Origin of the sequence: Novosphingobium sp. PP1Y, assembly GCF_000253255.1 — a bacterium.
Lineage (GTDB): Bacteria > Pseudomonadota > Alphaproteobacteria > Sphingomonadales > Sphingomonadaceae > Novosphingobium.
This window is the reverse complement of record NC_015580.1, coordinates 832,153-888,201: the sequence shown is the minus strand read 5'-3', so window position 1 is coordinate 888,201 and position 56,049 is coordinate 832,153. Positions and strand designations below refer to the sequence as shown.

54 protein-coding genes and 1 tRNA gene (2 of these 55 cut by a window edge) are annotated in these 56,049 nt (G+C 63.6%); 33 read left to right on the top strand and 22 right to left on the bottom strand.

What is annotated here, in order from left to right; translation table 11 throughout:
• Both PP1Y_RS10275 and PP1Y_RS10270 read left to right on the top strand, forming a co-directional pair.
• Nucleotides 1-386: the 3' portion of a TIGR00730 family Rossman fold protein gene (locus PP1Y_RS10275; RefSeq protein ID WP_013832170.1), read on the top strand. Its footprint begins 196 nt before the window's first position; 386 of the gene's 582 nt are visible here — the last part of the coding sequence; its start codon lies off the left edge, out of view; it ends in the stop codon at nt 384-386.
• A 37-nt stretch (nt 387-423) separates the two neighbouring features.
• A complete protein-coding gene (locus tag PP1Y_RS10270) occupies nt 424-1,377 on the top strand; it encodes a phytoene/squalene synthase family protein (protein WP_013832169.1) in 954 nt (317 codons plus the stop codon).
• Nucleotides 1,378-1,617: 240 nt separating this feature from the next.
• On the opposite strand, the gene PP1Y_RS10265 is transcribed toward PP1Y_RS10270, so the two are convergent.
• On the bottom strand, nt 1,618-2,880 hold the full coding sequence (locus tag PP1Y_RS10265; protein WP_013832168.1) for a multidrug effflux MFS transporter: 1,263 nt from the start codon (nt 2,878-2,880) through the stop codon (nt 1,618-1,620).
• A gap of 92 nt (nt 2,881-2,972) precedes the next feature.
• Between PP1Y_RS10265 and dinB the strand changes: the two genes are divergently transcribed.
• Complete coding sequence (gene dinB / locus PP1Y_RS10260) at nt 2,973-4,097, top strand: DNA polymerase IV (RefSeq protein ID WP_013832167.1); 1,125 nt, start codon at nt 2,973-2,975, stop codon at nt 4,095-4,097.
• A 43-nt stretch (nt 4,098-4,140) separates the two neighbouring features.
• On the opposite strand, the gene PP1Y_RS10255 is transcribed toward dinB, so the two are convergent.
• The 7 genes from PP1Y_RS10255 to PP1Y_RS10225 all read right to left on the bottom strand — a co-directional run bounded on the left by PP1Y_RS10255 (nt 4,141) and on the right by PP1Y_RS10225 (nt 9,932).
• Nucleotides 4,141-4,578, bottom strand: a complete 438-nt coding sequence (locus tag PP1Y_RS10255) for an NUDIX domain-containing protein (protein ID WP_013832166.1) — start codon at nt 4,576-4,578, stop codon at nt 4,141-4,143.
• Nucleotides 4,579-4,637: 59 nt separating this feature from the next.
• Entirely contained in the window at nt 4,638-5,258 is a 621-nt protein-coding gene (locus PP1Y_RS10250; protein ID WP_013832165.1) for a 6-phosphogluconolactonase, read from the bottom strand.
• Between the two features lie 116 nt (nt 5,259-5,374).
• On the bottom strand, nt 5,375-5,833 hold the full coding sequence (locus PP1Y_RS10245; RefSeq protein WP_007011987.1) for a Dps family protein: 459 nt from the start codon (nt 5,831-5,833) through the stop codon (nt 5,375-5,377).
• An 83-nt stretch (nt 5,834-5,916) separates the two neighbouring features.
• The gene (locus PP1Y_RS10240) at nt 5,917-6,474 is read right to left on the bottom strand and encodes a hypothetical protein (RefSeq protein WP_013832164.1); all 558 of its coding nucleotides are present in this window, start codon (nt 6,472-6,474) and stop codon (nt 5,917-5,919) included.
• A gap of 57 nt (nt 6,475-6,531) precedes the next feature.
• Nucleotides 6,532-7,284: an HAD-IIB family hydrolase gene (locus tag PP1Y_RS10235; RefSeq protein WP_013832163.1), complete on the bottom strand. Its 753-nt coding sequence runs from the start codon at nt 7,282-7,284 to the stop codon at nt 6,532-6,534.
• Nucleotides 7,285-7,402: 118 nt separating this feature from the next.
• Nucleotides 7,403-8,443 (bottom strand): mannose-1-phosphate guanylyltransferase, encoded by a 1,041-nt coding sequence (locus PP1Y_RS10230; protein ID WP_013832162.1) that lies wholly within the window; start codon nt 8,441-8,443, stop codon nt 7,403-7,405.
• 139 nt (nt 8,444-8,582) lie between these two features.
• Nucleotides 8,583-9,932 carry a mechanosensitive ion channel family protein gene (locus tag PP1Y_RS10225; RefSeq protein ID WP_232512606.1) on the bottom strand — a complete coding sequence of 450 codons (1,350 nt, stop codon included), beginning with the start codon at nt 9,930-9,932 and terminating at the stop codon, nt 8,583-8,585.
• A gap of 122 nt (nt 9,933-10,054) precedes the next feature.
• On the opposite strand from PP1Y_RS10225, the gene otsB reads away from it, so the two are divergent.
• The 4 genes from otsB (at nt 10,055) to PP1Y_RS10205 (ending at nt 14,676) form a co-directional block, all read left to right on the top strand.
• Complete coding sequence (gene otsB, locus PP1Y_RS10220; protein WP_013832160.1) at nt 10,055-10,924, top strand: trehalose-phosphatase; 870 nt, start codon at nt 10,055-10,057, stop codon at nt 10,922-10,924.
• Complete coding sequence (locus PP1Y_RS10215; RefSeq protein WP_013832159.1) at nt 10,921-12,735, top strand: glycoside hydrolase family 15 protein; 1,815 nt, start codon at nt 10,921-10,923, stop codon at nt 12,733-12,735. The genes otsB and PP1Y_RS10215 overlap by 4 nt, the downstream gene beginning before the upstream one ends.
• 47 nt (nt 12,736-12,782) lie before the next feature.
• Nucleotides 12,783-14,204: an alpha,alpha-trehalose-phosphate synthase (UDP-forming) gene (gene otsA, locus PP1Y_RS10210; RefSeq protein ID WP_013832158.1), complete on the top strand. Its 1,422-nt coding sequence runs from the start codon at nt 12,783-12,785 to the stop codon at nt 14,202-14,204.
• A 211-nt stretch (nt 14,205-14,415) separates the two neighbouring features.
• On the top strand, nt 14,416-14,676 hold the full coding sequence (locus tag PP1Y_RS10205) for a hypothetical protein (RefSeq protein WP_065762425.1): 261 nt from the start codon (nt 14,416-14,418) through the stop codon (nt 14,674-14,676).
• Between the two features lie 60 nt (nt 14,677-14,736).
• On the opposite strand, the gene PP1Y_RS10200 is transcribed toward PP1Y_RS10205, so the two are convergent.
• Nucleotides 14,737-15,750, bottom strand: a complete 1,014-nt coding sequence (locus tag PP1Y_RS10200) for an SDR family NAD(P)-dependent oxidoreductase (protein WP_007011997.1) — start codon at nt 15,748-15,750, stop codon at nt 14,737-14,739.
• Between the two features lie 201 nt (nt 15,751-15,951).
• On the opposite strand from PP1Y_RS10200, the gene galE (PP1Y_RS10195) reads away from it, so the two are divergent.
• Nucleotides 15,952-16,956, top strand: a complete 1,005-nt coding sequence (galE, locus tag PP1Y_RS10195) for a UDP-glucose 4-epimerase GalE (RefSeq protein ID WP_013832156.1) — start codon at nt 15,952-15,954, stop codon at nt 16,954-16,956.
• Between the two features lie 728 nt (nt 16,957-17,684).
• Nucleotides 17,685-17,760, top strand: a tRNA-Thr gene (locus PP1Y_RS10190).
• A gap of 109 nt (nt 17,761-17,869) precedes the next feature.
• On the opposite strand, the gene PP1Y_RS26540 is transcribed toward PP1Y_RS10190, so the two are convergent.
• Nucleotides 17,870-18,445: a J domain-containing protein gene (locus tag PP1Y_RS26540; RefSeq protein WP_013832155.1), complete on the bottom strand. Its 576-nt coding sequence runs from the start codon at nt 18,443-18,445 to the stop codon at nt 17,870-17,872.
• A gap of 423 nt (nt 18,446-18,868) precedes the next feature.
• Here PP1Y_RS26540 and PP1Y_RS10180 point away from each other — a divergent pair, with 423 nt between their 5' ends.
• Nucleotides 18,869-19,132, top strand: coding sequence for a GlsB/YeaQ/YmgE family stress response membrane protein (locus tag PP1Y_RS10180; RefSeq protein WP_013832153.1), 264 nt, complete (start codon nt 18,869-18,871; stop codon nt 19,130-19,132).
• Nucleotides 19,133-19,357: 225 nt separating this feature from the next.
• Nucleotides 19,358-19,567 carry a hypothetical protein gene (locus PP1Y_RS10175; protein WP_041558751.1) on the top strand — a complete coding sequence of 70 codons (210 nt, stop codon included), beginning with the start codon at nt 19,358-19,360 and terminating at the stop codon, nt 19,565-19,567.
• A gap of 12 nt (nt 19,568-19,579) precedes the next feature.
• Here the strand turns inward: PP1Y_RS10175 and PP1Y_RS10170 are convergent, their stop codons facing one another.
• From PP1Y_RS10170 to PP1Y_RS10160, 3 genes are all read right to left on the bottom strand, one after another.
• Nucleotides 19,580-20,755, bottom strand: coding sequence for an acyltransferase (locus PP1Y_RS10170; protein WP_013832152.1), 1,176 nt, complete (start codon nt 20,753-20,755; stop codon nt 19,580-19,582).
• A gap of 192 nt (nt 20,756-20,947) precedes the next feature.
• Nucleotides 20,948-21,274 carry a hypothetical protein gene (locus PP1Y_RS10165; protein ID WP_013832151.1) on the bottom strand — a complete coding sequence of 109 codons (327 nt, stop codon included), beginning with the start codon at nt 21,272-21,274 and terminating at the stop codon, nt 20,948-20,950.
• Nucleotides 21,265-21,669: a hypothetical protein gene (locus PP1Y_RS10160; RefSeq protein ID WP_232512605.1), complete on the bottom strand. Its 405-nt coding sequence runs from the start codon at nt 21,667-21,669 to the stop codon at nt 21,265-21,267. Before PP1Y_RS10160 ends, PP1Y_RS10165 begins: the two co-directional genes overlap by 10 nt.
• 320 nt (nt 21,670-21,989) lie before the next feature.
• Here PP1Y_RS10160 and PP1Y_RS10155 point away from each other — a divergent pair, with 320 nt between their 5' ends.
• The 3 genes from PP1Y_RS10155 to PP1Y_RS10145 are packed head-to-tail and all read left to right on the top strand — an operon-like array spanning nt 21,990 to nt 24,999.
• Nucleotides 21,990-22,748 (top strand): bifunctional 2-polyprenyl-6-hydroxyphenol methylase/3-demethylubiquinol 3-O-methyltransferase UbiG, encoded by a 759-nt coding sequence (locus tag PP1Y_RS10155; RefSeq protein ID WP_013832149.1) that lies wholly within the window; start codon nt 21,990-21,992, stop codon nt 22,746-22,748.
• Complete coding sequence (locus tag PP1Y_RS10150; RefSeq protein WP_013832148.1) at nt 22,745-23,737, top strand: NAD(P)-dependent oxidoreductase; 993 nt, start codon at nt 22,745-22,747, stop codon at nt 23,735-23,737. The genes PP1Y_RS10155 and PP1Y_RS10150 overlap by 4 nt, the downstream gene beginning before the upstream one ends.
• 53 nt (nt 23,738-23,790) lie before the next feature.
• The gene (locus PP1Y_RS10145; protein ID WP_148274938.1) at nt 23,791-24,999 is read left to right on the top strand and encodes a hypothetical protein; all 1,209 of its coding nucleotides are present in this window, start codon (nt 23,791-23,793) and stop codon (nt 24,997-24,999) included.
• A gap of 18 nt (nt 25,000-25,017) precedes the next feature.
• Here PP1Y_RS10145 and PP1Y_RS10140 read toward each other — a convergent pair whose 3' ends face one another.
• Entirely contained in the window at nt 25,018-26,736 is a 1,719-nt protein-coding gene (locus tag PP1Y_RS10140) for a glycosyltransferase family 39 protein (RefSeq protein WP_148274937.1), read from the bottom strand.
• A 432-nt stretch (nt 26,737-27,168) separates the two neighbouring features.
• On the opposite strand from PP1Y_RS10140, the gene PP1Y_RS10135 reads away from it, so the two are divergent.
• The 7 genes from PP1Y_RS10135 to galE (PP1Y_RS10105) all read left to right on the top strand — a co-directional run bounded on the left by PP1Y_RS10135 (nt 27,169) and on the right by galE (PP1Y_RS10105) (nt 34,370).
• On the top strand, nt 27,169-28,128 hold the full coding sequence (locus PP1Y_RS10135; RefSeq protein WP_013832146.1) for a glycosyltransferase family 2 protein: 960 nt from the start codon (nt 27,169-27,171) through the stop codon (nt 28,126-28,128).
• Nucleotides 28,125-29,093: a glycosyltransferase gene (locus PP1Y_RS10130; protein ID WP_041558748.1), complete on the top strand. Its 969-nt coding sequence runs from the start codon at nt 28,125-28,127 to the stop codon at nt 29,091-29,093. Before PP1Y_RS10135 ends, PP1Y_RS10130 begins: the two co-directional genes overlap by 4 nt.
• Nucleotides 29,093-30,229 carry an FAD-dependent oxidoreductase gene (locus PP1Y_RS10125; protein WP_013832144.1) on the top strand — a complete coding sequence of 379 codons (1,137 nt, stop codon included), beginning with the start codon at nt 29,093-29,095 and terminating at the stop codon, nt 30,227-30,229. Before PP1Y_RS10130 ends, PP1Y_RS10125 begins: the two co-directional genes overlap by 1 nt.
• Nucleotides 30,226-30,987, top strand: a complete 762-nt coding sequence (locus tag PP1Y_RS10120; protein ID WP_232512604.1) for a hypothetical protein — start codon at nt 30,226-30,228, stop codon at nt 30,985-30,987. Before PP1Y_RS10125 ends, PP1Y_RS10120 begins: the two co-directional genes overlap by 4 nt.
• A complete protein-coding gene (locus PP1Y_RS10115) occupies nt 30,984-32,177 on the top strand; it encodes a glycosyltransferase family 4 protein (RefSeq protein WP_013832142.1) in 1,194 nt (397 codons plus the stop codon). Before PP1Y_RS10120 ends, PP1Y_RS10115 begins: the two co-directional genes overlap by 4 nt.
• A gap of 187 nt (nt 32,178-32,364) precedes the next feature.
• A complete protein-coding gene (locus PP1Y_RS10110) occupies nt 32,365-33,342 on the top strand; it encodes a UDP-glucuronic acid decarboxylase family protein (protein WP_007012014.1) in 978 nt (325 codons plus the stop codon).
• Nucleotides 33,339-34,370, top strand: coding sequence for a UDP-glucose 4-epimerase GalE (gene galE, locus PP1Y_RS10105; RefSeq protein WP_013832141.1), 1,032 nt, complete (start codon nt 33,339-33,341; stop codon nt 34,368-34,370). The genes PP1Y_RS10110 and galE (PP1Y_RS10105) overlap by 4 nt, the downstream gene beginning before the upstream one ends.
• Here the strand turns inward: galE (PP1Y_RS10105) and PP1Y_RS10100 are convergent.
• From PP1Y_RS10100 to PP1Y_RS10090, 3 genes are read right to left on the bottom strand one after another with little or no spacing between them, the layout of a single operon-like run.
• Nucleotides 34,367-36,160 (bottom strand): ABC transporter ATP-binding protein, encoded by a 1,794-nt coding sequence (locus tag PP1Y_RS10100; protein WP_013832140.1) that lies wholly within the window; start codon nt 36,158-36,160, stop codon nt 34,367-34,369. The two genes, galE (PP1Y_RS10105) and PP1Y_RS10100, sit on opposite strands and share 4 nt — an antisense overlap.
• Complete coding sequence (locus PP1Y_RS24650; RefSeq protein ID WP_051010010.1) at nt 36,144-38,162, bottom strand: glycosyltransferase; 2,019 nt, start codon at nt 38,160-38,162, stop codon at nt 36,144-36,146. The genes PP1Y_RS10100 and PP1Y_RS24650 overlap by 17 nt, the downstream gene beginning before the upstream one ends.
• A complete protein-coding gene (locus PP1Y_RS10090; RefSeq protein ID WP_013832138.1) occupies nt 38,159-39,313 on the bottom strand; it encodes a glycosyltransferase family 2 protein in 1,155 nt (384 codons plus the stop codon). Before PP1Y_RS10090 ends, PP1Y_RS24650 begins: the two co-directional genes overlap by 4 nt.
• Before the next feature lie 151 nt (nt 39,314-39,464).
• Here PP1Y_RS10090 and PP1Y_RS10085 point away from each other — a divergent pair, with 151 nt between their 5' ends.
• On the top strand, nt 39,465-40,454 hold the full coding sequence (locus tag PP1Y_RS10085) for a glycosyltransferase family 2 protein (protein WP_013832137.1): 990 nt from the start codon (nt 39,465-39,467) through the stop codon (nt 40,452-40,454).
• On the opposite strand, the gene PP1Y_RS10080 is transcribed toward PP1Y_RS10085, so the two are convergent.
• A complete protein-coding gene (locus PP1Y_RS10080; RefSeq protein ID WP_041558746.1) occupies nt 40,415-41,743 on the bottom strand; it encodes a glycosyltransferase in 1,329 nt (442 codons plus the stop codon). The genes PP1Y_RS10085 and PP1Y_RS10080 overlap by 40 nt on opposite strands.
• 331 nt (nt 41,744-42,074) lie before the next feature.
• Between PP1Y_RS10080 and PP1Y_RS10075 the strand changes: the two genes are divergently transcribed.
• From PP1Y_RS10075 to PP1Y_RS10045, 7 genes are all read left to right on the top strand, one after another.
• A complete protein-coding gene (locus tag PP1Y_RS10075) occupies nt 42,075-43,385 on the top strand; it encodes a UDP-glucose/GDP-mannose dehydrogenase family protein (RefSeq protein ID WP_013832136.1) in 1,311 nt (436 codons plus the stop codon).
• Nucleotides 43,386-43,624: 239 nt separating this feature from the next.
• A complete protein-coding gene (locus PP1Y_RS10070) occupies nt 43,625-43,819 on the top strand; it encodes a hypothetical protein (RefSeq protein WP_041558745.1) in 195 nt (64 codons plus the stop codon).
• A gap of 262 nt (nt 43,820-44,081) precedes the next feature.
• Entirely contained in the window at nt 44,082-45,137 is a 1,056-nt protein-coding gene (locus tag PP1Y_RS10065; RefSeq protein WP_041558744.1) for a hypothetical protein, read from the top strand.
• Between the two features lie 369 nt (nt 45,138-45,506).
• Nucleotides 45,507-46,661, top strand: coding sequence for a glycosyltransferase family 4 protein (locus PP1Y_RS10060; protein WP_013832134.1), 1,155 nt, complete (start codon nt 45,507-45,509; stop codon nt 46,659-46,661).
• An 80-nt stretch (nt 46,662-46,741) separates the two neighbouring features.
• Nucleotides 46,742-47,866 carry a glycosyltransferase gene (locus PP1Y_RS10055; protein ID WP_232512602.1) on the top strand — a complete coding sequence of 375 codons (1,125 nt, stop codon included), beginning with the start codon at nt 46,742-46,744 and terminating at the stop codon, nt 47,864-47,866.
• A gap of 41 nt (nt 47,867-47,907) precedes the next feature.
• Complete coding sequence (locus PP1Y_RS10050) at nt 47,908-48,471, top strand: polysaccharide biosynthesis/export family protein (protein WP_013832132.1); 564 nt, start codon at nt 47,908-47,910, stop codon at nt 48,469-48,471.
• Nucleotides 48,472-48,476: 5 nt separating this feature from the next.
• Nucleotides 48,477-49,157 carry a serine O-acetyltransferase gene (locus PP1Y_RS10045; protein WP_013832131.1) on the top strand — a complete coding sequence of 227 codons (681 nt, stop codon included), beginning with the start codon at nt 48,477-48,479 and terminating at the stop codon, nt 49,155-49,157.
• Between the two features lie 60 nt (nt 49,158-49,217).
• Here the strand turns inward: PP1Y_RS10045 and PP1Y_RS10040 are convergent, their stop codons facing one another.
• Genes PP1Y_RS10040 through PP1Y_RS10030 form a run of 3 tightly spaced genes read right to left on the bottom strand, consistent with a single transcriptional unit; the run spans nt 49,218 to nt 52,461 of the window.
• Nucleotides 49,218-50,561, bottom strand: a complete 1,344-nt coding sequence (locus PP1Y_RS10040) for an outer membrane beta-barrel protein (RefSeq protein ID WP_232512601.1) — start codon at nt 50,559-50,561, stop codon at nt 49,218-49,220.
• Entirely contained in the window at nt 50,558-51,532 is a 975-nt protein-coding gene (locus PP1Y_RS10035) for a glycosyltransferase family 2 protein (protein ID WP_013832129.1), read from the bottom strand. Before PP1Y_RS10035 ends, PP1Y_RS10040 begins: the two co-directional genes overlap by 4 nt.
• A 17-nt stretch (nt 51,533-51,549) precedes the next feature.
• Entirely contained in the window at nt 51,550-52,461 is a 912-nt protein-coding gene (locus tag PP1Y_RS10030; RefSeq protein ID WP_148274935.1) for a glycosyltransferase family 2 protein, read from the bottom strand.
• A gap of 136 nt (nt 52,462-52,597) precedes the next feature.
• Here PP1Y_RS10030 and PP1Y_RS25985 point away from each other — a divergent pair, with 136 nt between their 5' ends.
• From PP1Y_RS25985 to PP1Y_RS10015, 4 genes are read left to right on the top strand one after another with little or no spacing between them, the layout of a single operon-like run.
• Nucleotides 52,598-52,756, top strand: a complete 159-nt coding sequence (locus PP1Y_RS25985) for a hypothetical protein (protein WP_158511842.1) — start codon at nt 52,598-52,600, stop codon at nt 52,754-52,756.
• Nucleotides 52,749-53,498, top strand: a complete 750-nt coding sequence (locus tag PP1Y_RS10025; protein WP_041558743.1) for a glycosyltransferase family 25 protein — start codon at nt 52,749-52,751, stop codon at nt 53,496-53,498. The genes PP1Y_RS25985 and PP1Y_RS10025 overlap by 8 nt, the downstream gene beginning before the upstream one ends.
• Complete coding sequence (locus tag PP1Y_RS10020) at nt 53,488-55,014, top strand: lipopolysaccharide biosynthesis protein (protein WP_013832126.1); 1,527 nt, start codon at nt 53,488-53,490, stop codon at nt 55,012-55,014. Before PP1Y_RS10025 ends, PP1Y_RS10020 begins: the two co-directional genes overlap by 11 nt.
• Nucleotides 55,011-56,018 carry a polysaccharide pyruvyl transferase family protein gene (locus PP1Y_RS10015; RefSeq protein ID WP_051010008.1) on the top strand — a complete coding sequence of 336 codons (1,008 nt, stop codon included), beginning with the start codon at nt 55,011-55,013 and terminating at the stop codon, nt 56,016-56,018. Before PP1Y_RS10020 ends, PP1Y_RS10015 begins: the two co-directional genes overlap by 4 nt.
• Before the next feature lie 12 nt (nt 56,019-56,030).
• On the opposite strand, the gene PP1Y_RS10010 is transcribed toward PP1Y_RS10015, so the two are convergent.
• On the bottom strand, nt 56,031-56,049 hold the final stretch of the coding sequence (locus PP1Y_RS10010; protein WP_013832124.1) for an O-antigen ligase family protein. It continues 1,379 nt past the right edge of the window; 19 of the gene's 1,398 nt are visible here — the last part of the coding sequence; its start codon lies off the right edge, out of view; it ends in the stop codon at nt 56,031-56,033.

Below are 56,049 nucleotides of genomic sequence, written 5' to 3'. Positions count from 1 at the left end.
AGGCGCTCGTCAGCGGCGAAGTCGCGAACTACGACTGCACCGAGCTGCAGGTGGTCGCCACGATGCATGAACGCAAGGCCGCCTTCGCCCGTCTTTCCGACGGCTTCCTGATCCTGCCCGGCGGCGTGGGCACGATGGACGAATTGTGGGAAGCGGTAAGCTGGGCCCAGCTTGGCTATCACAGCAAGCCGGTGGGCGTGCTCAACGCCTTCGACTTCTATGACGGGTTGCTCGCCTTCAATCGCCACATGGCCGAAGTCGGCTTCGTACGGCCCGCCCACCAGGGCATCATCATGGCCGAAGGCGAACTGGACCTGCTGCTCGAACGCATGCACGCGCACGAACCGATCACGCCGATCACCAAGATGAACCCGGACACCCTGTGACCCTCGATCCGACTGAAAACGGCGCCGCCATCCCGGCATGACCGCGACACGCAGCGAACTCGTCGCGGCGGCGCGCCAGTCGATCCGCAAGGGCTCGAAGAGCTTTGCGGCGGCCAGTCGCCTGTTCGATCGCACCACGCGCGAACGCGTCTGGCTGCTCTACGCCTGGTGCCGCGCCTGCGACGACATCGCCGACAACCAGGACCACGGTCACGCAAGCATCCCCGGCGCCTCCCGGCTCGATCCCGAGGCGCGGCTGGCGACGATCCGGACCCTGACCGAACTGGCCATCGCCGGCGAACAGACCGGCAGCATGGCGTTCGACGCGCTGGCCCAGCTCCTGCGCGAAGTGCCCCTCACCCGCGCGATGATCGAGGACGTCATTGCCGGGTTCGCGCTCGACGCGGCCGAATGGCGTCCCCGCAGCGAGGCGGACATGCTGCGCTACTGCTATCACGTCGCGGGCGCCGTCGGCGTGCTGATGGCCGCCGTAATGGGCGTTTCTCCCGATGACGACGACACGCTGGACCGGGCCTGCGACCTGGGGATAGCCTTTCAGCTGGCCAATATCGTGCGCGACGTCTGGGAAGACGATGCCGCCGGGCGCTGCTACCTGCCGGTCGAATGGCTGGCCGAGGCGGACATTCCGCCCGGCGAAGTCACCAAGCCGCATTACCGGCATGCCCTCGTGCCGATGGTGGCACGGGCCTGCGAGCTGGCCCGCGGCTACGAGGCATCGGCGCGCGTCGGCGCGACCCGCCTAGCCTTACGCCAGCGCTGGGCGGTGTTGTCCGCGGCAAACATCTACGGCGGCATCGCGCGCAAGGTGGAAGCGCTGGGCGCACATGCCTGGGACCACCGGGTCACCACCACGCGACCGGAAAAGCTGGGGATGCTGCTCAAGGCTTTCGGTGAAGCGTGCCTTACGCCAGCTCCGGCCGCGAACCCTGCGCTTTCGCGCAGGGAACTGGCCGCACTGGCACGGCGCTAGCCACGCCCGCAGCTGTGCATTCGGCTATTCATGTGCCCAAACGTCCCATCGACCCGTGCCGCCAATTGAAGGCGCAGGGCGTTCTGTAAAGGACGAACCCGAAGGGCCGCAGCGCGATTTGCAAAGGGGCAATTCGCAATTGCAGGAAGACCTTGCCTGCCCTGAAGCCGACCAGCAACCGCGTTGCTATCGAGTGGTCCTCTGGTGCGATGACCTGCAGAAGTTGTTTCGGGCCGCGGTTCAGGGCCGCTTGCCCGGCGGGTAGTAGCCCGGCGGATAGTTGAGCCTGCGGAACAGTTTTCCGCGTTCCGAATAGATCACCGCTGCCAGGGAGACTGCGCCGGCCACCAGCATCGAGGCGAAGATCGGCCGTGCCGTCCCGTCATAGGCCTGGCCGATCAGCGCGCCGAGCGAAGCGCCGACCAGAAGGCGAATGAAAGACATGATCGAAGAAGCCGCCCCCGCGGTACGAGCGAAAGGCTGCAGGCTGATCGACTGGAAGTTGGCGCTGATGAACGCCATCATGCAGATACTGAATGTCATCAGCGGCACGAAGACCCACAAGGTGTCCGACCCGCTCATCGCTATGCCCAGATGAACGGCTGCGGCGACGATGTAGGCGATCAGAGCAGACTGCGAGACGCGCCGTGCGCCGTAGCGTTCGACGATGCGCGAATTCGCGAAGTTGGCGACGGCCATGACCAGCGCCATGCCGCCAAAGATCATCGGGAACATGAGGCCTGCCCCGAAATGCTCTCCGACCAACTGCTGCGCGCTGTTGATGTAACCGAACAGCGCCGACTGAACGAGCGCCATCCCGACGATATAGCCGATCGATTCGCGCACGGTCAGCGCCGAGGCCATGTTGCGCAGGATGACGACCGGGCGAATTTCCTGCCTGTGCTCAGGATCGAGCGTCTCGGGCAGGCGCAGCAGCATCCAGATCATCACGGCCGTACCCAGCACTGCCATGATACCGAAGATCCAGCGCCATCCGGCGAACAGCATGACCGTCTGGCCCAGCATCGGCGCGATCATCGGAATAACCATGAATGTCATTGCCACCAGCGACTGCATGCGCGCCATCTGGTCGCCTTCGAAGCGGTCGCGAATGATCGTCATCGGCATGACCATCAGGGCAGCGCTCAAGCCCCCCATCAGGCCCCGCGCGACCAACAGCAGCGTGAAGTCCGAGGCCACTGCGCAGGCGAGCGATGCCAGAACATAGGCGCACAGGGAAAAGGTAAGCACCGGCTTGCGGCCGAAACGGTCGGCCAGCGAGCCGGGGATCAGAGAACCCAGCCCGCTGCATATGAGAAACACGCCGACTATGAGCTGGCGATCGTTGGGATCGGTCAGCTTCAGATCGGCTGAAATCGACCCGAGCGCCGGCAGCATGACGTCAATCGCAAGCCCCTGCAGCGCCTGGAATGACGCGAGCAGGATGACAAACTCCACGCCGGAGCTCGGAACAGAATCCGTTTTTGCCTGGGGGGTCGACATAGGATTGCGCATTGCAGCAAGAATTTTCACCTTGCCAGCAAATTCTAACAGATGATGGCATCCTGCGTGCAATCGGCCCTATATCGATGCCCATGTCACCGCGTGATGGAGAATCGGCAGACGGCGAGGAAGAGGCCGACGGCCTTCGCAAGATCATCCATGTCGATATGGATGCCTTCTATGCCAGCGTCGAACAGCGAGACGATCCCGAGCTGCGCGGAAAGCCGGTCGCAGTCGGCGGCTCATCCGGGCGCGGCGTCGTGGCGGCCGCCAGTTACGAAGCACGCAAGTTCGGCGTTCGCTCTGCCATGCCTTCCACTCGGGCGGCGAGGCAATGCCCCGGCCTGATCTTCCGCAAGCCGCGCTTCGAAGTCTATCGCGCCGTCAGCCAGCAGATCCGGGCGATATTTCACGAGTACACGCCGCATGTCGAACCGCTCTCGCTCGACGAAGCCTATCTGGATGTTACCGCAGACCTCAAGGGGTTGGGCTCGGCCACCCGCATTGCCGAGGAAATCCGCCGCCGCATCAAATCCGAAACCGGGCTGACCGCCAGCGCCGGAGTTTCCTACAACAAGTTCCTTGCCAAGCTGGCCAGCGACCAGAACAAGCCGGACGGGCTGTGCGTGATACGCCCCGGAGAAGGCGCGGCCTTCGTGGCCATGTTGCCCGTGCGCCGCTTCCACGGCGTGGGTCCGCGCGGGGCCGAAAAGATGGCGCGACTGGGCATCGAAACCGGTGCGGACCTGCGCGGGAAGGACATCCACTTCCTGCGCCAGCATTTCGGCAGCTTTGCCGAATACCTCTACCGCGCCGCCCGCGGTGTCGACCTGCGGCAGGTCCGCGCCAATCGCCCACGCAAGTCGGTGGGAGGCGAGAGGACCTTCTTCGAGGACATTGCCCGGGCAGATGCGCTGCGCGAAACGATGGACTCGATCATCGACATCGTCTGGGACCGCATCGAACGCGCCGAGACGCGCGGGCGCACGATCACCCTGAAGCTGCGCTACGCCGACTTCCGCACGATCACCCGCGCCCGGTCGCTTTCCCATTTCGTGACGGGCAAGGAAGAATTCGGACAGATCGGCCATGCCCTGCTGGATGACCTCATGCCCCTGCCCCAGCCGATCCGGCTGATGGGCCTGACCCTGTCGGCCCTCGAACGCGAAGAAGCCGTCGCAAGGGACGCGAAGGACGGACAACTCTCGTTGCTCTGAGATCGTCAGGGCCAGTCCGGCCCCCGCCAGTTCATCCCCGGAGCTACTTAGAGGCGGGCGTCCCTTCGGCGCAGGCCCGCCTGTACGTTTCCATCCAGAGCTGCAGACCCTGCCGCAGATCGTCCGTCATGCGCTCGGGCAGCGAATCGAGGGGAAAGAATTCTGCCTCGATGACCTCACGAGCGTCGGGCACCGGCACGCTGTCCGTTCGTCCGATCACGACATGGACAATGTTCGTGGCGCCAAACAGGTCCTCGACTACCGTCTGGATCTCACGCGCACCGTCGAGTTTGCAGCCTGTCTCCTCGCGAAGCTCTCTTTCGGCGGCGACAAGGGGATGCTCGCCCCTGTCCAAGCCGCCGCCGGGAAACATCCAGTCGTCCGGACCATAAGAGTGACGTTGCATCAACAAATGGCCGCGCGCATCGAACGCAAGCACGCGAACGCCCTCGACGGTCGGCCGCCGGAGGGTCCAGATCATGCGCCGCACCCTATATGCGAGACGGTACAGCCCGCGGTGCAACGGCGCTGGCAATCCCGTCAGCAAAAGCAGGTCACCTTGTGGCGGGCAGCACCCAGCAGGCGGGCGACCGGAAGATCGTGCTCGCCCCGAATCGCGCCGTCGAGGACCGCGCGCTTGTCGGCGCCGCGGATGACGAACATGATCTCGTCGCTGTCGAGCAGCGAGGGGATCGTCAGGCTCACGCGATCGAACGGCGCTTCTGGCGGAAGCGGGTCGGGCGTCAGGCGCCGCACCGCATAACGATCGTTGGCCTGCGGATCGGTGTTCGGAAAGAGCGAGGCAATGTGCCCGTCACCGCCCATCCCCAACCACGCGACGGCGAAATGCGGGGGCTGTGCGTCCTCCGTCAACGGAACGATCTGCGCCCCGACCGGTTCGAGGCGGGAGCGGATCTTGCCGACGTTCGAGGCGGGATGTTCCTCTTCGACGATACGGTCGTCACCCGGCCACACGGCAATGCGGTGCCAGGGCAGGTTCATCTTCGCCAGCAGGTCGAAGATCGGAAACGGCGTCGATCCGCCCGGCACGGTCACGGCGATCTGGTCGGAGGTGAGCGACAGGGCCGCCCGCAGGCGCTGCGCGAACCATTCGGCAATCGCCTTGTCGTCGGCGTTCTCGATAATCTGGATCTTGGGCATCGACGCGCTCTAGCAGCGCGCGATCAATTTGTCGTGGGGGTTGAAGGGCCTTTTGCCCGTCCCGGAAATGGACTGGATGGGGGCGGCGAACCGGATCGCCGCCCGCCATTTCTCCGTCAGGCGAGAATTTCGCGCAGGAACCAGGCGCGCTGTTCGGCCTGATCGGTCCAGTCGTCGACGATGCCGTCGGTGGCATTGTCGCCCGCTTCGCCGGCCGCGGCCTTCACTTCGCGCAGACGCTCGACATAGGCGAGATTGTCGTCACGCAGTTCCCTGACCATCGCCATCGCATCGAGGTCGGTCGAATCCTGAGGCTTGATGCGGGTCTTGGCCGAGATCGCATCGGGACTGGTGAGGGTCTTTCCGCCCTGCTTGCGCACGCGCTCCGCCACAAGGTCGGTCAGCGCGAAGATTTCCGTCGCATGTTCGTCGAACAGCAGATGCAGGTCACGAAACTGAGGGCCCTTCACATGCCAGTGAAAGTTCTTGGTCTTCACATAGAGCGCGAAAGTGTCTGCCAGAAGCCCGTTGAGGCTGTCGATAAGCGCGGCCTGTACGTTGTCCTTGGAAGTCATGGTTATCCCTCGTGCTGTAATGTTGATCCGAATATATAATCCAAGACGCGCATTAAAAGACTTGGTTCAATCGGATATTCCGATCACAGTAGCCCGAATTCCCTCAGGAAGATCACCAGGGCGACCAGCACCAGAACGGCACCGACGATACGGCGCCCGCGCTTCGCCAGTGGTCGATCGAGAACGCCGGGTGCCGCCCATGCAAAAATGGAGAGGACAAGGCCCCCAAGCAAGCCGCCGGAGCCTGCCGCCAAGGGGGCGCCCAACCCTACTGCGAGGCCGAATATCAGGAACCGAACCGCGTCGGTCACTTGCGCAGCGGCCAGCACGAGGCCGAGCGCACCGAGCGAATTGGTCGGCTCCTTCGGCTTGCGGCGCGGCGCCAGGATCATCGATTCCAGACCCGCGCAACCGATCGCGATCCCGGCAAAGATCGCACGCGCCGGCGGCGGCAGGACGGGAAGCATCTTCAGGGCTGCCCATGCCGCCAATGCCGAAGTCAAGCCGGTGCAAACCAGAGCGACCAGCAACACGCCCGGACGCTGCCTCTGCCGCGCCGTGAGTCCGGCGATCGTGACCTGATCGCGCGCACCGAACCCCGCGAGAAGTACGCCGATGAATGTCAGGTAGAAAGCCGGCATCGGGGCCCCGCGTTCACGGCCGGAGCCGCCATCGACCGGTCACTGCCTCCAGCGCAGTCAGGCCAGCTTCTGGCAGGATACGATGGCCGCAATGACATTGGCGGTATCGGCCGGATCGCGCACGCAGATCGTGTCGAGCCCCATCGCCTTGGCGGGATAGTCGTTGCCGCCCGGGAAAATGGCATCGCCGATGAAGAGGATGTCGCGCTCCTCGACGCCGCTATGCTCTGACAGGCGCCGCAGCCCCCAGGCCTTGTCGACACCGGGCTGGGTCACGTCAACGGATGTTGCCCCGCCGAGATTGATCGAAACGCCGGGCAGGCGCTGGATCAGGTCGGCCTGAATCACCTTGCGCTTGGCGAAATCGGGATCCCAGACTTCCTTGGCCTCAAGCGGCGCCTGCTGGCCAAGCGCGGAAAAGGTGATCTGGCTTCCGCGATCCTCGATCCGCTCCCCCCAGGTCTGTTCGGGCACGAAGCCGGTCGCTTCGAGCGAGGCGTCGAAGGCATCGAGAATGGCCTGCTTCTGCTCGTCGCTGAAGAGTTCGGCATAGACGGCGTTCCAGCCGCCTTCGCGATGGACATAGAGCTTGGCACCGCTCGTCGGCAGCATCCACAGGCGCGAGAGGTCGGCATGACCGGGCAGCCGGCTGGCCACCTGCTTGTCGAATTGCGGCCAGTCACCGCCCGAAATCACCGCAACCTGAGCGACTTCGAGAAGATCGGCCATGGCCTGCGCCATCTCGTCGGTAAGCGGCTGCTTGCTGAGAGCCAGAGTCCCGTCGAGATCGAATGCCACGATTTGCTTCATTATCAACCTTTCATGGTCCGGCCTTCGCACGGGCGGGAACAAGCGCCATGCCGGATCAGGACTTCATCTGCATGGCGCAGCACGAACGCGTCCGCAAGCGCACCATGGGAGTACTCGACTATTGGTTGACCGCGCCCGAAAGCTTGCCGACTTTCTGCACGCCTGCGGCCGTCGTGATCACGATGTCGTCGCCATCGACGACGACGATCACGTCCTCGAGCCCGATAACCGAGACTCGTGGGCCATCGCTGTCGACCAGGACATTGCGGCAATCGACCAGTTCGGCGTCGGCGCCGCGCACGGTGTTGCCGTTGCCGTCACGGTTCAACGCATCGTGCAAGGCCTGCCAGTTGCCAATGTCCGACCACTCCATGTCGGCCGGGACCATGGCCGCCCGCTCGGTGTTTTCCATCACCGCATAGTCGACAGAATCGCTTTCCGTCGCAGCGAACGTTTCGGCGTCGGGATGAAAGCGTGCCCCCTCTTCCCGGCCCTGGGCGACAGATTCGCGCACTGCCTGTGCGATCTGCGGCCGATGCTCCGCCAGTTCGGCGAGGAAGTCACCCACCCGGAAGGCAAAGATGCCTCCATTCCAGGCGTAACCACCATCGGCCAGGAAGGCCTTGGCCCTTTCCAGATCCGGCTTTTCGACGAACTGCGCTGTCCTGAAGCCCCTCTCGTCGATCGGTTCGCCGCGCTTAAGGTAGCCGAAGCCGGTTTCCGGCGCGGTCGCCTCGATCCCGAAGGAGACCAGCCAGCCCTCTTCCGCCAGCGCCGCGGCCTTGAGCGCTGCTTCGGCAAAGACCTGCGGCCTGCCGATATGATGGTCGCTGGGGCACACCAGCATGATCGCGTCGTCCGGCAACCGATTGGCGGCCAGCGCGATGGCGGCAGCCGTATTACGCGCCGCCGGCTCGACGATGACCTTGGCATCGGCGCGACCGCCCAGCTGCGCCTCGACATGATCGAGGTGTTTGGCTCCAGTCACGACAATCGGCCCGGCAAACCCGGCAACAGCAGGACATCGCGCGAGGGTGGCTTCGAACAGGGTCTGTTCGCCTACCAGGGGCAGGAACGGCTTGGGCTTGGCGGCACGGCTGCGCGGCCACAGCCTCGTACCGCTGCCTCCGCACAAAATGACTGGAACGATTGTAGGCATGGGCCTCTGAAATGACGGAAAAGCGTGTGTCGCGAGTATTGCCGGTCGCAGTCAGGCGCAACCGGTTCATTGGAGTTACACTTGCGCCTTGCGCAAGGAAAGATCCGGTAAACTACTCAGCGGCACACTCAAGCGTCATTTAATCTGTCGACAATGGAGCCAACCGTCCCCGCAACGGCTCACCCAACCCCGCAAGGTCGCGCCCGCTGGGATGCTGAAACAGACGCAGGCCGAATTGCGGCAGGATTGCAAGAAGATGGTCGAAGATATCGCCCTGGATGCTCTCGTATTCGCCCCAGTCGACGGTATCGGTGAAGCAGTAGATCTCCAGCGGCAGGCCCTTTTCGGTCGGCGCAAGCTGGCGAACCATCAGCGTGCCGCGACGGGCGATGCGCGGGTGCGCTTCGAGGTAGGCAAGCATGTAGGCGCGAAAGGTGCCGACATTGGTCGGACGTCGGCGGTTGACCGGGCGGTCGTCCTCCCCCTCGCGCACGGCATTCTGCGCGTTCCACTCGGCCAGCTCCTTGTCCTTTGCGGCCATGTAGGGCTCAAGCAGCATGAAACAGCGCAAGTCCTCCCACTGCTCTCGGCTCAGGAAGTCGATGGTGGTCTGGTCGATCAGCAGCGAACGCATGATGCGCCTGCCGCCCCATTCGCGCATGAATCGCCAGTTGCGGTAGGAATCGGAGATCAGCTTGTGCGTCGGGATCGTCGTGACGGTCTTGTCGAAGTTCTGCACTTTGACGGTGTGCAGCGCGATATCGATCACGTCGCCGTCGGCATTGAGCTGCGGCATCTCGATCCAGTCGCCCACGCGCAGCATGTCGTTGGAGCGCAGCTGTACCGAAGCCACGAGCGAGAGGATCGTGTCGCGGAAAATCAACATGATCACCGCGGCAAGCGCGCCCAGACCGGACAGCAGGAGTAGCGGCGACTGGCCGATCAGTGCCGCGACAATCAGGATCGCGGCGGCGGCATAGATCAGGATCTTCGCGACCTGCAGATAGCCCTTGATCGGCCGGCTCGCCGCCTCGGGCTTCAGTTCATAGGCATCGTTGGCCAGTTCGAGCAGATCGCACAGCGCGCGCGCGAGGGTAAAGATGATGAAGGCCTGCGAGAGGACCTGCACCAGCACGACGGCCTGCGGCGGCAGGCCCGCGATCACGGCAATCCCCTGGTGCAGGATGACCGCCGGCACCACGTTGGCGAGGTGGGTGACGAGCTTGCGCACGTCGTTCGCCTCGTTGCGCAGCGGGGTGCGCGCGATCATCATCGTTACCGGCCGCACGACCAGCTTCTTGGCCAGCCAGTTGGCGAACCAGGCGACCAGCAGGATACCGGCCAGCGACACAAGCGCATAGGCGGCCGGCTGACCGGCAAAGAACGTAGTGATGGAATCGAGCGTCTGGATCGGTGCCTCCCCGCGTGCCTCTGGCATGGAGTGATAGAAGAACCGGAACGGCAGCGCCGGTTCGCAGCGCGCGGACAATGGCGACCGCGACGCGGCATTTCAACCGGGGAACCGGCCTTTCACCCGATCGTTGCTGCAAAGCGGCATTTTTGCGGAGCTGGGGGTTGGCCTGTGTGCCAGATGATGCAAAGGTCATTGCGATGACAGACGAAAGCGACAGCCTGAAGCTGGCGCTGCGCGGATCGTCTCCCGACGACCTGTCCCAGCCGCCCCCCTTGCGCCTTTCCTCGAAGGCCGCCCTTTTCCTCGATTTCGACGGAACCCTCGTCGATATCACCGCCCATCCCGACCATGTCGAGGTCGCCAGGGCCCTGCCCGGCCTGATCGAGACGCTGGGCGAACAACTCGAAGGCCGCCTCGCCTTGGTCAGCGGCCGCGCGCTCGAGGCGCTGGACCGCCTGCTGGGTCCGGTCGACGTTGCGATGGCCGGCTCTCACGGCGGCGAGTTTCGTCCTTGCCGCAATGCCGAAATCCACCCGCTCGCCGATCCGCTGCCCGAGACGATCGCCCGCCCGCTCGGCGCTTTCGCCCGGGACAACGGCGAACTGCTGGTCGAGCACAAGCCTTTCTCGATGGCGGTGCACTATCGCGGGCAGCCGGAAATGCACGCGCCGCTCCTTGCCCTGGCGCGGGACCTGGCAGAGGCCCATGGCGCCGGCGTCAAGGACGGCAAGATGGTCGTCGAAGTGGTCATGCCCGGATCGGACAAGGGCAGCGCCGTCGCGCGCTTCATGGACATGCCGCGCTTTGCCGGTTCCACCCCCTATTTCATCGGCGACGACGTGACCGACGAAGATGCCTTCAAGGCCGTCACCGCAATGGGCGGCGAAGGCATCCTGGTCGGCCCGATGCGTCAAACGGCGGCCTGTTGGCGGCTCGAAAGCGTCGAGGAGGTCCACGCGTGGCTCACCCTCGCTATCGCCGACGCCAACGCCGACATCCCGGCCGGTGCAGCCGGAAAGTCACCCGATACCGAAATTGCAGGCCAAGCAGGAGAACGCCCCGAATGAGCTCGCTGGAACTGTGGCCGATCGGCAATTGCCAGGTCAGCGGTCTGATCGACGAATCCGGCGCCATCGTCTGGGGCTGCGTCCCGCGCGTCGACGGCGACCCGACCTTCTGCGCGCTGCTGCGCGGTGACGAAGGGCAGGACGCGGGCACCTGGCGCTTCGAGCTGGAGGAGCAGGTCTCCATCAGCCAGCACTACATGCGCAATACGCCGATACTGGTAACGCGGCTGGAGGACGTTCACGGCGGCGTCGTCGAAGTGATCGACTTCTGCCCGCGATTCCAGCGCTCGGGGCGCACCTACCGCCCGGTGGCCTATGCCCGCATCGTGCGCCCGGTCCACGGCTCGCCGCGCATCAAGGTCGTGCTCACGCCGATGAGCGGCTACGGCGCCCAGCTGGCCCACATCACCCATGGCTCCAACCACATCCGCTACCTGGTCGAACGCAACACCCTGCGCCTGACCACGGATGCGCCCATCGGCTATGTCCTCGACGAGCGCTACTTCCGCCTCGAGCGGCCGATGCACTTCTTCCTCGGCCCGGACGAACCCTTTGCCGGAAATGTCCAGCATGAGCTGGAAACCATGTGCCAGCTGACCGAGGCCTACTGGGCCAACTGGGTGCGCGGCCTTGCCACCCCGATGGACTGGCAGGATGCGGTGATCCGCGCCGCGATCACCCTCAAGCTGTGCCAGCACGAGGAAACCGGCGCGATCGTCGCCGCCCTCACCACGTCGATTCCCGAAGCGCCGAACACCCAGCGCAACTGGGACTACCGCTACTGCTGGATCCGCGACGCCTATTACACGGTGCAGGCGCTCAACCACCTGGGCGCGCTCGACGTGCTGGAGAAGTACCTCGCCTACTTGCGCAACATCGTCGACGATGCCGAGGGCGGCGCGATCCAGCCGCTCTACGCGGTCAGCGGCGCCAAGGAGATCATCGAGTGGGAGGCCAAGGACCTGTGCGGCTATCGCGGCATGGGCCCGGTGCGCGTGGGCAATGCCGCCTATTACCAGGTCCAGAACGACTGCTACGGCCAGATCGTCCTGCCATCGATCCAGGCTTTCTCCGACCGCCGGCTGCTGCGCATGGCGAACATGGACGATTTCGAAAGCCTGGAAGAAGTGGGCGAGATGGCGTGGAAGACCCACGACCAGCCCGACGCGGGCCTGTGGGAGCTGCGCACCCGCACCGCGGTCCATACTTATTCGAGCGTGATGAGCTGGGCCGCCTGCGACCGTCTTGCCAATGCCGCCCAGCATCTTGGCCTGGAAGACCGCCACAAGCTCTGGCGCGAACGGGCCGACACGATCCGCAGGAACATCGACGAAGGCGCCTGGTACAGGCTGGAAGGCCCCGACCTCGACGATGGCGGCGCGGGCGGATACTATGTCGCCAGTTTCGGCGGGGACCAGCTTGACGCCAGCCTGCTGCAGATGGTCGAGCTGCGTTTCGTCCATGCGGCCGATCCCAGGTTCCAGTCGACGCTGCAGGCGGTCCAGAAGTCCCTGCGCCGGGGCGAGCACATGCTGCGCTATGCCAACGAGGACGATTTCGGCCTGCCCGAGACGGCGTTCAACATCTGCACCTTCTGGCTGATCGAGGCTCTCCACCGCAGCGGCCAGGACGAAGAAGCCCGGCGACTGTTCGAGGCCATGCTTGGGCATCGCACCAAGTCGGGTCTTCTCTCGGAGGACATGGATTTCGAGACGAGCGAGCTGTGGGGGAACTTCCCCCAGACCTATTCGCTTGTCGGTATCATAAACTGCGCCGGGCAACTGTCGCGGTCTTGGCGGGACTGGCGCTGACGCGCCGGGACCGATCGGCGCCAGAGGGCGTCACAGGGGACGGAAGTATGAGCAGGCTGATTGTCGTATCGAACCGGGTTTCGGTGCCCAAGGCGGCAGGTGCTGCGGGTGCGCAGGGCGGACTGGCGGTGGCCCTCAATTCGGCGCTGCGCGAACATCGCGGCATCTGGTTCGGCTGGTCGGGGCAGGAAACCGAGGAATTCACCGGTCACCTCAACATGCAGCGGATCAACGATGTCACGACCGCGACCATCGACCTGGAACCGCAGGACATCGACGAATACTACAACGGCTATGCCAATCGCACGCTCTGGCCCCTGTTCCACTACCGCATCGACCTGACCGAGTACGACCGCAGCTTCGGCGAGGGCTACGAACGCGTCAACGCCCGCTTCGCCACCAGCGTGATTCCCCTGATCGAACCCGACGACCTCGTATGGGTGCACGACTATCACCTGCTCCCGCTCGGTTCGATGCTGCGGCGCAAGGGCATCAACAACCGCATGGGCATTTTCCTGCACACGCCCTGGCCGCCCACGCGCCTGCTGGTTTCGCTGCCCTTCCACGAGCGGCTGGTCGCCTCGATGCTCGAATACGACGTGATCGGCTTCCAGACCCAGGAGTGGCTGGAAAGCTTCATGCATTACGTCAGCAAGGAAATGGGCCTGCCGATCACCGACGATGGCACGGTCGAGTATCAGGGCCGCAAGATCATGGCCAAGGCGTTCCCGATCGGCGTCGACTACGACGAATTCGTCGAAGGGGCCCGCAGCGCCGAAGCGCAGGAGGCCTACGAGCGACTCAAGGCCAGCATTCGCGGCCGCAAGCTGATGATCGGCGTGGACCGGCTCGACTATTCGAAAGGGCTGGGCGAGAGATTCGAGAGCTTCGGCCGCTTCCTGACCGACAACCCGGACCAGGCCGGCAATGTCGTGCTGTTGCAGATCGCCCCGCCTTCGCGCGGAGACGTCGCCAGCTACCAGCAGATCCGCGAGGACCTGGAACGCAAGACCGGCCATATCAACGGCGCCCACGCCGATGTCGCCTTCGTACCGATCCGCTACGTGAACCGCGGCTATCCGCGCAGCCACCTGGCCGGGTTCTACCGCGCCGCTGACATCGGACTCGTCACGCCCCTGCGCGACGGCATGAACCTGGTCGCCAAGGAATACGTTGCCGCGCAGGACCCGGAAGATCCCGGAGTCCTGATCCTCTCGCAGTTCGCCGGCGCCGCCCAGCAGCTGACCGAGGCCCTGCTCGTCAATCCGCACTCGATCGAGCACGTCAGCGAGGCGATCAAGCGCGCGCTCGACATGCCGCTGAGCGAACGCAAGCAGCGCCATGCCAAGCTGCTCGCCTCGGTTCGCGACGAAGACGTCCTGCGCTGGCGCGAGGACTTCGTGGCCGCCCTCTTCGGGCAGGCAGACGGCAATGGCACGAACGGCGACAAGGTCGACGAGGCCGCCTGACCGCCAGTCACCGTGCAGCGGCAGGCCCTGCCTTCAGCCTGCCGCTCGCGCCGCGTTGCCCATCACGATTTCGACACACGAGTGAAACCGAATTGACCTCAAGAGCGATTATCCTCTCGCAACATGGATGACGGGAATCGGGCAGGCCCTGGCGCCCGGCCCGAAACCGCCACGAAACGAGAGGGCCCGGCAGGCGGGCAGAGTGCAGGCAATGAATACGGTTGTTTACGGCGAATGCGTTCACTCGGGCGCGTGCGCAAGCGTGCGGATCTCCAGCCTCGCCGATTCGGGCTGCGACCTCGAAATCGAAGCTCCCGCCGCCCTTGACGACGGGGAGTGTACCCTGTGGATCGGCGCCATCGGCCCCTTCCCCGCCACCGCCATCCGCAAGACCGCCCGCCAGCTGCTCCTGCGGTTCAAGGAGCCGCTGGATCGCAAGATCGTCGCGCACTTCAACTGCGCCATAGCCTGACTGATCGGCCCCGGGTGGCTACCCGCCCGGGACGTCAGCCCTCGCTTCATCGATCTGCAGTCAGACGTCCAGATACCCCCGGTACCATTCCACGAAGCGCGGCACGCCGATCTCGATCGGCGTTGTCGGCGCGTACCCGGTGTCGCGGGTCAGCGCGTCGATGTTGGCGTAAGTGGCCGGGACGTCACCCGGCTGCATCGGCAGCAGGTTGAGTTCGGCCTTCACGCCGCAGGCATCTTCCAGCACTTCGATGAGGCGCATCAGGCGTTCGCTGCGGTTGTTGCCGATGTTGTAGAGGGCGTGCGGCTTGACGCTGCCGCCAGCCTTTTCCCGGCCGTCGTCCACTGGCGGACGGTCGAGGCAGGCCAGGACGCCGCCGACGATATCGTCGATATACGTGAAGTCGCGCTGCATCTCGCCGTGGTTGTAAACGTCGATCGGGCGGCCGGAGAGCATGCGCTCGGTGAACTTCCACATGGCCATGTCGGGACGGCCCCAGGGACCATAGACCGTGAAGAAGCGCAGGCCGGTCAACGGAATGCGGAACAGGTGAGCGTAAGTCTCGCTCATCAGTTCGTCCGCCTTCTTGGTCGCGGCGTAGAGCGATACCGGGTGATCCGCGCGGTCCTCCACCGCGAAGGGCAGCTTTTCATTGCCGCCATAGACCGAACTGGAGCTGGCATAGACCATGTGCCCGACCTGCCGGGCGCGGGCGATCTCAAGCATATTGACGTGGCCCGCCAGGTTCGAGGCGACATAAGCCTGCGGGTTTTCCAGCGAGTAACGCACGCCCGCCTGCGCGCCCAGATGCACGATCAGGCCGAAATCATGTGGCGCGAGCGCGGCCTGCGTGGCCTCCATGTCGGCAAAGTCGAGAGTGTGGAACGTGAAGAGATTGCCGAACCGCGCGACAAGACGATCGCGGCGGGCCTCTTTCAGGGAGACCTGATAGTAGTCGTTCATCGAATCGATGCCGATTACCGGCTGCCCGCGCGCCATCAATGCTTCTGCCACCGCGGCACCGATGAAGCCGGCCGCGCCGGTGACAAGGACCGTCGGGTATTGCGAAACCATGCATGCTCCCATCTTGAAATGCGCAGCCGCGCCGGGCCGGAACCTGATCGAGGTGGATGACCGGGACGGAATGCCCCGTAGCGGACGCATCTCCCACTAGGCGTTTGACGCGTTGCAACATGGACCATATGCCATGGCCCGCAAGCCATAAAGTTCAATCTCGATCGTCTCGACCGACACCAATCTCCGGACAGCCCGAACATGACCCAGAAACTCCCCGTCCTCGTCACCGGCGGCGCTGGCTATATCGGCAGCCACGCCGTGCTCGCCCTCGTCGATGCCGGCTGGCCGGTCGCCGTGATCGACAATCTGACGACTGGCTTCCGCTTCGCCATTCCCGAAGGCGTGGCCTTATACGAAGGGGATATCGAGGACGGCGAACTGCTTGCCCGGATCTTCGCCGAACAGGGCACCAAGGCGATCATGCATTTCGCCGGGTCGGTCATCGTACCGGAATCGGTAGAGAACCCGCTCAAGTACTATCACAACAACACGGCCAAGAGCCGCGCGCTGATGGACGCGGCGGTCAAGGCCGGTGTGCCGCATTTCATCTTCAGCTCGACCGCCGCAACCTATGGCATCCCCGAAGTCTCGCCGGTGACAGAGGACAGCCCCAAGACGCCGATCAATCCTTACGGCATGTCCAAGCTGATGACCGAGATCATGCTGGGCGACGTCGCCAAAGCGCATCCGTTCAATTACTGCGCGCTGCGTTACTTCAACGTGGCGGGCGCCGATCCGCAGGCGCGCACCGGCCAGTCGACTGCCGGGGCCACGCACCTCATCAAGGTTGCCGTCGAAGCCGCACTCGGCAAGCGCAGCCACGTCGCGGTCTTTGGAACCGACTTCGACACGCCGGACGGCACGGGCGTGCGCGACTACATTCACGTATCGGACCTTGCCAATGCCCACGTCCTTGCGCTCGAGGCGCTGATTGCGCAGCCCGAACGCTCGCTGACGATGAATTGCGGCTACGGTCAGGGCTTCTCCGTGCTCGACGTGCTCGATGCCGTCGACCGCGTGACCAACCGGACTATCGAGAGGCGCATGGAAGGCCGCCGCGCAGGCGATCCGGACTCGCTGATTTCGGACAACCGGCGGATCAAGGCCACCCTGCCCTGGCAGCCCCGCTATGCCGACCTGCCCACGATCGTCGAACATGCCCTGGCATGGGAGCGCCGACTGACCGAGATCCGCAGCGAGTAACCGCTCATGATAGCATGAACGCGTCGCCCCGGGACACTGACCGGCGCGCGCTGCTGCAGGCTCGGCATACTCGGAATGTTCGCAAAGCCCGTACCGGGACCCTCGGCCAGCACGGCCGACTGAGGCACGCCGGCGTTCTGCGTCTGGACGAGACACAATCGAGCGTGCCGCGCGCCCAAGTCCCATAAGCGAGAGCTGCATCGCCGCTGACAAAGTCGCGACCACCCCCCAGCCCCCCGACTGGCCAAATGATGGATGGCTATGGGCCACTGCTGACCCTTGTCGACGATTCGCACCTGCCCTGATTTGAAGCAGTCTTGGGGTCGCAATATTTCCGTTGTACTTACCGCCCCGGTAATACTATTACGCGCGTCAGCAGCGCCCGGATAGATTCGTTCCAATCCGAGCCCTCCGGGACATGTCCCGCGAGACCAGTCATTCAAGAGGTGACCGTTCCCGTCGCCCAACCTGCCGCAAGGCGGGAGCAGCAACGGGAACGCGGAACGGGAACGGGAGGGAAGTGTCCCTCTCTCCCGGTCCCGTTCCGCATTTCAGCCAAGCGACCGGTCGCTGCCTGGACACACTCCCCGCTGGCCCGGCCCGCAGAGGCTTTCATCGCAAAACGCGCTATCCCGAAACGATATCGCAAACCCTCTTGCACGAACCCATTCGCCCCGGTAAAGGCCGCCCCCTGTCCCGGGTCCGAACCATGTCGAACCCTCGGGCATGCCGCAGTAGCTCAGCTGGTAGAGCACGACATTCGTAATGTTGGGGTCGGGGGTTCGAGTCCCTTCTGCGGCACCACCTTCTTAAAGACGCTTTCCCAAGGGAAATCATCGGCAAGATCAGGTTGCCTGCCCTGCCCTGAATGCCGCTCTAACGCGTGTCGCAGCCGAGCCCTTACGGCGACACTTCAGCCGTCTCGACTACTGGTTGGCGCCATCAGATACTTTTCCGAAGGGCGGGGTTGATGCAGGGATATGACATGGTCGATACCCTCCACAGTAATCACCAGCATCCCCTGCTCGTTCATGTTTATGAATCCCTTCGATTTGAGATACCAAACATGAAAGTCCAGAAGATCGTCGGATAACTCGAAAGAAGTTTGGACGTGAAAGCCGTAGACCCCACAGTCGGTAGCGCTGTTTCGCCTTCTCTTGTATAGAAGCAAAAGTATATTACGCTGCATCTCTGCATCGGATAGCGCTACTTTCTCGTCTATGCCGATATCAAGACGCGGGTGCGCTGCCGAAGTTCCGGTATTTACACGAGCATGATACACGAGGTCATATTCGGCCCGCTTGTCCGGTCTTTTCAGAACGTTATAAGCTTCAACGATTTGCTTGAACAATGCCGCATTTGCGGTTTTCGGATGGTCCGGATGATATTTCTTGGCCAAATGACGGTAGGATAGGGAGATGACTTCGACGTCGCAGAATGCATTGACTTGCAGCAATTGATAATAGTCTACGAAATCATCATCTTGCATATCTCACCCCCCATTCAAGATGCCCCTTCAGCCAAACCTCATGATGTAGCGGCGCAAGAATAGCAATTGCCTAGCGATTGTGGCCGAACCGGAAAATCTTGTCATGCCTATTCCGCGAGGATGGGGATTGGTAATTTAGAGGCGGCAAGAGCGCCGCAAAAGCCTCGTCTTTGAACGCGGCAAGACTGGTCCAGCGTCTCGTATCCAACTCTCCGTCACGCGCTGCATCCAGCCCGGCGAAAGGCGCGAAAGCCCCATGATGTGCAATCTCGCCGAAGACACAGGTTGCAGGGAAGAAAGATACCCTCGCTTCGTGGCAACCTTGCAGCAGGCTGGCGAGTTTATGCGCAACTGGGGCAAGGCGGGCAAGATCGTGCACCGGGCCTGACGCCCCCCCTAAATCAGGACTGACTGGAGGTTCATATGGGTTGGATTATTGCACTGATCGTAGGCGGCATAGCGGGTTGGCTGGCCAGCATGGTCATGAACCGTAATGCCTCGATGGGCATCTTCTGGAACATTGTCGTGGGCTGCGTGGGTTCGGTCATCGGCAATCTCGTCGCCAACCAGTTCGGGATCGCCGGCACCGTCCAGCAATTTTCGGTCGTTGGCCTGATCATCGCCTTCGTGGGCGCAGTGATCCTGCTTGGCATCGTCAACCTGGTCCAGCGCGGACGGGTTCGCTAAACCAGATCCGGAATCCGCTGACGACCAGCCGAAGGCACTCAATGGCTTCACGGTGCAGTACGATGCGGTCGAGACACGCGCCCGCGGCTGCGGGATGGTGACTGCGCACGATTGAACATCAACGCGCCGGCATCTGCATCGTTTCTTGGCCGCAATTCTCTTCAGACAAGTCTCCATTGAAGAGAAGACTCCACAAGCTGCCGATCCTGGGCATATTACAGAGCGATGGAAGAGATTCGCGATGCGATCTATTACGAACAACTAGCCCGCTACGCGCGTCAGCTGGCCGCCCGCCACGAAGACGCCCAGGCAGCACGCCACCTTCGCGAAACGGCCCTGAAGCACGAACGCAAGGCCCGGAAAATGCGCCGCGCCGAGGCAAAGGCACTCGAGGGTAAACGCACCCGCTACCGCTGGGCCTTCTGGCGCGATTGAGGCTATCTTCCCCTAGACCTGAAACCGCAGCCTTTGCCGGAAATGCCGCAAGGCACGTTCCAGCAATGCTCCCAAGGCCGACTGTAGCCGCCGTTCGATTCCGAAGCTGAACGCCCCGGCCAGCAGATTGCAAAACAAGATGGCCGCAACCACTGCAAGCACCGGGCTGTGGGTCGTGCGCTCGATCACACCGAAGAGGTAGCCCCCGGTGATCTGGTTCACGAGATACAGCGGATAGGTCAACAGCCCCATGGCCTTGGCCGCGCGTGCCCACCGGCGCGTCGTCCAGACGGGGAGCATCACACCGGCACTCGCCAACAGGATCGCCGCCGCCCAGACGATCGCGGCAACGTGCGCGTTCTGACCGTACTCGACAACGCCAAGGCTGGCCCGGGCGAAAAAGTAGACGACGACCATCCCGATCAGGAAATTGATCGCGTAGATGGCCAGGTTACGCGCGACGTCCTTGCCCGCATGGACCTGGTAGAGCGCTATGCCGACAAGGAAGAAACAGTTCGTCGTCACCAGCGTGACACTGAGGCGATAGGAAGCCGCAAGGTCCGCGAAGTCCTGCACATCGCGCCCGAGCAGTCCCGATGCGGCCAGCAATATGCCACTCCAGAAGACGAGGTTGAACCCGGTGATCGCCGAAGTCAGCACCGTCATGTGCGCCAGCAACCGAAATCTGATGGCGGCAAAGATCAGGGCGTAGAACAGGGCTTCCGCCACTAGCGTCCATATCGCCCCGTCGATCCACGGACCGAAGGGGAAAAGCGCCATGGAGCGGATGAGGCGCCGCAGGGCTTCCGCCGGTGCCAGAACCCCCGTCATCAGCACTACTGCAGCCGAGAGGAGGGAAAAGGTCCACAACCCAGGGAGAATGCGTTTGGCCCGCCCAATTGCGAACTGGCTCGGGGTCTTGTCGCCCGACGACATGAGTATGACGAAGCCGGAAATCACGAAGAATACCGGCACACCCAACCAGCCCAGGCTGGCCCAGGGAACGGCGGTATCGAAGCGCGTCCCCGATCGCGTTACCGCGCCGATCCCGCCAGCCGCGGGCGCTTCCACCCAGGACAGGAACAGGAGGTGATAGAAGACCACGGCCTGAGCCGCCAGAAACCGGAGCAGGTCGAGGGTCGCAAATTCACGGGGACCGGAAGAACTCGAACTATCGGCAGGTCCCATATGTGTTGCGTGTCCCTTGCAGCATCACGACTGCACAGGATCGAGCTGCAGCCAGGCTCGCCCGGCCCCATCACGGGTTACGCCGAACTCAACGGGCGAAGACTATTCAATCTTTCCCGCGCCTTGAACGTCAATTCGGTATGAGCGCAAGGGCCATTCGACACCGCTTCGACTGACCCGTTCGGCTTGCAACTAAGGAGTATGAACGGGCTCTTGGCGTGCATCGGGAGCCGGCGCCGGCACGGTAGCCGGCCCTGGACTGCAATCCACGGCCTGGCCCAGATTTTGGTAGAACCGGCAAAGGCGCAAGCCCGCGGCATGGATGCGATCGCCCCATGCCTCCACTTCGTGATTGTACATGTCGTTGGCCTTGGGATCGGTCAGGATCGCCGCCGTCGGCTTCGGCTTGGCTTGTGCCACCGTCTCAAGATCGAGCGGCGAAGGATAGAATTTCGGCGGCTCGGTCGACTTGCAGGCACTCAGGAACAACAAGGCAATGACAATGCTCTTCAGAGGCATAGTTGCTGGAATTCCTTCATGCCCTTCAGTTCTTCGGGCGAATAGGCATCGCGCAGCCGCGAGCAGTTCAACTTCAGGGTCGTGTCCGGAAGGCGCTCCACTTTCCTGGCGCTACTGGCAACCTGCCGAGTGCCAGCCGGCGCGGGCGGGGCAGGTTCGGGGTCCGGCAGGCGCTTCTCAATGATCTTCGTGATCACCTGGTTGGCGCGATCCTCAGCCGTCTGTTCAACGGGATCGAGGGGAACCGTCGTCTTGGCCGGTGCGGGCGCGGGCGCGTTGCTCAAGGTCAGAATAGCCCACCCGCTGACCGCGAAAGCGATCACAGCCACCACAATTGCGACTCCTGCGGCAACTCTGGTAAGCAATGTGGACCATCCCTCCTTGGCCTGCGTCATGCAGAGCGGCACGGCTATCGTTTCCTCTTCGGACTCAATGCACTTGTGGACGTGCGAATAACCTCAAACGGCCTGCAGCGAAACCGTTTTCGGGCCGTGAGTTACGAAGATTTCGACGAACCGCTTCGGTGCGCATGGCATCGACCGCAGTAGTCGGCGGTTCGATCGTGCGCGACTATTGCTTGCAAATCCGTCGCTTGTGCCCAAACGTATTACTGCATGTAGCAAGATTGCCATTAGGTAGGCCGTCTGATTGAATGCTCTTGCGCATGGGTCGCCAAGATCGCAGGTCTTCTCTCCCGCAATCGGATAATACCGTGATGAACAAGGCAGTTGCAGGTCTCGTTGCCGGTGTCGACGAGCCGCCTGACATCGAGACTTCCTCCGATGGCTATGCCTCCCGGTTCCGCGGCAAGGTGGGCGAATACCTGCTGGGCGTTCAGGAACAGGGCGTCTTTTCCCTATTGGAACACCCGCCCATCTCGCCCGGCTCGACGGTGCTCGACGTTGGCGGCGGCCACGCGCAACTGGCCCCGCCGCTGGCGGACGCAGGATATCGCGTGACAGTGGCCGGCAGCGATGCCAGCTGCGGACTGCGGCTTGCAAGCCATGCCAGCGCGCGCGCGGTCGATTTCGTGGCGTGCGACCTGCTGCAGATGCCCTTTGCCGACCGGCAGTTCGATGTCGTCACGAGTGTGCGGCTGATGGCCCATGTCGACGACTGGCCGCGCCTCGTCGCAGAACTTTGCCGGGTCGCCGACAAGGCGGTAATCATCGACTTTCCGGTCTATTCCAGCGTCAATGCGCTCTCCCTGCTCACCTTTCCGCTGAAGAAACGGATCGAGAAGAACACGCGCACCTATCGTAGCTTTTTTGGCGGCGAAGTGCGCAAGGCCTTCGCCAGCCATGGCTTCGGGCAGACCCGTATCTGGCGGCAGTTCGTCCTGCCCATGGCCCTGCACCGCGCCCTGCCCAGGGCCACGTTGACGCAGCAGGCCGAGGGCCTGATGCGCACGGCGGGCGTGACCGGGCTGATCGGCAATCCGGTGCTTGCCCGCTTCGATCGCGAGGATTCATGAGCGATACCCGTGCCGTGGCCATCACAGGAGCCACCGGATTCACAGGCAAGGCACTGGCACTGCGCCTCGCGCAGGACGGCCACCGGGTGCGCGCCCTCGCACGGCCCGGTTCCACCTTGCCCGACCATCCCGGCATCCTGCGCATTGCGGGCGACCTGCAGGATGAGGCCGCGCTCGCCCGCCTGGTCGAAGGTTGCGACACGGTCTTTCACATCGCCGCCATGTACCGCAAGGAAGGCAGTCCGGAAGAGTTCGTCGCCGTCAATTTCGAGGGTACCAAATCCCTCGTCGCGGCCTGCCGGGCGGCCGGCGTGCGCAGGTTCGTCGATTGCTCGACCATCGGCGTGCACGGCAGCGTTGCGGACAGCCCATCGGACGAGACGGCCCCCTTCAGCCCGCGCGACCCGTATCAGGAAAGCAAGCTGCTGTCCGAGACCTTCTGCCGCAAGGAAATGGCACGCGGCGGTCTGGAAATCGTGATCATCCGGCCCTGCGGCATCTACGGCCCGGGCGATACGCGCATGCTCAAGATGTTCCGGATGGTCCAGCGCGGCACGTTCTTCTTCGTCGGTGACGGTTCCGCCAACTTCCACCCGGTCTATATCGACGATCTGGTGGAGGGCTTCGTCCTGGCCATGGACAGCGAACAGGCCGCGGGCGAGACCTTCATTATCGGCGGCCCGCGCTATCTGCCCTTGCGCGACTACGTGGGCGCGGCGGCGCGGGCGCTCGGCCGCAAGCCCCCTGCCCTGCACATTCCCTACAAGGCCATGCACCAACTGGCGCGGCTGGTGGAGGCGATCTGCGCGCCCCTGGGCATCGAACCGCCGCTCCACCGCCGCCGCCTGACCTTCTTCAAGCACAACCGTGCCTTCACCAGCGGCAAGGCGGAGCGGCTCATGGGATACCGGCCCCGGATCGACATCGACGAAGGCTTCAGGCGCACGGTCGCGTGGTACCGGGAGACCGGACTGCTGCCTCCGAAATGACGATCCCGAAGGAAAGCTCCGCTCCCCGCTCCGGTCATGATCGGGCGCGCGGAATGATTCATGCGCTGTTGCATTCCCGGTCCCTCCTTGCCAGCCTCGGCTTCGCCTTCGCCGGGGCGGCTTTCACTTTCGGCAACCTCCTGCTGGCGGGTGCACTGCCCCCGGCCGCGTTCGGGCAGCTCTCCCTGTCGATTGCGGTCTACAACGTTTTCATCTGGCTTGCCCCACTTGGACTGGACCAGGTGCTGCTGCGCCGCCGGCTGGATCCGGCCGCCCGCCTGCTGCTGCGCGCTTTCCTGTCGTGCAGCGGCATTGCCACAATTGCCGCGATCGGCACGGTGCTGTTTTATGATCTCCCGGCCCTATCCGGGGTACTGCTGGGCATGGCGATCGTCGGCGGAGGGCTGGCAATGGCGGCCAGCATGGGCCTGCGCCGCCACGACTGGACTGCCGTTCCGCTCGTGGCGACGAATGTCGCCAGCTGGGCCCTGCTTCTGGCGGGAGGACTGGGCCTCGTCCTCACGCTGGGGTCGGACCTGCCGGTCCTGCTGATCCTTGCCGCGGGCTGCGCCCTCGCGGCAGCCCTGAGCTGGTACGCCTTCATCCGCTACTGCGGCCTCGGCGGCGAAAGGCCTGACAAAGTGCCGCGCGGCGAAGCCTTTTCGCTGATGGTGACTGCCGGAGCCGGATCGGTTCTCGTCCAAATCGAGCGCTTCGTGATCCCGCAAGTACTCGATTTCCAGGCGCTAGCAATGTTCGCCGTCATCGCATCGGTTGCGATCTTCCCGTTTCGCCTGCTGCGATCCGGATCGAGCTTTGCACTGACGCCCCGACTGCGGGCCACTGCGCAGCGGGCAGACCGCTTTGCACTGCTTGCACAGGAAACCCGGTCGCTGGGCCTGACCATGGTGCTCGCCACCATGGTTGTCGTCGCGCTGGCCCCTCTCGTCGCCGCCATCTTCACCGGCGGGCGCTATGAGCTGGACCGCCTACTGGTCTTCACGGCCTGCTGCAACGGTGCCGCCAAGCTGATCGAGGGCCTGCCACGCGCAGCCGTTGTCGCCTGCGGCACCGCCGGGGAAATCCGCAAGCTCAGCTGGATGAACTGGCTGACGATCGCCGCCTGCCTGCTCGGTGCCTGGATCGGGGCGCGTTGGGGCCTCGCCGGCCTGATCAGCGGAAGCGCGGTCGGCTGCCTGCTCAGCACGATTCCGCCGGCCCTGTTGGCCCGGCAGGCCTTGTCGCGCGGGTTCGTCGAGTAGGGAGCCGGACCGGTCCGGTCAGGACGCGGAGTGACTGGCGATCTCGGCCCTGATTTCGGCGCAGTCTTCACCATGGACCGGGTGCTGCCAGCGATAGAGATGAAAGCCCTTCACACCCGGCTGGATCGGCGCGGCGATCCGCTCGATGGCCCTGGTGACATTTGCAGGCACCGCGAAATCGAAGGCCCAGCGGTCATCGGGCACGACGATCACGCCATCGGCATAACATGAAGCCACCCTTGCGAGCGTTCGGCCCTGCCCTATGACCCGCCTGCCGGTACGAAAGTCGCGGCCGAACTCGACCGCAGGGGAGATGTCGGTGATCCGACTGCGATTGATCAGCACGTCGAAAGGACGACCCAGATAGTGCAGCGTGCGCACGTCGTCGGCCACGACCAGCAACGATGGTGAACCTATCACGGCAGACCAGTTGGGCGAAACTTTCGTCCATGGCTTGTCGGGCGGTTCTGCAAACAACGAGGCCGGCGCCCTGGCGACACGGTAGGCATCGACAGCAAGACGCTTGAGCCCGTGAGCCTCGGCGCGATTGCCGACAATGGCCGCAGCACCGGCCAGAAACGCCGCACTGCCGATGATCGTCGCAAGAGCCGGCGGACCAAGGGCGCCGCCATGCCTCTCTCCCCACCCTGCCATTAAGGATGCCAGCCCCTGAGTTAGCTTTGCGAGCAGGAAATCGATGGCCACTGCTGTCAGGATGAAGAAGAACGGGAGAGCATAGAAGAGGTAGCGGAAGCTCTTCATCCCGGCGAGCGAATGCGCCACGAACGGAACGATGAACAGCGCGAGGCAGAACAGGCCCGCGCGCCATCGTCGCACCACGACCAGCCACAGGGCGAGCGGAAGGAGCAGCGAGAGGATGAGCAGGCGATCGAGGAATATTTGCAGGTAGAACAGGACATCGTCCTTGCTCTCCAGCGCCCAGTACGACGTGTCGCGAAAACGCTCGACGATCGAGAAGTTCCTCATCGCGACGAAACCGATGACAACAAGAAGCAAAGCTGCCGCTGCCAACCACGGCCAATATCTGCGTTCTTCTAGAATCCCCCGAATCGGGGGACGGGTAGCCAGTACTCCGGCGACGAACACCCCGACCCCGGCCACGTGGATGACCGTCGTCACCTGCAGGTGCAGGGCGATCAGGAAGCAGATCGCGGACCAGCCGAGCGAGAGGAAAGCGGCTCGCAAGCTGCGGCGCGGCTCCAAGGCGCGATAGACGGCGACCGAGCCGAACCAGACGAACAGGGCGTGGAGCGCGTAGAAGCGGGCGAACTGCGAGACCTCCAGCGCTATGTCGGCAAAGCACAGCAGCAGACCCGCGATCCAGGCGACCCGCAAGCTGAAGGTCCGGCGCGTCCAGAGAAAGACCGCGGGTACCAGCAAGGCGCCCGAGAGCAGCGAGGGTATCCGGGCGATAAACATGCTGGAATGGTCCAGGGCGAGAAAGACCAGCCCGGTCAGCATCGTGTAGCCGCGCGCGCGTGTGTAGACGCCGTCGAGGATCGAGAGCCTGCCATGGTCCGCCCAGGACTGTCCGGCCAGCAGGTGATAGAATTCGTCGACATGAACCGGCTGGCTGGCGTTGCCCAACAGGCGCACCAGCAGGGCCAGGGCGAAGAGCCCGAGCGCCTGCAGTGTGGGCGAAACGGCGCTCAATCCTCCCGAATTCTCCGGCAACGAGGCCGAACATGCGAAAATTCCGCCCGTTCTACTGGCCATGCCCGCTACTCCGATGCGCGATACCGACCCACCTGGCAAGGAGCGCGGCCCCGCTACGCCCGCAATCGTCGTGTGCCCGCATCACCCCTGCATCGGGCAATTTCGAGACGCTGACATAGCCTTGTGGATTAATTGACAGAACTAAAATTCCTACGATATAGAATGACTTCGCATCATCAATGATTACGCCGATCACATATTCTAAAAAATCGCCACGTCATGATTTAATGTAGAAATTTAATACTACGACTTGCATAAATAACATACGATGCAAGCATATAACAACCAGTATATGGCTAATATATGCCCCAAGGTATATATCGTTAAATAGGTTCTGAAAACACAGGACAAGCTGATTTCTCGTTAGCCGTACGCTTATACCAACTCGGGTCGCAAGTTATTCGATGTTTCGAGTATTGGTGGGGGTAACGCATGGCTCTAATCTCCGTCATCGTGCCGGTGTACGACGAAGAGGAGAACGTCGATCCGCTCTATGAGGCGGTCGATCGCGCACTGAGCGGCCGGGATTTCGATTTCGAGCTGGTGTTGGTCGACGACGGCAGCAAGGATCGGACATACGAACGCGCCGCAGCTCTGGTCGAGCGCGATCCGCGCGTCCGCGTCGTCAAGTTCCGTCGCAATTACGGCCAGACCGCGGCCATGGCCGCAGGCGTCGAAGTGGCGCGGGGCGACGTGCTGGTGACGATGGACGGCGATCTCCAGAACGATCCCGAGGACATTCCGCGCCTGCTCGAACAGATCGAAAAGGGCTACGACATCGCCATCGGCTGGCGGCGCAAGCGCAAGGACGGGGGCGCCCGCGTCTTCATTTCCAAGATCGCCAACCGCATCATGACTTACATCATGGGCATCGCCGTGCGTGACAGCGGCTGCTCGCTAAAGGCCTATCGGGCCGAACTGATCAAGGGCATTCCCATGTACGGCGAGATGCACCGCTTCATTCCCGCCCTCTCGCAACTGGCGGGCGCGCGTCTGGTAGAACTGGAAGTGAACCACCGCCCCCGCCAGTTCGGCGTTTCCAAGTACGGTTTCTCGCGCATCCAGAAAGTGATGCTCGATATCGTCACGATCCGCGTGCTGCTCAGCTATGCCCGCGCACCGCTGACCTGGCACCTGAAGGTCGTCGGCCTATCGTTGCTGCTCGATCTCCTGGCCTTCGGCTACGTGATATTCGGCCAGCCGAAAAGCCTCGTCGTTGCCGGCGGCATCGCCGTGGTACTCTTCTCGCTCACATTGTTCCTTGTCGTCTGGGGCCTGGCCGGAGGACTTTTCGCCGCGGTCGAACCCAACGTGAGCCGGTATGCCGTGATCGCAGCCAAACTTTCGTCGCGGCTCAAGCCGCTTAACCCTGCCCCGCAGGAGGGACTATGAACACAATGGCCCCGCCCGATCTCACCATCGACATCTCCGTTATCATCCCGGTGATCGACCGCACCGAACCGGCCGAGGCCGTATGGCGGGCCTATCACGACGTACTGATGCAGACGAACAAGTCTTTCGAGTTCATCTACGTCCTCGACGGCCCCTTCGAGGACTATGCGGAGGAACTGGCCGTCATCGGCGAGCGGGGCTTCCCGCTCAACATCGTGCGCTTCAATCGCTCCTTCGGGCAGGTCGCCTGCCTGCTCGAAGGGGTCCGCCACGCCCGCGGCGAGACGATCCTTATCCTGCCCGCATACCTGCAGACTGCGCCTGAAAGCCTGCCGACCCTTCTCGACAAGCTGGAAAGCGCGGATGTCGTCGCCGCCTACCGCGACCGCAGCACCGACAATGTGCTTAGCCGCCTGCGCGGCTGGAGCTTCGAGGCCCTCGCCCGCATGGCGGGCTCGCGCTTCAAGGATCCGGGCTGCGTCGTGCGCGCCTTTAGGCGCCGCGTGTTCGACGACCTTCAGGTTCACCATGAGCAGCACCCCTTCCTGCCGCTCCTGGCCGAGGGCATGGGCTACAAGGTAGAGCAGGTTTGCATGCCGCAGTCGCGCTCTGACCAGAAGATCCGCATGCACCGGGCGATCACCTATTTCAGCGTGTTTCTCGATCTCATCGCGCTGGGCTTCCTGACCCGCTTCATGCGGAAGCCCTTCCGCTTCTTTGGATCGGTGGGCGCGGGCTGCATCGCGATCGGCGTGGCCATGGGCATCTATATCGTGATCCAGCGCCAGACAGCGGGCATGGAACTGGCCGATCGCCCGGCCCTGCTGCTCACCGTGCTGATGATCGTGCTCGGCATCCAGATCGCGGCCGTGGGCCTGATCGCGGAAATCATCATCTTCACTCGCAATCCCAGCCGCAGCGCCTACAAGATAGAGAAGATCGTGACCCACCCGGACGAGGCTTGATGCATCAAAGCGATGTCGTGATTGTCGGAGCCGGAATGCAGGGAGCAACGATGGCGCTGGCCGCGGCACGCGCCGGACTGAGGCCTCTCGTGGTCGAACGCGGCAAGGTCGGCAGCGGGGCAACGGGCAACAGCTACGGCATCATCCATGGCGGCCTGCGCTACCTGCAGAGCCTGAGCGTCGGGCGCTGGCAGCGCTCGCGCCAGGCCCAGGCGTGGTTTCTCGACAACTACCCGGAGCACGTTCGTCCGCTGGCCTGCGCGATGCCGCTCTACCGTCACACCCTGCGATCGCCGATGGCATTTCGCGCCGCATCCGCAATCGAGAGCTGCCTCTATCGCGGCACGGGCCTGTCCCGCCGCCTGCCCAGGCTTCAGCTTCTGGGGTCAGAGGAAATCGCGAGGGCCTATCCCCTGCCGCGGCGAGACCTGGCGGGCGCAGCCCTGTGGCATGACCTCGTGGCAGACGACATGGAAACGCTGCTGCGCAAGATCCTCGCCGATGCGGGCGCCAGCGGCGCGGCGCTGATGGAAGATACCGAAGCGGGCGAGCTGATCGTTGCCGACAACCGCGTGGTGGGCCTGAACGTCACCCATGCCGACGGGAGCGCGGAGGAGATCGCAACCCCCCGCGTGGCAATCTGCGCCGGGTCGTGGTCTTCGCGCTGGCCGCAGGAGCCAAAGGCCGCCACTACGGCGACGCTCGCCTTCAATCTCGTCCTCGACATACCGTTTCCGGGCGATGCGGCATTGGCCGTCTCCGAAACGCCGGGCAAGGGGCGCAGCTATTTCCTGCGCCCGCTGGAAGGCGGCACGTTTGCCGGCACCTTCTATCGCCCCGCTCCCGGCGCGCGCGAGCCGGACGTTACTCCCGCGGATATCGCCGCCTTCCTCGAAGTGCTCGACCGGGCGCTTCCGGGCTATGGCATTGCAGAGGCGGGCGTACGCGCGGTCATGCCCGGGCTGCTTCCCGATACCGACGGGACCGGACGGACCCTGAGCGCGGCCGACACGATTTCCACGCCGGGGCCTGCAGGCCTGAGCCAGGTTCTGGGCTCCAAGCTGACGACAGCTCCCTTGCTCAGCATGGATGCCGCGCGGCGACTCTGGCCGCAAGAGGCGCGGCGCGCGGCATGACTCGGCCAGAAGCGCCCCATCGCATTGCCGTGGACGCCCACGTCCACCTTCATGACGAAGACACGGCCCTTTCCGCGCTTGAAGCTGCAGCGCGCAGCTTCGCGCAGGCGGCACCGCAGGCGCAGACTGGCGTATGCATGCTGGTCGAGCGGGAAGGCTTTGCAGTGTTCCAACATTTGCGCGGCCGGCTCTTGCAAACCGGGGAAGCCAATTCGCTCTGGCTTGACGAGAGCCGCCGCCTGCTTGTCGTCGCAGGGCGACAGATCGTCAGCGCAGAGGGGCTGGAAATTCTCGGTCTCGGCTTTTCATCGACCGCACCGCTTGAGCGCAGGCCGGCGAGCGAGATCGTGGCGGCGATCCATGCCGCGCAGGCCTTGCCGGTCCTGCCCTGGGGCGTGGGCAAGTGGCTCGGCGCGCGCGGCCGCCTCGTCGATTCCCTGCTGCAAGAGGATCCAGCGCTGCTGCTGGGCGATAACGGCGGACGTCCCGGCTTCTGGAAGGTGCCTCGCTTTGCCCGGGATCGGCGCGTGCTCGCAGGGTCCGATCCCCTCCCCCTGCCCGGGTCGAGCGGGACTATCGGACGCTTCGGCTTCCTCCTCGACGGCCACCTCCCGGCCGAATGCCCGGCGACGGCCCTGATGCAGGCCCTGCGCGATCCTGCAGCGGTGTTGACGCCTTACGGCAGGCTCGCCTCTCCCGTGCGGTTCCTGCGTGACCAGATCCGCCTGCGCCTGCCCTTGCGCGAGGCGGCGCGATGAAAATCCTGTTCCTTGCGCCCCATCCCTTCTTCGTCGAACGCGGCACGCCGATTGCCGTGCGGCAGGCCGTGACCGTCCTGTGCGAGCAGGGGCATGAGGTCGACCTCCTGACCTACCACGAAGGCGCCGAGATAGAAATTCCGGGCGCCCGGATCCTGCGCATCCGGCCCGGTTTCGGCATCAGCAACGTGCCCATCGGCTTTTCCGCCAAGAAGCTTTTGTGCGACGCGTGGCTGGCAGCAGCAGCGCTGCGACAGGTGCGGCAATGCGACTACGACGTCGTCCATGCCGTGGAGGAAGCCGTGTTCATCGCCCTGGCCTGCCGCGCCGCAGGCAAGTTCAAGGTCGTCTACGACATGGACTCGCTCATGCCGGACCAGATCGCGGAGAAGTGGCCTGCCGCGCGCGTCCTGCTGCCGCCGCTGCAATGGTTCGAGCGCCAGGCGATCCGGCGCGCCGATCTCGTCCTGCCGGTCTGCCAGGCGATTGCCGACAGGGCCGCGAAAGCAACGGCCCCGGCAAAGGTCCACCTCCTGCCCGATGTCGCATTCGCGCCGGACGCACCGGATGGTTGCGAGGTCGAGGACCTGCGCGCCCTGTTCGACAGTCCTGCCCCCCTCGCGCTCTACGTCGGCAATCTGGAGCGCTACCAGGGGATCGACCTGTTGCTCGAGGCCTTTCGCCAGTTGCGTCCCGAGGAAGCCTGCAACCTGGCAGTGATCGGCGGCTCGCCGGAGATGGTCTCAAGCTACCGCACGAAGACCGAAGGCCTGAAGGTTGCCGAACGGGTGCGCTTCCTCGGCCAGCGCAACCTCGACGCGCTTGGAACCTATCTCGCGCAGGCCGACATACTGTGTTCGCCTCGGCTCAAGGGCGTCAACACGCCGATGAAGGTCTATGGCTACATGGCCTCGGGACGTGCCATCCTGGCAACGGACATTCTCAGCCACAGCCAGGTTCTCGACGCCGGGTGCGCAGTGCTTGCCCGGCCCGATCCGCAGGCCATTTCCGAAGGAATGCGTGTCCTGATCCGGGACGTTGACCTTCGAGCGCGACTGGGCGCCAATGCCGCGACAAGGGCCCGCGATCTCTATGGCCCCGCCGCCTTCTCACGGCGGCTTGAGCGCGCCTACGCGACAATTTCGCCGGCATCGGCACGAAGCGACAGGACTTCGGCCAGCCTCGGATAGTCGCGCGCAGGCTTCGTTCTGTCGGAGTACTCCCAAGTAACTTGTCCTGAGACCCGTCATTTAACTTAATTTCACAACCACTTGTCGGGTTGAGCAACACCCAGCAGCTTTGCTCGTTAGACAGTTGCTGCGCTTGACTTGAGCGGTTGAAGTTTGACGTGCGCCCGGCGGGCGACGACGGAGGTACATGGCGAAACGTCAATTGGCGCGCAGGAAGCGGGTTCTCGTAACCGGCGGCGCCGGGTTCCTGGGATCGTTCCTGTGCGAGAGGCTCCTGTCGCTCGACCATGAGGTCGTGTGCGTCGACAACTTCTTCACCGGCACGCGCGACAACATTGCGCAGATGTTCGGCAATCACCGCTTCGAGATCCTGCGGCACGACGTCACTTTCCCGCTCTACGTGGAAGTGGACGAGATCTACAATCTCGCCTGCCCGGCAAGCCCGATCCACTACCAGCACGATCCGGTCCAGACGACCAAGACCAGCGTCCACGGCGCGATCAACATGCTCGGCCTCGCCAAGCGCACCGGCGCGCGGATCCTCCAGGCCTCTACTTCCGAGATCTACGGCGATCCCGAGGTGCACCCCCAGCGCGAAGACTATTGGGGCCGGGTCAATCCGATCGGCCCGCGCTCATGCTACGACGAGGGCAAGCGCTGCGCCGAGACGCTGTTCTTCGATTACCGCCGCCAGCACCAGTTGCCGATCAAGGTGGCGCGCATCTTCAATACCTACGGCCCGCGCATGCAGCCCGACGACGGCCGCGTCGTATCGAACTTCATTCTGCAGGCACTGCGCGATGAGCCGATCACGATCTATGGCGATGGGCGGCAGACCCGCTCGTTCTGCTTCGTCGACGACCTGATCGACGGGTTGATCGCACTGATGGATACGCCCGACGATTTCGCCGGCCCGGTCAACCTCGGCAACCCGGTCGAATTCACGATGCTCGAGCTCGCACGCAACGTGATCGATCTGACCGGCAGCGCCTCGACGCTGGACTATCGCCCGCTACCGCAGGACGATCCGCGCCAGCGCCAGCCGGACATTACGCTGGCCCGCGAAAAGCTGGGCTGGGAACCCTCCGTGCCGCTCAAGGACGGCCTCGCCCGAACCATCGAGTATTTCCGCGACCTCATCGAAGCAGGACTGATACCGGCATGACCCCCGGAAAATCCGACAGTAAATCCCGAGGCACGATCCTCGTCACCGGCGGCGCCGGGTACGTCGGGTCGCATTGCTGCAAGGCCTTCGCCCAAGCGGGCTGGCAGGTGGTGACCTACGACAACCTCTCGCGCGGCCATGCCGACGCGGTGCGCTGGGGACCGCTGGTCGTCGGCGACATCCTCGATGCAGACGCGCTCGATGCCGCATTCGCGCAGTACAAGCCCGATCTCGTGGGACACTTTGCCGCCTTCGCCTATGTCGAGGAATCGGTGCGCAAGCCCGAACTGTACTATCACAACAACAGCATCGGCAGCTTCACCCTGCTGGACCGGATGCGCGCGGCGGGAATCGACAAGCTCATCTTTTCGAGCACTTGCGCAAGCTATGGCATCCCGACCCGGGTTCCGATCGACGAAGCGCATCCGCAGTCCCCGATCAATCCTTATGGCTGGTCGAAGTTCATGGTCGAACGCATGTTGTCCGACTACGCCTCGGCCCACGGGCTGGACAGTGCAGCGCTGCGCTACTTCAATGCCGCCGGCTGCGATCCCGACGGCGAAATCGGCGAGTGCCACGATCCGGAGACCCATGCGATCCCGCTGGCTATCGAAGGGGCACTGGCCGCAGACCGGCCTTTCACCGTGTTCGGGACCGATTTCGACACGCGCGACGGCAGCGCGGTGCGTGACTACATCCACGTGTCCGATCTGGCCGCGGCCCATGTGCTAGCCGGGGAATGGATCATGGATCGCAAGGGCTTCCACCCCTTCAACCTGGGCACCGGCAATGGCACGACCGTGCTGGAAATCGCCGAAGCCGTGGCGCGCATCTGCGGGGTCGATCGCCCGGCGCAACTCGGCCCGCGCCGCGCCGGCGATCCGCCGGTGCTGATTGCCGATGCCGCCAAGGCGCGCGAGGAACTGGGCTGGATTCCGCGGCACTCGGACATCGATACGATCGTGCGCACCGCCGTCGCCTGGTATCGCAAATGCGCCGACAGGACCCTGGAGAAAGCGCCCGCCTAGCCCAGCGCGGCAACAGATCCGTCCGCGTGGGGACCGAAGACTTCGGCTGGCGTCCCCTCGGCCAGAACCCGGCCGTTGCCGATGCGCACGACGTGATCGACATTGCGCACGGTTTCGAGCCGGTGGGTGATGATCAGCACGGTCCGCCCGGCAAAGCGCTGCTCGAGACAAGTGCGCACACGCGCTTCAAGGGCCGTATCGAGCGCGCTGGTCGCCTCGTCGAGGATGAGGATGCCCGGATCGCGCAGGATGGCGCGGGCAAGGCCGACGCGCTGGCGCTCGCCGCCCGAGAGGTTCAGGCCCTGCTGCCCGATCCAGTCGCGGTCGCCGTATTCGAGCCCGGCAAGCATGTCGGCCAGGCCCGACAGTGCGTAGGCATCGGCCAGCGCAGCCCGATTCGCGTCCGAGCGGGCCATCAGCACATTGTCGCGCACCGTCCCTTCGACCAGATCGATGTCCTGCCCGGCCACGGCAATCGCGCGCAGCCAGTCCTCGCGCCGGATCGCTGCAATGTCCGTCTCGTCGAGCAGGATCTGCCCCGATTCCGGGCGGTAAAGACGCAGCAGCAGGTTGACGATCGTCGTCTTTCCCGAACCGCTGGCGCCGACCAGCGCCGTAGTGCGCCCGGCGGGAACGGTGAAGCTGACGTGGTCGAGCGCCTCTTTCTCATCATAGCCGAACGCGACATCGCGAAAGGCGATGGACTGGAATGTCTCGGGCATCGGCAGCGAGCCGGGATCGGGGTAGGTCTTGCCCTCCGGCCCGATCATGCGCCGCACCGACTGCAGCTGCGGCGCCGACTGGGCGAGGAACAGCGAATTGCTGGCGAATTCCTGCAAGTGCGGCTGAAGGCGGTAGAGCAGCGCAACGATGGTCAGGGTCGCGTGGAAATCGACCTTGAGCGCGCCGGCCCCGCCCACGATCAGGCAGATGATCGCGAGATAGCCGATCTCAGTAGCCGGACGGATCGCCGCAGACAGGCGCTCCATGCGCGCCAGGCTCTCTCGCGCCGAGGCCGAGGATTTGACGAAAGCTGCGTTCTGCGCCTTCTCGCGGCCATAGGCGCGGATCGCGCGCATGCCCTGCAGGGTCATCAGCATCAGCCCGCCCATCGACTGGTGCTCTGCCTTCACCGATGCGCCAAGCTGCGTCACCGGCCGCGACAGCCGCTCGAGAAAGAACGATACGGCGCCTGCGCAGATAATGGCGATCAGGGTGATCCGCCAGGACAGCATGAACAGGAAGAAGGCGAAGACCGCCGCCGCGCAGATGTTGATGATGAGGCGGGTAAAGGCGTTGTAGGCCGCGGCGATGCCCCAGCTATCGGTGCCCAGCACTTCCATCAGCTCGGCCTGCTCGTGGCGGCGGATGAAGTCGTAGGAGACGCCCAGGTACTCGCTGTGGATCGCGTTGCGGGCGCTTTCACTGATCCGCGCGCCCAGCCCCTGCGCAATGCGGTTGTAGAAATAGGCGATGACGCCGCGCATGACGATCAGGGCAAAAATCGCCGTGGCAAGTTCTGCAGGGCCGCCCAGCCATTCGAGGATCGAGGCCGCCACGTGCCCGAAATCGCGCGCCACGGTGCCCGAATCGTCGAGCTGGCCGAAAGCGGCGTAGAGAAACACGATGATCAGGCTGATGCCCGCCGTTTCCGCCAGCGAGGCGACCAGCCCCATGATGACGAGCAGGGGCGCAGCCCGCTTCGCCGCCGGGGCGATGGCGAGGAGTGCATTGAGGTCCCTGAGAGCGGCAATCCGGCCGCCGGCCCCGGTGTCAGCTTCCTTGCCCATAGCCCTCCTCACAGGAGCCTATCACGAACCGCACCGGAACATGGCCTTGCCTGCGCCGCGATCCTCCCGAGAAACGCTGGCGCCTGCCGCGCACCAGCGCGCGCGGCACCCTGGTCAATAGCACGCCCAGCGCCGCGAAGGGAGCTTGCGCCAGGAATTCCGGCAACAATTTCACCATGGAGCGAAAATCCCCCCGCTCTGCCGCCGCCAACAGGCTCCATTCGAGGTAGAACTTGCGCCCTTTCAGGATTTCCCTGCGGTACTGCGGGTAGCGTGCGGCCATTTCGGCCGCGACCAGATCGAAGGAGCGCAACATGCGCAACATGTCGCTGGACATGTTGCCGTCCATGACGCGATACCCCGTCAACGGCTCGGGCACGAGCGCGAAACGGAACTTCTCGGCGATGCGGAAATAGATCGCGAGGTCCTCGCACCCCTGCGCCCCGCGTTCGTGCAGCGAGGAGTCGAAGCCGCCGGCATATTCCAGCGCCTCGCGGGTCATCAGCGCGGCGCTGCCGTTGCCCACGAAATTGCCGTGCATGATCGCGTAGAGTACATCCCCTTCTGCCCGTGGTCGGTGACTGAGGCTGGTGACGCGGCCTTCCTCGTCGATCCGCGCATACCAGGTATAGGCTAGCCCCGCCCTTCCCCCGGCCGCCTTGAGCGCCGCGAGCTGCCGCTCGATCTTGGTCGGCGCCCACAGGTCGTCGGCATCGACGAAGGCGATCAGGTCCGAAGCCGCACACTTCCAGCCACGATTGCGCGCGGCGGCGACCCCGGCATTATCCTGCTGCATCAGCGCGATGCGCGGATCTTCGGCAGCAAATTTCAGGACCTGCGCAGCCGTGGCATCGGGCGAACCGTCGTCGACGACCACGATCTCCAGCGCGCGGTGGCTTTGCGTCATCACGCTTTGGAGGGTCTCCGCGATGAACCCGTCAGCCTTGTAGGCGGGAATGACGACGCTCACGAGTTCGGTCGGACGGCCCGGCACAATGCCCAGCATCTGCGCGACGGCATCGACGACGGAGCGCTGCGATTGCGCGGCGATTCTGCCCTGCAGCAAGTGGGCAAGGCTGACGGAGACCTGCGGCCAGTGGGGCACCAGTTCACCCGGCGTGCGGCAGGCACCGCTGCAGAAGGCCTCGAGGATCATCCTCGCGGCGCTCGCCACGTCTTGCGGTCCGAGCGCAATCTGCGGAAAGTCGCGCAGGTCGTTGCGCCAGGCACGACCCTGCCCGGCGGCAACGGCGGCGCACCATAGCTCGAACCAAGCAAAGCTCGTGGATGCGGCCTCGGCCGATAATCCCGCATCGAAGCAACCCCTGGCGATCACCCTTTGCGCATCGCCGAAAAGCTGCACGAGATCGGTAGAGAGCGAACCCGGTCGCAGGCGATAGCGGGCGTGGAGATCGCGGATCGGCACGAAGGCGCAGCCGGACAGCGCCAGTCGCTGCCACATGTCCCAGTCCTCGCAGGTCCTGAACGCCGTATCGAAACCGCCCAGCCGCTCCACCGGATCGCGCCGGAGCAAGACCGCGTGCGGGGCCAGCGGATTGCGCCTGCTGAAAGTGCCCACCGGATCGACCGCGATGGCGGGATCGAAGCGGGGCATGAAGCCCTTGCCTGCCGGCGTGACGCGCAGATAACCGCAGAAGCTGGCATCCGCAGCCTGATCTCTCTCGAGGCCAATCGAAAGCCACTTGAGATGATCGGGCGCGATCCAGTCGTCGGAATCGATGAAGAACAGCGCATTGCCGCGAGCATGGCGCAGACCTTCGTTGCGCGCGGCGGCAAGACCCAGCCCGCCGGTCTCGACCATCGCCAGCCGGGGGTCGCGATCGCAGTAACGCCCCGCAATCGCGCCGGTCGCATCGCTCGAACCGTCATTGACGATCACCGCGTGCCAGTCGTGCATCTCCTGCGCAAGCAGGCTGTCGAGCGTCCGGGCCAGCGTATCTTCTGCATCGCGGGCCGGGATGATGACCGATACCGCGCTCACGGCTGCGGCGCCCTGCGGTGGCGCCAGTAGTAGATCAGCCCGGCGACATAGCCGGAAATCTCCTGGCGCAGGAACCGATTGTCCGGCCGCGTCCCTCTCACCAACCGGCGCAGCACCCGCCCGGCGTAATAGCGCGGCATGATCGCAAAGGCCCGGCGCAGGTTCCCGCGATTGCCGGTGCGCTCGTGCTGGACCATCAGCGCCGCCGCATGGCCGCGCATGTAGTGGTAGATCTGCGAGGCGAGCCCGGCGATCTCTCGCCTGTGGACGTGAAAGGCAACCGCGGCCGGATCGTAAACGCACACGCCGCCATGGCTGAGGATGCGGTGCCAGTACTCGGAATCGCCCGAACAGCCCGCCGCGCCGACATCGAGGCGCTCGTCGAAATAGCCCGCGATCTCGAACGCGCGGCGGTGAAAGGCCATGCTGGCCCCGGCCCCGATCGTCCAGACTTCGCTGCCGGTCTGGCGATCCATCGCAAAAAAGTTCTCATCGAAGCGGCGCGGCAGATAGCCCTGTCCGAAGCTCCAATGCGTCTCGAACAGGATCTGCGCTTCCGTCTCCAGTTCGGCGGGAAGCACGAGCCCGGTCACCGCCATGGCATCACCGGCCTCAAGGGCCAGCGTCAGGCGCTCCAGCCAGCGGGGATGGAGCCGCACGTCATCGTCGGTATAGGCGATGACCGGGGAACGTGCCCGGCGCGCGCCGCTGTTGCGGGCAATGTCGAGCCCGGGCCGGTCCTCCCGCACATAGACAACGCCCGCTTCCTGCGCGACTTGCCGGGTGCGATCGTCCACCGAAGCATTGTCGACGACGATCACTTCGGCGGGCCGGTAGCTCTGGTGCACCAGCGAGGCGAGACATTCGCGCAGGACATCGGGCCGGTCGCGCGTACAGATCACCACCGAGGCATCGAGAGTCGGGCGGCGAAGATCGGCGGCCATGTCCCTCGCCCGCACGAGGGCGGGCGAAGTAGTGAATGCCTGCCAGTGGCGTTCCAGGTCGATTCGCTCGCCGGGCCGCCCCTCGTCGATGACCTGCCCCACCGGCATGTCCTGCCACCAGAACACAAGGAGCGTGCGAGCCGTCTCGCGGACGGGCGCAGGCGGCATGGCCGATGCGTCTATGTGCTCGATGGCGATGCGGGACATCTCAGGCGGACTTTCTGCTGCAATGCGGCGACAATGCTGAAACGCGTCGATCAGACAATCCCGCGAAGCGTCCGCTGGTTCCGAAATCGGGCCGGACAGTGCTTTCGCCCGCGAAGATGTTCAGGCAGACTGGTTTTCGAAGCCAATGGAGATGTGCTTGGAACCTGCCGGCAGCGAAACCGTATCCGTCATCGTACCGGCCTATAACGCAGCCCGGACGATCGGCGAGACGCTGCGCAGCGTCACGGCACAGACCCATCGCGAACTCGAAATCGTGGTCGTCGACGACGGATCGGCGGACGACACGCCCGCCATCGTACAGGGCCTTGCGGCGCGCGATCCGCGCATCCGCCTGCTGCGCCAGGCCAATGCCGGTGTCGCCGCTGCCCGCAACGCCGGGATCGCGGCCTCGACCGGCCGGTTCATCGCGCCGGTCGACGCGGACGACCTGTGGCATCCGGCCAAGATCGAACGGCAGCTGGCCGTGTTCCGCCAGGGCGGGGAGCGGATGGGCCTCGTCTATACCTGGTTCGCACTGATCGACGGCAAGTCCCAGGTCGTGCAGCTGCGCCACCGGCCCTGTCACGAAGGTGACGTGCTGGCCCCCCTCGCCTTTCACAACTTCATCGGCAATGGCTCTTCCGCGCTGATCCGGCGCTCCGCGTTCGACAGGACCGGCGGCTACGACACCACCCTGCGCGCGCGCGGCGGGCAAGGGTGCGAGGACTGGAAGCTCTATTTCGAGATCGCCGAACATCACCACTTCGGCTTCGTTCCCGAGCCGCTGACCGGCTATCGCGACCTTCCCGACAACATGTCGAGCGATGTCCTGCAGATGCTGCGCTCGCGCGACTTGTGCACAGAGGACCTGCTGCCGCGCCACCCGGAGCTTGCAAAGGCGTTCCGGTCGGGCCGCAATCGCCTGAGCCGCCTGCTGCTCCACCGCGCCATTCGCCTCGGCCGCACGAAGGAAGTCATCCGGCTGGCCCTGTCGATCGGGCGCTACGACCCGGCCTTCCTCGCCGTAGTCATCGCTTCGCTGCCGCTTTCCGCCGCGAAAGGCGTGGTCGGGCGTCTGCTGCCCGCTGGAGGCTACCAGGGTCATTCGAACACTGCCTTCGCCCGGCTCGACCCGCTGTAGGGCGATGGAGCGCTGCGGCCCTGCGCGATCACTTCGGCAAACAGGTCGGTCAGGAGTTCAAGGTGCCGCTCGGCAGAATACTGCGCCTTGGCCTTGAGCGGCCCCGCAGTGCGCAGGCGCCGATCCAGCGACGGATCTTGCATCAGGCGCGCGATGCAATCGGCCAGGGCCGCTGCATTGCCGGTCTCGAACAGCAGGCCGTCCTCGCCATCCGTGATCGCCGCCGATAGCGAACCCAGGTTGGAAGCAATCACCGGCACGCCGGCGCTGATGCTTTCCAGATAGAAGTTCGGCAGGTTCTCGAACCAGACCGAGGGGATGATCGAGGCCGTTGCACTGCCAAACAGACCCGCCACTTCCTCGGCCGCGACCGGGCGTTCGAAACTGATGCAATCGGCAAGGCCGGCGCGCTCGACATGCCGCACCAGTGCCTTGTGGTAATCCTCGTACTGCGCGCCGCCGACGATGCGAAGCCGCGGCGGCGAGCCCGAACGCCGCTTCAAGACCGCCATCGCCTCGATCAGCGTTTCCAGACCTTTCGACGGATCCAGGCGCCCGGCATAGAGCAGGTACTTCCCCGAATCGCCCGCGCGGGGCGCAAAGATCTCCTCATCGGCGAAAGTGGGTATGCAGGCCAGCCGCGCAGGATCGTAGCCGCCCCGGACCATGAAGTCGGTCAGGAACGGGTTGGTCGTTACAAACCGGTCGATCAGATCGAAATAGCCCTGCCGGCGATGGTACCATGTCGCCGCGGCATCCAGCGCCGATATCACCCGGCTGCCGTGCACGCAGCCGTGCACGACGCCGGGCAGCAGGCGACCGCCGAGACATTTGGTGCAGCTCTCCCCGTTACGCAGGAAATGGTGCTCGGCGCACAGGTATCCGTAATCGGACACGCGCACCACGATCGGCACCCCGGCATTGTGCAGCGCAACAAGAACGGAAGGCGACAGCTTGCGCAGGAACAGGATCAGGTAGGCAGCGTCGGGCCGGAAGTCCTCTATCAGCCGCGCAAGGTCGCGCTCCACCTCGCGCGAATAGAACAGGCGGCCGAGACTGCGCCCGACCGACCCGGGATCGGTGCGATGCTCGTCGAAGTAGACCTGATCCGCCCTGCCGATGGGCCTGGTGAAATAGGAAGACCACGGACTGCCTCGGTTCTGCTCGTAATCGATCGAGAAGACAGCGGTCTCGTGCCCCGCGCGTTGCAGAACCCTCTCGATGTTGAACAGGTAACGCTCCGCCCCGCTTGCCACGAAATAGCGGTGATTGATCAGCAGAAGCCGCAAGTCTTGATCCTAGGCACGCCCACGCAGGAGCCATCCATATCGTGGTGCAAATTACAGTTAACAATACCGAAACCTTGACTTCGGCAATCCCCCAAAAGGCGGAGGACGAACACGGACAGCCCCGTTGTCCCGGGACGGAACAGCGAGGCTGTCATGAAGTTAACGCAAGTCCTGGCCGGCCGCCCGTGCGTTCGCCGTTGCTTTGCAACAGGTCGTCCATTCTTTTTTGCAGTTGCGAATTCAGAGGTGGAAATTCCTCGCGAACTTCGCATAGATAAACGGCGAAGGGTTCACCCCGATCTCCCGAAAATTTGCAAATGGTGGCACTGACATGAAGATTGCGATGGTTGGATCCGGCTATGTCGGTCTGGTTTCCGGCGCCTGCTTCGCCGATTTCGGCCACGACGTGGTCTGCATCGACAAGGATCAGTCCAAGATCGACCGGCTCCATGCGGGCATCATGCCGATCTACGAGCCGGGTCTCGACGCTCTGGTCGAAAACAACGTAAAGGCCGGCCGGCTCTCCTTCACCACTGACCTCGCCGAAGGCATCAAGGACGCCAGCGCGATCTTCATCGCCGTCGGCACGCCCTCGCGGCGCGGCGACGGCCATGCCGACCTCTCCTTCGTCTACGCCGTCGCGCGCGAAGTGGGTGAAAGCCTGTCGAACGACGCGGTGATCGTCACCAAGTCCACCGTTCCCGTCGGCACCGGCGACGAAGTCGAGCGCATCCTCAAGGAAAGCGGCACCAAGCACCGCGTCGCCGTCGTCTCCAACCCGGAATTCCTGCGCGAAGGCGCGGCCATCGGCGACTTCAAGCGCCCCGACCGCATCGTCATCGGTGCCGAGGACGATTTCGGCCGCGAGGTCATGCAGGAAGTCTACCGCCCGCTGTTCCTCAACGAATCGCCGATCCTGTTCGTCAGCCGGCGCTCGGCGGAGATCACGAAGTACGCCGCCAACGCGTTCCTTGCGACCAAGATCACCTTCATCAACGAGATCGCCGATCTTTGCGAGAAGGTGGGCGGCAACGTCCAGGACGTCGCACGCGGCATCGGCCTCGACAACCGCATCGGCTCGAAGTTCCTGCACGCCGGCCCCGGCTACGGCGGCTCGTGCTTCCCGAAGGACACCCTCGCGCTGCTCAAGACCGCCGAGGACTACGACAGCCCCCTGCGCATCGTGGAGGCGGTCGCCAAGGTCAATGACAGCCGCAAGCGGGCAATGGGCCGCAAGGTCATCGAAGCGCTCGGTGGACTGGACGCGGCCCGCGGCAAGCGCGTCGCCATGCTTGGCCTGACCTTCAAGCCCAACACCGACGACATGCGCGACAGCCCCTCGATCGCGATTGCGCAGGCTCTCGCCGATTCCGGGGTCACCGTGATTGCCTACGACCCGGAAGGCATGGAACTCGCCAAGCCGCTGATGCCCGAAGTGCAGATGGTCGATAATTCCTATGAGGCGATCGAAGGCGCCGACGCCGTGGTGATCGTCACCGAATGGGATGCATTCCGTGCGCTCGACCTCGAGCGGGTCAAGCAGATTGCCAAGGCACCGGTGCTGGTCGACCTGCGCAACATCTATAAGCCGGACTTCGCCGAAGCCGCCGGTTTCACCTACTATTCGATCGGCAGGGCCTGATCACAAGAGGGGCGGTAGCCCCGGCAAGACAGGCTGCTTCGGGCATGGCGCGCTGAGAGGCGTGCCGTGCCCGAAGTGCATCAGCTCACCGGAAACAGCCGGATCGAACCCGAAAATTCTTGATAATTCCCGCACCATCATAGTCTAATGATAAGAACGTGTTAAGAAGATGGAGGTAGTCCGTTCCAGACTAAGGCTGAATTGCAGCCTGAACGAGACTGCAGGATGCGAGGGTCGCAATGAACAAGGGTACCGGACTGACAAGGTCGACTGCTTCGAGAACGACCGACCAGGTCGTCGGCGAAGCGCTGCACCTCGCAGGCTCCGCAGTCGTGACTGCGGGGGTTGCCGCCGTTCTGGTTGTTGTTGCCGTTCCTGCGACTCTCGGCGTGGGCATCGCCGCCGGCTGGAAGGCCCTGCGCAACCGTCGCTGACATCTGCATGGTGCACCGATCCGGCTGCGGCTGAAAAGGCAAATCGGCGGTTCGCTGCCGAGCAGACCCCCGAAAGCCAACATCTGGCCGCGCCTCTGCTTCAACTGGTCAATTTTTAACGTATCTCGACGTCGCCCGGGTTGCGCTCCCGGCAGGCTATCGTCACCTTCCCGGCTGCACGAGGTCGGGCTCGCAGGTATTGCCTGCATGACACATGAGCCCCCGGCCTCTCCATCCATCCTTGGCCGCCGGGAAACTCACGATGCAATCGAAGCTCACGCGCCGCTACGTCTTAACCACAGCCATTACCGCGTCGACGGGGATCACTGCGCTGGTCCTTTCCCGCTCCTCATCAGCGGGCGCATCTACTGTGATCAGCGGCAAGACCTTCCAGGGCAATCGCGCCGCCGACGGCGTTAAGGGCGATGGTGGCGAAGGGCTGCGCGCCCAATCGAACTCGCTCATCCAGAACTGCAAGTTTCTCGACCTGGGCAATGGCGGCGTACGCGTACGCATGCCGGTCGACAATCTGTCCATCGAAAGTTGCGCGGCAAACAATCTCTACCGCTTTTTGGAAGTAACCAGTTCGGACAAGAGTGTCCCGGCAAACCTCACCAATTTCGTCGTGCGTTCAGTCACGGCCCGCGAGGTCGACCGGACCATGACCCGCATCCGCTACGGTTCGCATGACGGCACGATCGAGGACGTGAAGGCCTTCGGCAGTTCCAGGTGCGATCTTTACTGCGTGGGTTACCAGCTCGACGGCACCGCCCATGACATCACCTACACCCGGGTGGAAGCGCACGATTTCCGCGAAGCCTCGCGCCCCAAGGACAAGTACTGGAACGGCGACGGCTTTTCCGACGAACGCGGCAACCATGGCATTCGCTACATCTCGTGCGTTGCTACCGGCTGCAGCGACGGCGGATTCGACCTCAAGTCGGCGGACGTGCGCCTCGAAAACTGCATCGCACGTGCGAACAAGCGCAATTACCGCCTCTGGAACAGCGGCGAACTCCTGCGCTGCACAAGCGTAGACCCGCACCATTACGGCGGCACCGGCGGCAAGTCGCACTTCTCCTTCCACGGCGACGTCAAACGCTATGTCATCGACCAGCCCGTGGTCAAAGGATCGCCGGGAAATTCCGCGCCGGTCTTTTTCTTCGCAACCAAGGAATCGATGCACCTCGAGATCCGCAATGCGACGATCGACGCGCCAGACGCCCCCCTCATCCGGGTCGAAGGCCCCGAGCCGGTGATCACATGGGTTCCGGAACGGGATTCACAAAAGATCAAGGTGAAGCGGAACCGCGCCTAAAATCGATTGTTATACAATCCGGCAAACGACCCCGAACAGGCAGCGCCATGTATCGCCTGTTATCTACCTTGTGAAATTACCTTAACTCGGACGGCGTACGACATAGCGAGGCGAAAACCCGACGAGAGGACTGCTGCAGCGCACAATAAGCGTTCAAGTACCTCTTGAGGCAAGCTATCATTCGCTCCGACAGACAGCTATCGTCCGCTTAGTATTGAAGCACTTGGTACTGAGTCGATGAGAATAAAATTGGAACAACGTCGTCGCACCGGATTAACTTACCCCTTTTGGAGTAAGTCTTTGGCCTGATGCTCTAAACTTCAGGTAATAGAGCTGTGGCGGTGGATGCATTCGAACAGGGCAGACGCCATGAAGATATTCGTCACCGGCCTTCGAGGGATACCTCGTGTCATGGGCGGGATTGAGAGTCACTGCGAGGAATTGTTGCCGCGCATCAAGTCGGCCAACAACGACTTCGACATCAATGTCCTGTGCCGGGCGCCCTATGTCGACGCCGAGCGACGCACATTCGAGAACATCGTGCTCACTCCGCTCCCGGCTCCGCGCTCGCGCTCGTTCGAAGCGATCGTCGCTACATTCGTCGCGACGCTTTATGCCTGGTTCAAGAAGGCTAACGTCCTTCACATCCACGGCATTGGTCCGGCGCTCATGACGCCGCTTGCGCGCATCCTCGGCCTCAAGGTGATCGTGACCCACCACGGTGCGGACTACGAGCGTGCAAAATGGGGCGCGATGGCCAAGATGATCCTGCGCGTCGGCGAACGGTCGGGATTGATCTGGGCCCATCGCGTGATCGCGATTTCGCCCTCCCTGGCCAACCACCTGCGCGAGATTTTCCCTTCGCAGGCGCACAAGGTTTCCTACATCCCCAACGGCACGCCCAAGTTGCCTTCCGATGGGGTAGATTCCGCCGAAGTGCATGCCGCGCTTGGCCTTACTGGCAAGAAGTATGCGATCGCCGTCGGCCGCCTGGTGCCCGAAAAGGGCCTGCATGACCTTATCGAGGCGTTCCAGTCGGCAGAACTCGGCGCTGACTGGGTCCTGGCCATTGCCGGCGATGCCGACCACGATTCCGAATATGCGCGAGAACTTCGTGCACACGAAAGCGAACGGATCCGCTTTCTCGGCTTTCAGACGCGCCCGGTGCTCAAGTGCCTCTATGAGAACTGCGCCCTTTTCGTGATGCCTTCCTATCATGAAGGCCTGCCGATCGCGGCTCTGGAAGCAGCGTCCTGCGAGGCGCCGATGCTGCTTAGCGACATCGAGGCCAATCGCGACCTTGGGCTTGGCGAAGACTGCTATTTCCCGGTCGGCGATGTCGAACGGCTTTCCGGTCTGCTGGCAACCAATCACAAGGCGCGGAGTTCTGACTCCCGAACTGTCAAGAAGCGGTTCGACTGGGATGCAGCGGCGTTCAAGACCGCTGCGCTCTATCGGTCGGTTTCGGCAATTCCCAACGATACAGTCAGCATCGCTCGATCGGCTTCGCGTTCCGCCAAATAATGATGATGTCAGGTTCCGTACGAAAGAAGAAGGCCGTCTTCGTGATAAATTCCCTCGCCGGTGGCGGGGCGGAGAGAATCATGACGACCTTGCTACGCGCTTCCGCGCCCTGGCGGGAGCGTTACGATATTTCCCTGGTCCTGCTGGACAGGGAGCCGGACGCCTATGCCGTGCCCGACTGGATAGAAGTGATCCAGTTCGACTGCCGCGGCAAGTTCCTGCCCAGCATCATGGCGCTGCGCCGCCTCTATGCCCGCATGCGGCCCGACGTGACGCTCAGCTTCCTTTCGCGCGCCAATGTCGGCAATATCGTGGCCACCCGGGGGCTGCGCACCGCCTGCATCATCAGTGAACGCGTAAACAGCACTGCCCATTTCGCAGGGCGCCTGCGCTCGCTGGCCAGCCGCCTGCTGTTGCGCCTTACCTACCCCAGGGCCGACCACGTCATCGCCGTTTCCGATGGCGTGGCGCAGGACCTGCACGACAATTTCGCTGTCCCGCAAGACCGGGTATCGATCATCTTCAACCCCGTAGACCACGACCTGATCGAGGATCTCGGCGCGGGCGATCCGGCGGTCGCTGTCGAAGGCGAATATATCGCTGCGACCGGTCGGCTCGTACCCAACAAGAACTTCTCGATGCTGGTCGATGCTTTCGCCCAGTCCACGCTGCCCTGCTCGCTCGTCATCCTTGGCGAAGGACCGGAGCGCGAGAAGCTGGAAGCCCAGGTAGCGGAACTCGGCCTGCAGGACCGCGTCTACCTGCCCGGCTTCGTCGACAACCCATTCGCCGTCCTCAAGCGGGCAACGCTGTTCGCCCTGCCCTCGAATGCGGAAGGATTCCCCAATGGAATGGTGGAGGCGATGGCCTGCGGCCTGCCCGTCGTCACCACGAACTGTCCTTCCGGTCCATCGGAGATCCTCCTCAATAGACCGCGAGACGAGAACGAAGGCATGGTACAGTGCGATGCCGGCGTGGTCGTACCGACCAATGACCCGTCAGCATTCGCACAGGCCCTGCGCCTGGTTTACGATCCGGCCACGCGCGACGCGAAGGGCGCAAGCGCGGCGTCCATTACACACAAGTTCGATATTATGCAGACCACTGGCAGATATTGGGAGATCATCGACAGGTTGGCAGCTACCCGGCGCAAATCCGTCACGACACATCGCCCCAAGATCGCGGCAAGTGGTCAGATTTCTTGAAGTACGGCGTAAGCAGCACAAGACAGAAAATGAGGCGAACGATGGCCAAAAAGTGGTTTCAGGCTTTGACACTCACTCTCGCGCTGACCGCTGTCAGTGCACAGCACCCTACCCTTGCCGGCGAGAAGCCGCGCGAAAGCAGGGACGTGGAACTCCAGCTTGCCCCCGGAGACACGATCAAGGTTACCACTTACGGGCTACCGGCCCTGAGCGGGGACTTTGTCATTTCCTCGGAAGGTACAATCGCTTTCCCGCTCGTCGGCAACATCAAGGCGGCAGGTGTCAAGCCATCCGCCATCCAGGAGACGATCACTGCCGGACTCGCCAGCGGCTATGTGACGGAACCGAGTGTCGCGGTCGAGGTCGGCAGTTATCGTCCGATCTATATCCTGGGCGAAGTCGGCAAGCCGGGCGAATACCCTTACTCCTTGGGATTAACCATTAGGGATGCCGTCGCCAAGGCCGGCGGCTTCACCTACCGCGCGAACGAAAAGCGCGTCTACATCAAGGGCGCTGGGGAAGAGGACGAACACCCCTACAAGCTGACCGCAGGCATTCCCGTGGCACCCGGCGACACAATCCGCATCGGGGAGCGCTACTTTTGAATGACATGTCCCGCCTGCAACCGGCGAAGCTGAGTGAGAACCACCAGCGCGGTTGTGCCCGGACGTTCAGGGAACTGCGCCTGCTGCTGACGGCAGACCTCTATCGCTACGGCGGGCGCACGGACGCCAAGGCATTCTTGCGACACTTCCTGTTCACGCCGGGCTACAAGTACACCGTGCACATGCGCACTTGCGGCTATCTGAAGACCCTGCGCTTCAAGGCTTTCGGTCTCTATCCGCTTTCCAAGTGGATGCTGCTGCGCTGTCGTTACAAATACGGCATTGCCATTCCCGAATACACCGTGATCGGCCCCGGCCTGTTCATCAACCGGTTCGGAGGCATCTACATCAACGGGGATGCCGTGATCGGCGCCAATGCCAACCTGACCCACGGCATGATGCTGGGCCAGGCCAACCGTGGTTCTCGCGCGGGATCGCCGGTTCTGGGAGACCGCGTCTTCATCGGGGCCGGGGCGAAGATCATCGGCCATATTCACCTGGGTGACGACTGCGCCATCGGCGCGAATGCCGTCGTCACCAAGACCGTGCCCGAAAAGGGCGTGGTCGGCGGTAATCCGGGCAAGTTGCTCTCGGAAAATGGATCGGAAGGCTACGTCAATCGACTGGTACCCGAAGACCTGCTGCGGCGCTGCCGCAATGCGACGTCCATCGGCTCGAAAAACTGACCGGTTCCGGGGCGCACAGCCAGTCGCTGGCGGTGCGTTCCGGCAGGACCGCGCCCTTGCCTATAGCCCCTTGAACAGGATGCTGACGAAGGCGCGGTTTTCGCTGAAATCGCGTCCACTCGCCAGGCCCGAGCTGTCTTGTCCACGATGGCTGATACCGGCCTGCAGGGACCAGCGCGGACTCAGCAACCAGGTCGCCTTGACCTGACCGGTAAAGCGATTGTCGGTACGGTCGACACCGTTGTAATTGCGGTTCTCGTTGCCCGCCTCGAGGTGGAAGATCAGGTTGCGCTTCAATTCGTAATCGGCCTGGAGCGTTGCGGTCGTCTTCACGAAACCGCCCGCCTGGCGCACACCGGTTTCATTGGCGGTCCTGTCGATCTTGGCCGTCAGGGTCACCAGCGGCGTAACATAGTAGGCCAGTTCGCCGCGCAGCAGCAGGCCCTTGTTATCACTGAACAGCGGGTCCTTGTAATTCTGCCGCAAGTAGCCGGCACGCAGGGTTCCGCGCATCAGGTTGCCAACCGCAAAGTTCGCCCCCAGCGCCAGTTCGTATCCGGTGGAATCGCGTGCCGGAACCGGTCCGATGCGAGTCCGATAATCGCGCTTGTTGGCAGACCCGGCAGCGAAGATCGCGAAGCTCGGGCTCATCGTATATTGTGCGATCAAGCCACCCGTATAGACCGAGCGATTACGAAAGGACTGATCGACGATTTCGCCAAGATTGTTGAAATTGTCACGATAGTTCAGGCGTTGGTAGTCGACCGTCGCCTGCAGGCTTACGCGGTTGAAGCTGTGCCGGATGTCTGCATAACCTTCGGTCAGCTTGTAGCGGTTGGGCCGAATGATTCCGGTTGGCGAGTCCGGCGAAGACCGCTGTTCCGAATTGCGCGCATGCAGGACGTTCGCCTGAAAATAGGTCGTACTTCCCACCTGGTATTGCACGCCGCCCTTTAAAGCATAATCGTCGGTATTTTCCGAAGTCAGCTTGAAGAAACGCGTCGCCTCGTATTCGCCTGCCACCGACCATGAAAAACCATCGGACGGGCGCGAAATCGACAGGCGCGGGCGAAGGGTGACGTTGACGTCGCTGGTGCGGTCGTCTTCCCGGGCATAGACGTTGTCGTCGAATTCGGAAGTGACCGTAACCTGAGGCATAATCTGCAGCGAGCCCGCCTGGATCGGCACGGATGCATATTCCGGCCGCGATCGTCCGGTCACGCTTTCCGGTTGGTCCTCGTCCAGCGGATTGTCGCTGGCGCCCAATGTCCCGAGTTTGCTGAACGGGTCATACTTCTGCGCCATCGCCGGGACGGTCGTCGCCCCGAAGGCGACCACGGGAATACACGCCCCCGAAATCGCGCGCGCGATCACATAGGCCGCGGACATCGATGTTCTGTTCATACGGTCTGCCCTGCCCCGATATGTTTCGCCCGAACTGATTTGATCAACTGGTAGGCCGATTTGCGCAAGGACGCGGGCGTCCAGCGGGTGACGGCCAGCAACGCCAGAGTGCCCCAGCCTTCAGGCAAGGCGACATCGCGCAAGGGAATGCGGATGCGGCTGTCCAGCTTGAGCGAATAGCGCGTGTAATGCGCAATTTCCTGATTGATGAGGAGGCGCAGCAGGCGCTTCTCGCGCGGCCCCGCCCCGGAGAGCATCGCCCGCGCCGTATCGATGAGGCAGGGCGTCGAAAGCGTGTTCGTCGACTTGCTGACCTTGTTGGTGGAATCGCGGCTGAAGTCGGCGGTAAACCGGCAATCGTAGGTGAACACCGAATGGCGCATGGCCCTCAGCCAAAGATCCTTGTCGCCGCCGCGCACGGCCCGCCCTTCCGGAAAGAGGCCGGCATTGAGCAAAAGGTCGCGCCGCAAGGCGATCGCTCCGGTCCACATCGGGCATTCCCGCACTTCCAGCCAGGCTTCGAGGAACAGCGCGAAGTCCAGGACAGCCCCGTTTTCCAAGGATCGGGCGATGCGCTGCGGCTGGCTATGTGTATCGAACACATGGTTGAAGCGGGTTGCCGCGACACCGGCCTCAGGAGCCCTGTCGATGGCCCCTGCGAGCACTTCGAGATGATCCTCGTGCCAGAAATCATCGGCATCGAGAAAGGCTATCCAGTCGCCCCGCGCCTCACGAATGGCGAGATTGCGCGCGGCATAGCCACCCGGCCCGGGTCGGTCGCGGTCGAAGATGCGCACGCGTTCGTCATCGATGGCCGCCACGATTTCGCGGCTGCCATCGGTCGAACAATCGTTGACCACGATCACTTCGAACGGTGGCAGGCTCTGCTTGAGCGCACTCTCGATCGAGGCCGCGACATGATCGGCCTTGTTGTAGAGCGGCAATACCACAGAGAACTTTGGAGACGTCATTCAGAACCCCGATCAATTCACTGTCTTGCGGATCGACGGCCAAGAAATAGCCGCCAGTATTCACGAGTAGCAACGACCGAAAGGTCCATAGTGAGGCGCATCAACGCTATCTTGCGGCCAATAGTGAGACCGGGCGCCATCCAGACGCGTCTTATTCGTCTTGCTGTGTCATATAACGTGACTCCCAGAACTCTTGCAAGTCTTCCCGATGGTTGCGTTCTGTCCCACCGGCCACCGCTGAGCCTGCGACGTTTTCGGATTAATTCTTCCCGGGTAGCACGAACGGGGTGTCCGACGATCATTTCGGGCACATAGACGAGCGGATATCCGGCTCCGCGAATACGCAGCGCCATGGCCCTGTCGCCGCCCGACTTGAGGTTCTCGTCGAATCCGCCGAGCTTGTCGAAGATCTCGCGCCGGCTCATCCAGTTGGCCGTCGCGCAGTTGCCGCGGCGGGCGAAGGCCTGCGGAAAGCTGAAAAGACGCTCGTAATCGCTGAACAGGGCGTTGGAGAACTCACCCTCTTCGAACAGGCAGATCTGCCCTGCCAGGACACCGGCCTTGGGGTTGCGTCCGGCCCCTTCCAATGCCTTTTCCAGCCAATGGGGGTCCGGCCGGCAATCGGCATCGGTAAAGGCGATGTAATGCCCACGGGCATGCGTGAGACCGCGGTTTCGCGCGGCGTACGAGCCTGGGCGATCTTCCGTATAGACCACGACTTCCGGAAAGGCGCGCGCCAACTCCACCGTATTGTCCGTCGATCCGTTATCGACCACGATGACTTCGAACTGCCCGGCCGGGAGGGTCTGCTCGCGCAGTGCGGTCAGACACCGGCCGATCACGTCGCTGCCGTTCCAGACCGGAATGATTACGCTGATCAATGGTGGAGACATCGTTACCCCTGAAACATGCCCGGTATTGGCATTCACGAATGCACACGACGCTTGCCCAGTCCCTCCATGCGGTCAAGCGCGTCTCGCAATTGCGAAGACGAACCGGTCCTAATGCTGGCCAAGGCGTGCAAAGCGGCGATTCGCAGCAACTTAACCGCTATTTTGCCTCACCATGGCGCAGCAGGCCAGTTTTACCACCCTTGCCCTGTTGCGTTGCAGCGTGAAATCCGGTTTGCTTCACCGCGACACCTCCAATGCGCAACTGGACGATGCCCTGCACGGCCAGTTAAATGCGATCCAGCGGATTATCGTGCGTAACCAGAATGGCTGAAAACGCATCCTCCTGCCCGGTTGTCGTCATCTCGATGACCGATGCCCACCAGCGCCGCGCCGCGTTCTCGGCCCGTGCCCGCGACGCGAAAGTGGCATGGCGCTTCGTCGATGCCCGCACCGAGCTGGTCGAAGGCCTGAGCTATGACGAACAGGCGGTGGAGCGCAACAAGGGCCGCCAGCTCACCAAAGGCGAGCGCGGCTGCTATTCCAGCCACTTCGCCGTATGGCAGGGCATGGTGCGCAGCGGCACGCGGCAATGCATCGTCCTGGAAGACGACGTCATCGTCGACTGGGCTTTCCTCGAACAGCTTTGCGCGACCGATCTGGAAGCCCAGGCGATCCCCTATCTGCGGCTCTATGCCAAGGTGCCTACCTTCAGCCGCGTGGTGCGGCGCAATTTCCTGCAGCATTCGCGCTCTGTAGTCGAGCTGGTCGGCCATCCCTACGGGACGCAAGGCTATGCGATCACCCTGAGCGGCGCGCGGCGCTTTATGGACGCCTGCGCCACCGTCTGCCGCCCGATCGACGACCAGATGGACCGATCGTGGGACCACGGGGTGCGCAACTACGCCCTGTTTCCAGCCCCGATAGTCGAGGAGTTCGTGCCCTCCGGCATCGGCGCGGAGCGTTTCGGCGCGGGGCGCGGCGCTGCCTACCACGCCCCGCGCCAGCGCCTTGCGCGCTGGATCGACCGTCAACGCATTCGTGCCAAGAAACTGAGCGTCCTGCGTGGCCGGTGACACTTTCGCCAAGGATTCCTTCGCGTCCTCGCAAGGTGCGCGGTTCGACACGCAGCTGCGCAAGCAGAGCAAGCATTCGATCGGCTGGTCGATCCTGCGCTTCGCCTCAGACCAGGTCTTCTCGTTCATCGTCTTCGTGCTGCTGGCACGCCTGCTTACGCGGGCTGACATCGGCGCCTTCGCGCTCATGGCAATCTTCGCCGAAGTGTTCCGCACCATCAGCATGGCCGGCCTGACCCAGACCGTTGCCCGCGAATCGGAACTGACCGGCGCGTTTACCGACACCGTCTATCGCAGCCACATGGGCTTCTCGCTGGCGACAAGCGCCATCATCATCGCGCTGGCCCATCCCTTCGCCGCCTTCATGAATGCGCCGCAGATCGCGCTGCCGCTTCAGGTGCTGAGCATCGTCCTGCCGATTTCCGCACTGGGCCAGACGCACATGGCGCTGCGCCTGCGCGAGTTCGGGCACAAGACGACGGCGCTGCGTTCGGTCGCCAGCGGCATCGGCGGGGGCGGCACGGCCATCGTCGCCGCCCTGCTCGGCTTCGGCCTGTGGTCACTGGTGATCCAGCGCATCCTCACCGAGATTATCAGCACCATCCTGTCGCGCCATGCCTATCGCTGGAAGCCGGGCTGGGACTGGCACTGGTCGATCCTCAAGCGCAACCTCGGCATCAACGGCAGCCTCACTGCGGTACAGCTGGTCTACATCGCCACGACGCGCCTGCAGGAGCTGGTCATCGGCAACGTCATCGGCGTCGTCGCGGTCGGTATCTACCGCACGGCCTGGCGCACCGTCGACATCATCTCCAACGGCGCGATCCGTCCTTTCACCACGGTCGCCATGCAGACCCTGGCGCGCGTCAAGGACGATCGGGTCGAACTGGCCCGCGCCTACCAGTGGATGATCTCGAAGGCCGCAATCATCTCCTTTCCCGCGCTGGTCGGCTTCGGCGTGCTGGCGCCGCTGGCGATCCCCACCGTGTTCGGCGACAAGTGGGCCGCCGCAGGCGATCTTGCGCAAGTCTTCGCCTTCATGGCCATTCCCTTCACGCTCAACCAGTTCGCCTCGCCTTCGCTCGGCGCGCTGGGAGCGAGCAGGAGCCTGCTGACGATCTCGCTGACCCAGCTCAGCCTCACGGCGATCTTCACGCTCATCGCCGCGCCCTACGGCGTCTTCGCGGTCGCCTGCGCCTATGTCGTGCGTTCGTACCTGACCCTGCCCCTGCAGATCTTCCTGCTCGCGCGCGTTTCCGGGATCGGCCTGCGCCATACCTGGAGCGCGATCTGGCAGCCGCTGGCGGCTTCGGTGCTGATGGGCCTCGTCCTTCACCTCACCATGCCCGCCACCCGCGCGCTCGTCGCCCATCCCGGGGTGCCGGAACTGGCCGGCTCCTGGTTGGTTCTTTTCCTCAACATGGCGATCGGCGCGCTGGTCTATGGCATCACCGTGATCGCTCTCAGCCCGGTCTGGCGGGGCCTTGCCCTCAAGACCTTGCGAAAGTTTCGATGAACGAGTTTTCCCGCATGCCACAAAGACTTACCGCCCAGACCCTGATCCGCGCACTGGGAGAAGAACTGGGCAACGTCTTCTCGCAGACGATACCGGCCGGGCCGCTGGCCCTGGTGGACTTTCCCGATCACTCGAACGTCGGGGATTCTGCCATATGGCTCGGAGAAATGACGTGGCTGCGCGCGCAAGGCCGAACGCCTGCCTATACCGCTGCTCTGAACAACTTCAGCGTCGATGACCTTCGGCAGACCTGCCCTGACGGTCCGATCCTGATCCACGGCGGCGGTAATTTCGGCACGAGCTGGATGAAGCACGAGGAACTGCGGCTGCACTTGCTGGAAAGCTTCCCGGGCCGACCGATCGTGCAACTCCCGCAATCGATCCACTACAACGACGAAGCCGCGGCGGCGAAGATGGCGCGTGCGATCGAAGCGCACGGCGCCTTCACGCTGCTGACGCGCGATACCGCCTCGTTCGAATTCGCCCGGCGCCAGTTCGATTGCGACGTGCGGCTCGCACCCGACAGCGCCCTGATGATGGGGCCGCAAAAGCGCGATGCCTCGCAGGAACCGATCCTGGCGCTCCTGCGCACCGATCATGAACGCACCGCAGACACCTCGCCGGTGCCGGCCGGAGTGGAACAAGTGGACTGGCTCCACGAGGACAATGGTGAGAAGCTTCAGCTCAGGGCCCGGGCAAAGCTGGCTCGCCTGCTGGGACGGGGCGAGCAGGACAAGCGCCTGCGGCGCTACCAGGCCCTTGCAGAACGGCGCGTACAGCGCGGGCTCGCCATGCTTTCGCGCGGCCGCGTGGTCGTGACCGACCGACTTCACGCGCATATCCTGAGCGTACTGCTCGACATTCCGCATGTCGCGCTGGACAACAACTACGGCAAGGTCAGCGGCTTCGCTCGTCAGTGGACCGGCGTCTATGAAGGATACCGTAGCGCGACTACCCGCGCAGAAGCTTTCGAGATCGCCTGCGCGGATCTGGGCACCAACTGAGGCGGCTGCCCGTCAGCTGAAGCGGTATGGG

Coding starts and splice junctions, on each gene's coding strand:
- PP1Y_RS10270 (WP_013832169.1), top strand. CDS start 424: ATGACCGCGACACGCAGCGAACTCGTCGCGGCGGCGCGCCAGTCGATC.
- PP1Y_RS10265 (WP_013832168.1), bottom strand. CDS start 2,880: ATGTCGACCCCCCAGGCAAAAACGGATTCTGTTCCGAGCTCCGGCGTG.
- dinB (WP_013832167.1), top strand. CDS start 2,973: ATGTCACCGCGTGATGGAGAATCGGCAGACGGCGAGGAAGAGGCCGAC.
- PP1Y_RS10255 (WP_013832166.1), bottom strand. CDS start 4,578: ATGATCTGGACCCTCCGGCGGCCGACCGTCGAGGGCGTTCGCGTGCTT.
- PP1Y_RS10250 (WP_013832165.1), bottom strand. CDS start 5,258: ATGCCCAAGATCCAGATTATCGAGAACGCCGACGACAAGGCGATTGCC.
- PP1Y_RS10245 (WP_007011987.1), bottom strand. CDS start 5,833: ATGACTTCCAAGGACAACGTACAGGCCGCGCTTATCGACAGCCTCAAC.
- PP1Y_RS10240 (WP_013832164.1), bottom strand. CDS start 6,474: ATGCCGGCTTTCTACCTGACATTCATCGGCGTACTTCTCGCGGGGTTC.
- PP1Y_RS10235 (WP_013832163.1), bottom strand. CDS start 7,284: ATGAAGCAAATCGTGGCATTCGATCTCGACGGGACTCTGGCTCTCAGC.
- PP1Y_RS10230 (WP_013832162.1), bottom strand. CDS start 8,443: ATGCCTACAATCGTTCCAGTCATTTTGTGCGGAGGCAGCGGTACGAGG.
- otsB (WP_013832160.1), top strand. CDS start 10,055: ATGACAGACGAAAGCGACAGCCTGAAGCTGGCGCTGCGCGGATCGTCT.
- PP1Y_RS10215 (WP_013832159.1), top strand. CDS start 10,921: ATGAGCTCGCTGGAACTGTGGCCGATCGGCAATTGCCAGGTCAGCGGT.
- otsA (WP_013832158.1), top strand. CDS start 12,783: ATGAGCAGGCTGATTGTCGTATCGAACCGGGTTTCGGTGCCCAAGGCG.
- PP1Y_RS10205 (WP_065762425.1), top strand. CDS start 14,416: ATGAATACGGTTGTTTACGGCGAATGCGTTCACTCGGGCGCGTGCGCA.
- PP1Y_RS10200 (WP_007011997.1), bottom strand. CDS start 15,750: ATGGTTTCGCAATACCCGACGGTCCTTGTCACCGGCGCGGCCGGCTTC.
- galE (WP_013832156.1), top strand. CDS start 15,952: ATGACCCAGAAACTCCCCGTCCTCGTCACCGGCGGCGCTGGCTATATC.
- PP1Y_RS26540 (WP_013832155.1), bottom strand. CDS start 18,445: ATGCAAGATGATGATTTCGTAGACTATTATCAATTGCTGCAAGTCAAT.
- PP1Y_RS10180 (WP_013832153.1), top strand. CDS start 18,869: ATGGGTTGGATTATTGCACTGATCGTAGGCGGCATAGCGGGTTGGCTG.
- PP1Y_RS10175 (WP_041558751.1), top strand. CDS start 19,358: ATGGAAGAGATTCGCGATGCGATCTATTACGAACAACTAGCCCGCTAC.
- PP1Y_RS10170 (WP_013832152.1), bottom strand. CDS start 20,755: ATGGGACCTGCCGATAGTTCGAGTTCTTCCGGTCCCCGTGAATTTGCG.
- PP1Y_RS10165 (WP_013832151.1), bottom strand. CDS start 21,274: ATGCCTCTGAAGAGCATTGTCATTGCCTTGTTGTTCCTGAGTGCCTGC.
- PP1Y_RS10160 (WP_232512605.1), bottom strand. CDS start 21,669: ATGACGCAGGCCAAGGAGGGATGGTCCACATTGCTTACCAGAGTTGCC.
- PP1Y_RS10155 (WP_013832149.1), top strand. CDS start 21,990: ATGAACAAGGCAGTTGCAGGTCTCGTTGCCGGTGTCGACGAGCCGCCT.
- PP1Y_RS10150 (WP_013832148.1), top strand. CDS start 22,745: ATGAGCGATACCCGTGCCGTGGCCATCACAGGAGCCACCGGATTCACA.
- PP1Y_RS10145 (WP_148274938.1), top strand. CDS start 23,791: ATGATTCATGCGCTGTTGCATTCCCGGTCCCTCCTTGCCAGCCTCGGC.
- PP1Y_RS10140 (WP_148274937.1), bottom strand. CDS start 26,736: ATGGCCAGTAGAACGGGCGGAATTTTCGCATGTTCGGCCTCGTTGCCG.
- PP1Y_RS10135 (WP_013832146.1), top strand. CDS start 27,169: ATGGCTCTAATCTCCGTCATCGTGCCGGTGTACGACGAAGAGGAGAAC.
- PP1Y_RS10130 (WP_041558748.1), top strand. CDS start 28,125: ATGAACACAATGGCCCCGCCCGATCTCACCATCGACATCTCCGTTATC.
- PP1Y_RS10125 (WP_013832144.1), top strand. CDS start 29,093: ATGCATCAAAGCGATGTCGTGATTGTCGGAGCCGGAATGCAGGGAGCA.
- PP1Y_RS10120 (WP_232512604.1), top strand. CDS start 30,226: ATGACTCGGCCAGAAGCGCCCCATCGCATTGCCGTGGACGCCCACGTC.
- PP1Y_RS10115 (WP_013832142.1), top strand. CDS start 30,984: ATGAAAATCCTGTTCCTTGCGCCCCATCCCTTCTTCGTCGAACGCGGC.
- PP1Y_RS10110 (WP_007012014.1), top strand. CDS start 32,365: ATGGCGAAACGTCAATTGGCGCGCAGGAAGCGGGTTCTCGTAACCGGC.
- galE (WP_013832141.1), top strand. CDS start 33,339: ATGACCCCCGGAAAATCCGACAGTAAATCCCGAGGCACGATCCTCGTC.
- PP1Y_RS10100 (WP_013832140.1), bottom strand. CDS start 36,160: ATGGGCAAGGAAGCTGACACCGGGGCCGGCGGCCGGATTGCCGCTCTC.
- PP1Y_RS10090 (WP_013832138.1), bottom strand. CDS start 39,313: ATGTCCCGCATCGCCATCGAGCACATAGACGCATCGGCCATGCCGCCT.
- PP1Y_RS10085 (WP_013832137.1), top strand. CDS start 39,465: ATGTGCTTGGAACCTGCCGGCAGCGAAACCGTATCCGTCATCGTACCG.
- PP1Y_RS10075 (WP_013832136.1), top strand. CDS start 42,075: ATGAAGATTGCGATGGTTGGATCCGGCTATGTCGGTCTGGTTTCCGGC.
- PP1Y_RS10070 (WP_041558745.1), top strand. CDS start 43,625: ATGAACAAGGGTACCGGACTGACAAGGTCGACTGCTTCGAGAACGACC.
- PP1Y_RS10065 (WP_041558744.1), top strand. CDS start 44,082: ATGCAATCGAAGCTCACGCGCCGCTACGTCTTAACCACAGCCATTACC.
- PP1Y_RS10060 (WP_013832134.1), top strand. CDS start 45,507: ATGAAGATATTCGTCACCGGCCTTCGAGGGATACCTCGTGTCATGGGC.
- PP1Y_RS10055 (WP_232512602.1), top strand. CDS start 46,742: ATGACGACCTTGCTACGCGCTTCCGCGCCCTGGCGGGAGCGTTACGAT.
- PP1Y_RS10050 (WP_013832132.1), top strand. CDS start 47,908: ATGGCCAAAAAGTGGTTTCAGGCTTTGACACTCACTCTCGCGCTGACC.
- PP1Y_RS10045 (WP_013832131.1), top strand. CDS start 48,477: ATGTCCCGCCTGCAACCGGCGAAGCTGAGTGAGAACCACCAGCGCGGT.
- PP1Y_RS10040 (WP_232512601.1), bottom strand. CDS start 50,561: ATGAACAGAACATCGATGTCCGCGGCCTATGTGATCGCGCGCGCGATT.
- PP1Y_RS10035 (WP_013832129.1), bottom strand. CDS start 51,532: ATGACGTCTCCAAAGTTCTCTGTGGTATTGCCGCTCTACAACAAGGCC.
- PP1Y_RS25985 (WP_158511842.1), top strand. CDS start 52,598: ATGGCGCAGCAGGCCAGTTTTACCACCCTTGCCCTGTTGCGTTGCAGC.
- PP1Y_RS10025 (WP_041558743.1), top strand. CDS start 52,749: ATGGCTGAAAACGCATCCTCCTGCCCGGTTGTCGTCATCTCGATGACC.
- PP1Y_RS10015 (WP_051010008.1), top strand. CDS start 55,011: ATGAACGAGTTTTCCCGCATGCCACAAAGACTTACCGCCCAGACCCTG.